Origin of the sequence: uncultured Paracoccus sp. (genome assembly GCF_947496875.1) — a bacterium.
Lineage (GTDB): Bacteria > Pseudomonadota > Alphaproteobacteria > Rhodobacterales > Rhodobacteraceae > Paracoccus.
In genome coordinates, this window is the sequence record NZ_CANMEH010000015.1 from 1 (window position 1) to 55,975 (window position 55,975).

General features: G+C 66.5%; 48 protein-coding genes and 1 tRNA gene. 23 read left to right on the top strand and 26 right to left on the bottom strand.

The window, feature by feature from the left end; translation table 11 throughout:
- Positions 1-399: 399 nt before the first annotated feature.
- The 4 genes from Q0938_RS14760 to Q0938_RS14775 all read left to right on the top strand — a co-directional run bounded on the left by Q0938_RS14760 (position 400) and on the right by Q0938_RS14775 (position 5,976).
- The gene (locus tag Q0938_RS14760) at positions 400-1,692 is read left to right on the top strand and encodes a polysaccharide biosynthesis/export family protein (protein WP_299363826.1); all 1,293 of its coding nucleotides are present in this window, start codon (positions 400-402) and stop codon (positions 1,690-1,692) included.
- Positions 1,692-3,290: an O-antigen translocase gene (locus Q0938_RS14765; protein WP_299363828.1), complete on the top strand. Its 1,599-nt coding sequence runs from the start codon at positions 1,692-1,694 to the stop codon at positions 3,288-3,290. Before Q0938_RS14760 ends, Q0938_RS14765 begins: the two co-directional genes overlap by 1 nt.
- Positions 3,291-3,434: 144 nt before the next feature.
- Positions 3,435-4,493 (top strand): glycosyltransferase, encoded by a 1,059-nt coding sequence (locus tag Q0938_RS14770; protein ID WP_299363830.1) that lies wholly within the window; start codon positions 3,435-3,437, stop codon positions 4,491-4,493.
- Between the two features lie 235 nt (positions 4,494-4,728).
- Complete coding sequence (locus tag Q0938_RS14775; RefSeq protein WP_299363832.1) at positions 4,729-5,976, top strand: glycosyltransferase; 1,248 nt, start codon at positions 4,729-4,731, stop codon at positions 5,974-5,976.
- Here Q0938_RS14775 and Q0938_RS14780 read toward each other — a convergent pair.
- Positions 5,961-7,049, bottom strand: coding sequence for a glycosyltransferase family 2 protein (locus Q0938_RS14780; RefSeq protein WP_366942762.1), 1,089 nt, complete (start codon positions 7,047-7,049; stop codon positions 5,961-5,963). The genes Q0938_RS14775 and Q0938_RS14780 overlap by 16 nt on opposite strands.
- The gene (locus Q0938_RS14785) at positions 6,967-7,704 is read right to left on the bottom strand and encodes a response regulator transcription factor (protein WP_299363837.1); all 738 of its coding nucleotides are present in this window, start codon (positions 7,702-7,704) and stop codon (positions 6,967-6,969) included. Before Q0938_RS14785 ends, Q0938_RS14780 begins: the two co-directional genes overlap by 83 nt.
- A gap of 787 nt (positions 7,705-8,491) precedes the next feature.
- On the opposite strand from Q0938_RS14785, the gene Q0938_RS14790 reads away from it, so the two are divergent.
- The gene (locus Q0938_RS14790) at positions 8,492-9,241 is read left to right on the top strand and encodes a sugar transferase (protein ID WP_299363839.1); all 750 of its coding nucleotides are present in this window, start codon (positions 8,492-8,494) and stop codon (positions 9,239-9,241) included.
- A gap of 139 nt (positions 9,242-9,380) precedes the next feature.
- On the opposite strand, the gene Q0938_RS14795 is transcribed toward Q0938_RS14790, so the two are convergent.
- From Q0938_RS14795 to Q0938_RS14815, 5 genes are all read right to left on the bottom strand, one after another.
- Positions 9,381-11,462 carry a DUF4082 domain-containing protein gene (locus Q0938_RS14795; RefSeq protein ID WP_299363841.1) on the bottom strand — a complete coding sequence of 694 codons (2,082 nt, stop codon included), beginning with the start codon at positions 11,460-11,462 and terminating at the stop codon, positions 9,381-9,383.
- Between the two features lie 126 nt (positions 11,463-11,588).
- On the bottom strand, positions 11,589-11,711 hold the full coding sequence (locus Q0938_RS14800; protein ID WP_299363843.1) for a hypothetical protein: 123 nt from the start codon (positions 11,709-11,711) through the stop codon (positions 11,589-11,591).
- A 1,359-nt stretch (positions 11,712-13,070) separates the two neighbouring features.
- Complete coding sequence (xrtE, locus tag Q0938_RS14805; RefSeq protein ID WP_299363846.1) at positions 13,071-14,708, bottom strand: exosortase E/protease, VPEID-CTERM system; 1,638 nt, start codon at positions 14,706-14,708, stop codon at positions 13,071-13,073.
- Between the two features lie 1,476 nt (positions 14,709-16,184).
- The gene (locus Q0938_RS14810) at positions 16,185-20,087 is read right to left on the bottom strand and encodes a N,N-dimethylformamidase beta subunit family domain-containing protein (protein WP_299363849.1); all 3,903 of its coding nucleotides are present in this window, start codon (positions 20,085-20,087) and stop codon (positions 16,185-16,187) included.
- A 646-nt stretch (positions 20,088-20,733) separates the two neighbouring features.
- A tRNA-Thr gene (locus Q0938_RS14815) sits at positions 20,734-20,809 on the bottom strand.
- Positions 20,810-20,950: 141 nt separating this feature from the next.
- On the opposite strand from Q0938_RS14815, the gene Q0938_RS14820 reads away from it, so the two are divergent.
- Positions 20,951-21,826 carry a hypothetical protein gene (locus Q0938_RS14820; protein WP_299363851.1) on the top strand — a complete coding sequence of 292 codons (876 nt, stop codon included), beginning with the start codon at positions 20,951-20,953 and terminating at the stop codon, positions 21,824-21,826.
- A 64-nt stretch (positions 21,827-21,890) separates the two neighbouring features.
- Here Q0938_RS14820 and Q0938_RS14825 read toward each other — a convergent pair whose 3' ends face one another.
- Positions 21,891-22,142, bottom strand: a complete 252-nt coding sequence (locus Q0938_RS14825) for a DUF2312 domain-containing protein (RefSeq protein ID WP_299363853.1) — start codon at positions 22,140-22,142, stop codon at positions 21,891-21,893.
- Positions 22,143-22,252: 110 nt separating this feature from the next.
- Here Q0938_RS14825 and Q0938_RS14830 point away from each other — a divergent pair, with 110 nt between their 5' ends.
- From Q0938_RS14830 to dtd, 4 genes are all read left to right on the top strand, one after another.
- Entirely contained in the window at positions 22,253-22,480 is a 228-nt protein-coding gene (locus Q0938_RS14830) for a hypothetical protein (protein ID WP_299363855.1), read from the top strand.
- Between the two features lie 196 nt (positions 22,481-22,676).
- Positions 22,677-23,108, top strand: a complete 432-nt coding sequence (locus tag Q0938_RS14835) for a YeeE/YedE family protein (RefSeq protein ID WP_366942763.1) — start codon at positions 22,677-22,679, stop codon at positions 23,106-23,108.
- Positions 23,105-23,512 (top strand): DUF6691 family protein, encoded by a 408-nt coding sequence (locus tag Q0938_RS14840; RefSeq protein ID WP_299363857.1) that lies wholly within the window; start codon positions 23,105-23,107, stop codon positions 23,510-23,512. Before Q0938_RS14835 ends, Q0938_RS14840 begins: the two co-directional genes overlap by 4 nt.
- Positions 23,509-23,961, top strand: a complete 453-nt coding sequence (dtd, locus tag Q0938_RS14845) for a D-aminoacyl-tRNA deacylase (RefSeq protein WP_299363858.1) — start codon at positions 23,509-23,511, stop codon at positions 23,959-23,961. The genes Q0938_RS14840 and dtd overlap by 4 nt, the downstream gene beginning before the upstream one ends.
- A gap of 42 nt (positions 23,962-24,003) precedes the next feature.
- Here the strand turns inward: dtd and Q0938_RS14850 are convergent, their stop codons facing one another.
- The 6 genes from Q0938_RS14850 to Q0938_RS14875 form a co-directional block, all read right to left on the bottom strand.
- Positions 24,004-24,882 carry a glycosyltransferase family 2 protein gene (locus Q0938_RS14850; protein WP_299363860.1) on the bottom strand — a complete coding sequence of 293 codons (879 nt, stop codon included), beginning with the start codon at positions 24,880-24,882 and terminating at the stop codon, positions 24,004-24,006.
- Between the two features lie 178 nt (positions 24,883-25,060).
- A complete protein-coding gene (locus tag Q0938_RS14855) occupies positions 25,061-25,792 on the bottom strand; it encodes an ABC transporter permease (RefSeq protein WP_299363862.1) in 732 nt (243 codons plus the stop codon).
- A complete protein-coding gene (locus Q0938_RS14860) occupies positions 25,789-26,724 on the bottom strand; it encodes an ABC transporter ATP-binding protein (RefSeq protein ID WP_299363864.1) in 936 nt (311 codons plus the stop codon). The genes Q0938_RS14855 and Q0938_RS14860 overlap by 4 nt, the downstream gene beginning before the upstream one ends.
- A complete protein-coding gene (locus Q0938_RS14865; RefSeq protein ID WP_299363866.1) occupies positions 26,721-27,857 on the bottom strand; it encodes an ABC transporter permease in 1,137 nt (378 codons plus the stop codon). The genes Q0938_RS14860 and Q0938_RS14865 overlap by 4 nt, the downstream gene beginning before the upstream one ends.
- A 6-nt stretch (positions 27,858-27,863) precedes the next feature.
- Positions 27,864-28,769, bottom strand: coding sequence for an ABC transporter substrate-binding protein (locus Q0938_RS14870; RefSeq protein WP_299363869.1), 906 nt, complete (start codon positions 28,767-28,769; stop codon positions 27,864-27,866).
- Between the two features lie 138 nt (positions 28,770-28,907).
- Positions 28,908-29,900 (bottom strand): DUF305 domain-containing protein, encoded by a 993-nt coding sequence (locus Q0938_RS14875; protein ID WP_299363872.1) that lies wholly within the window; start codon positions 29,898-29,900, stop codon positions 28,908-28,910.
- A gap of 648 nt (positions 29,901-30,548) precedes the next feature.
- On the opposite strand from Q0938_RS14875, the gene Q0938_RS14880 reads away from it, so the two are divergent.
- The 7 genes from Q0938_RS14880 to Q0938_RS14910 all read left to right on the top strand — a co-directional run bounded on the left by Q0938_RS14880 (position 30,549) and on the right by Q0938_RS14910 (position 37,615).
- A complete protein-coding gene (locus Q0938_RS14880; protein ID WP_299363916.1) occupies positions 30,549-31,787 on the top strand; it encodes a DEAD/DEAH box helicase in 1,239 nt (412 codons plus the stop codon).
- 352 nt (positions 31,788-32,139) lie between these two features.
- Complete coding sequence (locus tag Q0938_RS14885) at positions 32,140-33,297, top strand: D-alanyl-D-alanine carboxypeptidase family protein (protein WP_299363875.1); 1,158 nt, start codon at positions 32,140-32,142, stop codon at positions 33,295-33,297.
- An 11-nt stretch (positions 33,298-33,308) separates the two neighbouring features.
- Positions 33,309-33,944: a dTMP kinase gene (tmk, locus tag Q0938_RS14890; RefSeq protein ID WP_299363877.1), complete on the top strand. Its 636-nt coding sequence runs from the start codon at positions 33,309-33,311 to the stop codon at positions 33,942-33,944.
- Positions 33,941-35,035 carry a DNA polymerase III subunit delta' gene (locus Q0938_RS14895; RefSeq protein WP_299363879.1) on the top strand — a complete coding sequence of 365 codons (1,095 nt, stop codon included), beginning with the start codon at positions 33,941-33,943 and terminating at the stop codon, positions 35,033-35,035. The genes tmk and Q0938_RS14895 overlap by 4 nt, the downstream gene beginning before the upstream one ends.
- Positions 35,036-35,067: 32 nt before the next feature.
- On the top strand, positions 35,068-35,880 hold the full coding sequence (locus tag Q0938_RS14900) for a TatD family hydrolase (protein WP_299363881.1): 813 nt from the start codon (positions 35,068-35,070) through the stop codon (positions 35,878-35,880).
- A complete protein-coding gene (locus tag Q0938_RS14905) occupies positions 35,877-36,674 on the top strand; it encodes an MBL fold metallo-hydrolase (RefSeq protein ID WP_299363883.1) in 798 nt (265 codons plus the stop codon). The genes Q0938_RS14900 and Q0938_RS14905 overlap by 4 nt, the downstream gene beginning before the upstream one ends.
- Positions 36,675-36,676: 2 nt before the next feature.
- A complete protein-coding gene (locus tag Q0938_RS14910) occupies positions 36,677-37,615 on the top strand; it encodes an AEC family transporter (RefSeq protein WP_366942764.1) in 939 nt (312 codons plus the stop codon).
- Here Q0938_RS14910 and Q0938_RS14915 read toward each other — a convergent pair.
- The 10 genes from Q0938_RS14915 to Q0938_RS14960 form a co-directional block, all read right to left on the bottom strand.
- Positions 37,612-38,184, bottom strand: coding sequence for a hemerythrin domain-containing protein (locus tag Q0938_RS14915; protein ID WP_299363887.1), 573 nt, complete (start codon positions 38,182-38,184; stop codon positions 37,612-37,614). The two genes, Q0938_RS14910 and Q0938_RS14915, sit on opposite strands and share 4 nt — an antisense overlap.
- A complete protein-coding gene (locus Q0938_RS14920; protein WP_299363889.1) occupies positions 38,181-39,134 on the bottom strand; it encodes an ABC transporter permease in 954 nt (317 codons plus the stop codon). The genes Q0938_RS14915 and Q0938_RS14920 overlap by 4 nt, the downstream gene beginning before the upstream one ends.
- A 5-nt stretch (positions 39,135-39,139) precedes the next feature.
- Positions 39,140-40,468: an ABC transporter permease gene (locus tag Q0938_RS14925; protein ID WP_299363891.1), complete on the bottom strand. Its 1,329-nt coding sequence runs from the start codon at positions 40,466-40,468 to the stop codon at positions 39,140-39,142.
- Between the two features lie 57 nt (positions 40,469-40,525).
- Complete coding sequence (locus Q0938_RS14930; protein ID WP_299363893.1) at positions 40,526-41,623, bottom strand: ABC transporter substrate-binding protein; 1,098 nt, start codon at positions 41,621-41,623, stop codon at positions 40,526-40,528.
- A 100-nt stretch (positions 41,624-41,723) separates the two neighbouring features.
- Entirely contained in the window at positions 41,724-42,803 is a 1,080-nt protein-coding gene (locus Q0938_RS14935) for an ABC transporter substrate-binding protein (RefSeq protein ID WP_299363918.1), read from the bottom strand.
- 42 nt (positions 42,804-42,845) lie between these two features.
- Positions 42,846-43,949, bottom strand: coding sequence for an ABC transporter ATP-binding protein (locus Q0938_RS14940; protein WP_299363895.1), 1,104 nt, complete (start codon positions 43,947-43,949; stop codon positions 42,846-42,848).
- Between the two features lie 163 nt (positions 43,950-44,112).
- Entirely contained in the window at positions 44,113-45,627 is a 1,515-nt protein-coding gene (locus Q0938_RS14945; RefSeq protein WP_299363897.1) for a tripartite tricarboxylate transporter permease, read from the bottom strand.
- 1 nt (position 45,628) lies between these two features.
- A complete protein-coding gene (locus Q0938_RS14950) occupies positions 45,629-46,060 on the bottom strand; it encodes a tripartite tricarboxylate transporter TctB family protein (protein ID WP_299363899.1) in 432 nt (143 codons plus the stop codon).
- Positions 46,057-47,022: a tripartite tricarboxylate transporter substrate-binding protein gene (locus tag Q0938_RS14955; RefSeq protein WP_299363901.1), complete on the bottom strand. Its 966-nt coding sequence runs from the start codon at positions 47,020-47,022 to the stop codon at positions 46,057-46,059. The genes Q0938_RS14950 and Q0938_RS14955 overlap by 4 nt, the downstream gene beginning before the upstream one ends.
- A 33-nt stretch (positions 47,023-47,055) precedes the next feature.
- Positions 47,056-47,739 (bottom strand): GntR family transcriptional regulator, encoded by a 684-nt coding sequence (locus Q0938_RS14960; protein WP_299363903.1) that lies wholly within the window; start codon positions 47,737-47,739, stop codon positions 47,056-47,058.
- Positions 47,740-47,808: 69 nt separating this feature from the next.
- On the opposite strand from Q0938_RS14960, the gene Q0938_RS14965 reads away from it, so the two are divergent.
- From Q0938_RS14965 to corA, 6 genes are all read left to right on the top strand, one after another.
- Positions 47,809-48,759, top strand: a complete 951-nt coding sequence (locus Q0938_RS14965) for a hydroxymethylglutaryl-CoA lyase (protein WP_299363904.1) — start codon at positions 47,809-47,811, stop codon at positions 48,757-48,759.
- Complete coding sequence (locus Q0938_RS14970; protein ID WP_299363905.1) at positions 48,752-49,954, top strand: CoA transferase; 1,203 nt, start codon at positions 48,752-48,754, stop codon at positions 49,952-49,954. The genes Q0938_RS14965 and Q0938_RS14970 overlap by 8 nt, the downstream gene beginning before the upstream one ends.
- Before the next feature lie 461 nt (positions 49,955-50,415).
- On the top strand, positions 50,416-51,285 hold the full coding sequence (locus tag Q0938_RS14975) for a hypothetical protein (RefSeq protein ID WP_299363907.1): 870 nt from the start codon (positions 50,416-50,418) through the stop codon (positions 51,283-51,285).
- A complete protein-coding gene (locus tag Q0938_RS14980) occupies positions 51,224-52,465 on the top strand; it encodes a DUF5801 repeats-in-toxin domain-containing protein (protein WP_299363920.1) in 1,242 nt (413 codons plus the stop codon). Before Q0938_RS14975 ends, Q0938_RS14980 begins: the two co-directional genes overlap by 62 nt.
- A gap of 115 nt (positions 52,466-52,580) precedes the next feature.
- On the top strand, positions 52,581-53,066 hold the full coding sequence (locus tag Q0938_RS14985) for an HlyD family efflux transporter periplasmic adaptor subunit (RefSeq protein WP_299363922.1): 486 nt from the start codon (positions 52,581-52,583) through the stop codon (positions 53,064-53,066).
- 443 nt (positions 53,067-53,509) lie between these two features.
- Positions 53,510-54,478: a magnesium/cobalt transporter CorA gene (corA, locus tag Q0938_RS14990; protein WP_299363909.1), complete on the top strand. Its 969-nt coding sequence runs from the start codon at positions 53,510-53,512 to the stop codon at positions 54,476-54,478.
- Positions 54,479-54,516: 38 nt separating this feature from the next.
- On the opposite strand, the gene rsgA is transcribed toward corA, so the two are convergent.
- Entirely contained in the window at positions 54,517-55,449 is a 933-nt protein-coding gene (gene rsgA, locus Q0938_RS14995; RefSeq protein WP_299363911.1) for a ribosome small subunit-dependent GTPase A, read from the bottom strand.
- A gap of 400 nt (positions 55,450-55,849) precedes the next feature.
- On the bottom strand, positions 55,850-55,975 hold a 126-nt coding region (locus tag Q0938_RS19450), incomplete at its 5' end, for a hypothetical protein (RefSeq protein ID WP_366942765.1).

Below are 55,975 nucleotides of genomic sequence, written 5' to 3' on the forward strand. Positions count from 1 at the left end.
CACAATGTCCACTATCAATGGTGGACACTATCCCGCACTCTCACACCGCGGCAGAGCGGTTAGACCGGACGGTTACGCTTCTCCGACGTCAGCCTTCGAATGATTCTTTCGATCTTCAAGAACCGCTTCGAGCGGAAGCGCCTCTGCATTCGAAGAAAGGTGTCGCTCCGCTTGACCAAGGTAGTTCTCTCCGGCAGCGGTGTGGTGCGGGACCTTGACCTTCTAAGGTTACACCACGCCGCTCGCGGGTTGATAGGCCTTTGGAACGTGGACAGAGACTGCGGCTTTTCCTGACGTCACGCTTCGCTACGCTCTGCTACGGTAACACATGTACGCTTTAATGCCTTCAAGTCATACGGAGCGGCATCGCGAACGTCGGCCATTATTGGATGTGCCCTCATGACGAACATGCGTCGCCACGGTCGCAGGATCTGGGTAGCGCGAGGGCGGCATCTCGCGACCGTCCTTGCCTTTACCGTTTTGGCGGCCACACAACTCGTCGCGTCCGAGATCCCCCTCGTACCCCACGCCCGGATCTCCATCACCGCGGCCCAGTGGGTGGAGGCCGAGGGAGCCTTTCGACACTGGCCGGAACTCGAAGGGGACTTCACCATCGGCGCTGACGGAACCATCCGCCTTCCGATGGTCGGAGCCGTTACCGCGGCCGGGCAGACGGCTCCGGAAGTCGCGGCGGAGATTGCGACGAGCTTCGCGCGAAAGGTCGGCCTCAATGCGGCGCCCGATGTCGTGGTGACGGTTGCCGAGTATCCGCCGATCTTCCTCGTCGGTGACGTCACGTCGCCCGGTCAGTACGCCTTCACACCGGGGCTGACGGTTCTCAAAGCTCTGGCACTCGGCGGGGGGACGTATCGTCCCGGCAACCGGGCGATCCAAGACCAGGTCGCGCTCGTTGGTGAACAGGAGGACCTTTCGACCAGAATCCTGCGTGCAGAGGCCCGCATCGCGCGCCTTGCGGCGGAGCAGCGGGGGGCGGAGTCGATCGTTTTCCCGCCGGTGCTGTCCAGTACCGACGCCGGCCCGCTTGCCCACGAAATCATCGCCGCAGAGACGGTCCTGTTCGAGGCTCGCGCGAACGGCATTCGGCGCCAGCGCGCCGCGCTCGACGAACTGACGCAGCTTCTCGGTGTCGAGATCGACGTTCTCGTCGAAAAGGCCGCGATGGTGGACGCCGCGATCGCCAGTGCCGACGAGGAGCTGCAGGGCGTCCGCCGGTTCGAAGGTCTGCCGGCCCAAGGCCTAGAAGCCAGCCTCTCGAACCTCCGCGCGCAGCGGCTCGACCAGACTACCGCCATCACGCGCGCCCGCCAGGGCCTCGCTGCGACGGAGCGAGACCACATAGCGCTCGATGAGGAACGTCAGGCAACAGTTACCGCCGAGCTGCAGGATGCGCGGGCGGACCTCGATCGGCTCCGCATTCTCCTGGACGTCTCGCAGCGCAAGCTCCTCCTCACACAGTCCGAATTTGGGGCCGGCGATATGGGCGAACTGCAATTCTCGATCATCCGCATCGGAGGCCCGGAGGAGACGATCTCGGCCAGCGAGGCGACCTCCCTACTCCCCGGCGACACCCTCAAGGTGGAGACGCCGGGCTCGACCCAGTTGTCACGCCGCGAGCCAGATCTCGCGGCCGAGCGACCAACGCAACTCTCGACACTCGCAGAATCCGACTGATGGCCGATGCATCGGTTGCCGACATGCGGCGCGGCTCGGGCCACCTCGCCGAACTGCCTCCGAACGCGGTAAGCGACGACATGGGGGTCCGACATTCGGACGAGAGCTATCGGGAGATCGTTCGCTCGAGCGCGGTTGTCGCCGGCGCCTCGATCGTGACGATTGCCGCCGGCATGGTCCGGGTGAAGGCGTTCGCGCTGCTCCTCGGCCCGGCAGGTGTCGGCGTGTTCGGGATATACTCGGCGTTCATCGACGTTGCCGCCAGCGCGTGCGGGCTAGGTATCGCCTCCAGCGGCGTGCGGCAGATCGCGGACGCCGATGGAGCCGGCGACCTGCGGCGGGTCGCGCGGACCGCTTCCTTGGTGCGGCGCCTGTCGCTCGCGCTCGGCATCCTTGCCGTCGTCGGCTTCATTATCGGTGCCGGTCCGTTAGCGCGCTTCTCTTTCGGCGATGCCGCGCAAGAGAGTGCCGTCGCGCTTCTCGGCGTCGCCGTGTTGTTCCGCATCCTGGGTGCGGGCGAGGGTAGTCTTCTTCAGGGACAGCGGCAGATCGGAGCGTTGGCCAAGGCAACCATCGCGGCGGCCCTGGTCGGGACGGTCGCGAGCATTGCGCTGGTCCTCACACTTGGCATTCGCGGCGTCGTCCCGGCCCTCCTGGTAATCGCGGCGGCTGGCGCGGGTGCGAACTTCGCCTACAGCCGCAAGCTTACCCCGCACTTGCGATCATCTGTCGCCATGGGCGCGCGCGGCGACGTTGTCGACCTCGTCACGCTCGGGTTCGCTTTCATGGTGAGCGGCATCTTGGCGCTCGGCGCCGCCTACCTCGTGCGCATCATCGTCCTGCGCCATGGCGGCATCGAAGCAGCGGGACTGTACCAGGCGGCATGGACGCTTGGCGGTCTCTATGTCGGGATCCTTCTTCAGGCAATGGGAACGGATTTTTATCCCCGGCTCACAGCAATCCACCGCGACGGAGCGGCGGCGTCGGCGCTCATCAATGAGCAGATGCGAATCAGCATGCTTCTCGGTGGACCGGGTATCGCGGCCACGATCACCTTTGCGCCGCTCGCCATGACCCTCTTCTACTCGTCCGAGTTCGTGGCGGCCGCAGAGGCGCTGCGCTGGATCTGCGCCGGCATGGCGATGCGAATCGTGTCGTGGCCGATGGGCTTCATCCTCCTCGCGCGCGGGATGAGGCGGACTTTCATGCTGGTCGACGTGGTGGCTTTTTCCGTTCAGGTTGCGCTTGCTCAGCTGCTCGTGCCGATGATTGGCTTGGTCGGCGCGGGGATGGCCTTCTTCGGCATGTACCTGGTCCACGCGCCATTCGTCTACGCCATTGCCCGGCGCGCCTGCGGGGTCACGCTCTCGGTTTTGAACCTCATCTTGGCGGGCGGATATCTCGTGATTGTGCTCGTCCTTCTCCTTGCGTTCACCTGGCTCCACCCTCTCGTGGCAATGGCGATGGGATCCGTGGCTGCGGCCGTGAGCGGAGTTCTTGCCACACGGGATCTCCTGCGGCTGTTTCCCTCCGCGGCGCGGTGGCCGGCCCGCCTCCGCTCGAGGGCCCGGCTCCGTCGCGTCAGGCGGATGGACTGATGCTGCGGGGGATTCACCGGACAGACTCTTCGGGAACGATCCCCTACCGTTCCGTGCAAACATCATCCGAAACCGTGAGGTCTCGGTAGGGGAATAGATGATCCAGACACATACTTCTGTCCGCAGACGCTTTAAGACGTGCCGGTGGAAGAGGTCGGCATGAGTCGCGCGGCCGGAGACGACAGAACGGCCCACATCTCCGCCGACGGGGTAATCTTCGGGGGCGCTCCTCGTGAACTCGATCCCCTGCCCGCGCCGCTCACCCCGGCGGTGAGCGCCGAGCCCAACGGGATCGATGAGTCGCCCCACGTCGCGGTCAGCGTGGTCATTCCGCACCTAAACGAGCCAGCTCGTCTCGAGCGCTGCCTCCGCTCCCTCGACCGGCAACGGAAAGGGCACGTGGCGTTCGAGGTCATCGTGGTCGACAACGGCTCACGCGAGTCCGTTGCTGAGATCTGCCACGCGTTCTCCGGAGTCAGCCTTGTCGTCGAGCCAGTTCCCGGTCCCGGACCCGCGCGCAACCGCGGTGCGGCACTGGCGAGAGGCGAGATCATCGCGTTTATCGATGCAGATTGCGTCGCGCACCCAGGCTGGACCGAAGCGATCGAGGAGGCATTCAGAAAGCCTGGGGTGGACATCATTGGCGGCGACATCCGCATTCTGCCTCGTTCGGCGCAGCGAACCGCACTTGAAGCTTACGAGGGGCTCTACAGCTATCGTGCCAAGCTCTTCGTCGAGCGGCACGGATATGCTGCGACGGGCAACATGGCTATGAGAGCGGACGTCTTTCGCCGCGTCGGCCCTTTCCCGGGGCTCGGCACCCACGAGGACGTCGTGTGGGGCCGCAGGGCGCGTGCGCTCGGCTGCACCATCGCCTTCAAGCCCACCGTCATCGTTCTGACCGACGCCTGCGACTCATTCGACGCGCTCGCAAAGCGCCTCGACCGGCTCGTGGTGCACAGCCGTAGAGACAGCCCGCAACGAGGACAGCTCTTTTGGCTCCTGAGGACGGGTCTTGTCGTCGCCTCGCCGCTCTTCGAAATCCCCCGAGTCCTGACAAGCGATCGGCTAAGTGGCGCAAGGGAACGCCTGGCGGTATCTGCCCTGCTTGTGCGCTCGCGGTTGCACCGGGCGAAGCGGATGGTCTCGGTATGGCATAACGGGAGCGGCGCGGAACTTATTGCGAACTGGAACCGTGACTAAGGTGTGGTCCTCCCAATTCCCCGTGTCCGAGGCCCAACTCTGCTGCCTGCGGGGCGCGCCATTCAGCAATCCCGCTTTCTCACCTGCTTGGTAGGGCAGTATGACTTTCCGCGAAGTGCGAACTGGTCCCGAGACAACCGAAAATCAGAGCGTGCCTTGCACGCTGGAGGAAGAGGCAGCGGCGGCTGCTCTGAATGCCCGGCGGGGAGGGTCAGTCGGCCCGCAAGACGGTAGGATGCGGGTACTCGTCATGCCGCACGATCTTGCTATCGGCGGAAGCCAGATCAACGCCATCGACCTTGCCGCGGGCGTGGCCAAAGCCGGCCACGAGGTCGTGGTCTTCGGTGTGCGAGGGCCGCTCGTGGACATAATCCACGAGCGCGGACTGGAATTCGTCGATGCCCACAGCCTCAGCTGGAGGCCCGCGCCAACGCGGATCGCGCAGCTCGTCGCCCTTGCGCGTCGCCGCAGGATCGACGTTATTCACACCTATGAATGGTCGACCTGCCTCGACGCCTACTTCGGGCCGCACCTTTGCCTGGGTGTGCCGCTGCTCTGCACCGTCCTCAGCATGAGCGCGACTCCTATGGTGCCGCCGAGCGTGCCGCTGGTCATGGGCACCAAAGATCTCGGGACGGAGGCGCGGCGTCTCCAGAAGGAGAGAGTTTGGGTACTCGAACCCCCTATCGACACCGAGCGGGACAACCCTGCAATGGAGGGGTCGCCTTTCCGGCGTGATCTAGGGATAGCGGAGGACGAGTTTCTGATCGTGACTGTCTCGCGGCTGTCGTTGGATATCAAAATCGATGCGCTGGTGCGCGCGGTAGACGCTATGGAAGAGCTTGCGAGCGACATTCCTATTCGTCTCGCTATCGTTGGCGGCGGGCAGGCGTCGGATGCGCTGAGAGCGAGGGCCGAAGCACTCAACCGGCGCGTTGGCCGCGATGTGATCGTGTTCGCCGGGCCTTGGCTCGATCCCCGCACGGCTTACGCAGCGGCCGATCTCGTGCTGGGCATGGGCAGCTCGGCGCTGCGCGCGCTCGCGATCGGGCGGCCACTCATCGTTCAGGGATTGAACGCTTTTTCAGTTGTCTTTGGACCAGACACCCTTCCAGTATTCCTCCGCCAAGGGTTTTTCGGTGAGGGTGAGTGCGAACCTGGCGCCGGCCGCCTAGCCCGCCAGATCGCCGAACTCTACCGTGCGCCCGCCCGACGGGAGGCGCTCGGAGCGTACGGTCGGTCCGTAGTGACGGAGCGCTTTAGCTTGGCTCGTGGTATCGACTTGACGCTGCAGATGTATCGGGATGTGTTACGCACGCCGCCCCGCCGCAACCTCATCGACGCGTTCCGAGGAGGCTGGAGGGCGCTGAAGCTCGAGGTGGAGAACCACGACCCGCGGCAGAAACGCCGGCTAGCGGCATTCGAGCACGGGCTACTGGATGCGGCGAGATCGGAGTCTTGGCCTCCTCAGGCGCTCCGGTGACCGAACGGTCGGTTGCGCGCCCGCCGCAGTGGCCCTGCCACCCGCCGAAGAACGGCACGGGCCACCCCGAGCGCCACCTCCGGATCGGCGCGCAACGCCCTAAGAATCGCACGATTGGCCAAGCGTGGCTTTCCGCTCTCTGCGAGTTGCCGGCCGACCTCGAGCCAGAGCGCGGAGCGCTGACGCGGGTAGAAGCTTAGGAGCTGTTCGTTCGCCTTGAGGATTCGCAGGACCCCGAGCGTCTCTCTCCTGCGGCTTCGCGAGATGCTGTCGTCTGAGACGAACCCCAGCAGCACGGGCTCGCGGTCCTCGACGATTTTTGTGCGTTGCGCGAGGCGTATGGCGAACTCCCAGTCCTCGTTCGCGCGCGCTCTCCTGTCGAAATACGGTCCATCGCCGAGCGCTTCGCGTCGGAACAGGCTACACTGAACGCTGATCCGGTTCTCCCGCAGGAGGTGCCCGACTTGATCCTCCTCAAGACATAGTGGCGTTTCAGCGGCGGGGGCGAGGCAGACGAGCCCCTCACCGTAGACGAAACGCTCGTTCCGCCCGACGAGAATCTTTGGGCCAGTGATGGCCCCGACCTCGCCTGGCAGGCTATCGAGTCGCTCCACCTGCCTCGCGAGCTTGCCGGGGAGCCAGAGGTCGTCGCTGTCCTGAAAAGCTACAAAGGCGCCCCGGGCCAGAGCGATCCCCGTGTTCCGGGCTGCCGCGGCGCCCTCGTTCAATAACCTGCGGACGTAGCGGACTCGCCCGTCATCTTGCTCGGAGACGACAGCTTGGACGTTCTCGGTCGATCCGTCGTCGACGACGATCAACTCGAGATCTGTGAAGCTTTGGCCGAGTACGCTCGCCATGGCGTCTCCGAGCGTGCGCGTCCGATTGTAGGTGGGAAGGATAACTGATACTCGCGGGTGCAACTCGGCACCATCCTTCCTACTGCTCGCGCTTTGCGCCGCTCTTTGGGTTGTCGCTGCTTGTACCTTAGCTCTACCCGTGCGCGTCGCTCTCGTCGTCGAACCAGCCGCTTGCCACGGCGTAGCGCACGATGCTTGCCCGCGAGGCGAGATCAAGCTTCTGGCAGCCGCGCGCCTTGTAGGTCTCGATCGACTTGGGGCTAACGCCGAGTTCCCGCGCGATCTCCTTGATGCTGTGGCCGAAGGCGACGAGCCTCAACGTGTGAATTTCTCGCTCGCTCAGGCGGTCGACCACCCCCGAGAGTGCCGCCTCCAACGTCTCGGGTCGTCTCGTCTGCTTGCAGAGAGCACGGCCGAGGATGGCAGGATCCACGTACATGCCGCCCGTCCGCGCCGCATAAAGCGCGTGGAAGATAGCCTGGGTGTCCGAGTTCTTCAGGACAAAGCCGCTCACGTCGAGCCGCATTGCTCGATGCAGATAGGCGCAGTCCGAGTGCGAGGTGAAAATTAGGACCTTAAGGCCGGACCGGATCGCCTGAAACGTTTCGATAGAACTTAGCAGGTTTCCGTCGGCGAAGTCGATTTCGGAGAGGACGATGTCGGGTCGCTCGCTCTGGATCACGCGGGACGCTTGCGCAATCGAAGACGCCACACCGCAGATGTGGAAATCGAACTCGTGCCGCAGGGCTTCGGTCAGGCCGCGGACAACGATTGGCTGCCTATCCATGATGAGCAGCCGAGTAGGCCGCGAAACGTCCTGGAGGTCCGCTCCAACGTCGTATCGTCTGATGTCCTTGGCAGCAACGTTCATCAGATTCCTTCCGCATCTGCGCCATGCGATAAGGCGCACCAACCTCCCGCGAGGTGCCAGTACTTTCAGCCTCGTCGCACCGCTACACCACTCCGCTGCGCTGACACTTGGCCCGGCAAGCCCGCCCGCGGACCGGCGTGTCGGAGAAGTCCGCGCGATCGGCCAACATTGCTGCGACGGAGATCGCGCCTCGCACCTATCCGACAATCAGCGGCTCCCGCCGCCCCCGCGGGGGCCGCCCGCTGTGACACCTCTCGACTGGGTGAATTCTACGTTCATCTACCTCGGGCTGGGAAGCAACTTGGGCAAAGGGTGAACCTCGGTCGTCCAAAAGGTTGTTAATCCCTGTCATCCGCCACTCTCGGCAGCAGCGCACCGCTGGATGTGCCCGTCTCGTAGGGTGCATGATCTTCGTTGCGATCAGCTCGGGCGCCGCCAGTTGCAAGGCGTGCTCATGCCGAATGTTCGGACGAGGGCGCCCGGACCTGCGCTCGCCTCGCAACGCGATATGGGCGCCGCCGTCCAGTCGGCTTCCCGGAAGACTGCCAAGGCCGCGCTGGAGGCGCTTAGGGGCTGCTACCCCCCCCCATTTTGGTAGCGGACTAACCGAATGATCACCTCTCCTCGCCGAGTACACGAGGCATAATTCTCCATGTCGAGCCGCGGCAACCGGGTGCAAAGCATCCTTGCCCTGGCGCTCTTGGGGATCGTTGAGGGGCCCTCGAGCAGGGTGCGTTCGATATCTGCCTCGCAAACCGCGCGGGGGTTTTTCCGGAGTGGGTCGAACATGGACTTTGCTGGACACCAAAGCTTACTTGGATCGCATCGTGCGGCCGAGCGAATTTCCCCGGATCATGAATTTGTGCAGGGCTTCGATGTCGTCGCCCCGCGCGGACGGACGAATGATGCATTCACCCAAACCGAAACGCGAGGCAAGAATCCCTACCTTGACAGCCGGACGAAACGATTTCTTGATCTGACCGTTGCAGCCATAGCGCTGGCAGTGCTATTCCCACTTATGCTCTCGATCGCGAGTGCGGTGCTTGTCACGAGCAGAGGCCCGGCTTTGTTTCTACAGGAGCGGGGGGGACGCGGCCAACGGCCGTTCCGCATTATGAAGTTCCGTTCGATGTACGTTCAACCAGCGGAATCTTCGATCGTTCAAGCGACCCCCGGCGATCCCCGAGCCACCCCGCTCGGGCGCTTCCTGCGGAGCACCAGTGTGGACGAGATTCCTCAGCTATTCAATGTATTCAAGGGGGAAATGTCGATCGTGGGTCCGCGGCCCCATGCGATCGTGCACGATGAACTTTTCGCAACGCGGATCGACGCTTACTGTAATCGCTTCGTCTGCAAGCCGGGGATCACCGGCCTGGCTCAGGTGCGCGGCTACCGCGGCGCGACGACGACCCAAGACTTGATTGCGCAGCGCGTAGCATTGGACCTTCAGTATATCGAAACGGCGTCGCTGCGCCTTGATCTGCTCATCATATTACGGACCACTTGGACCGTGCTGACCTGTCGCAATGCCCACTGAAACCTGCATCCGCAGGTGAACGAGGGCCAGGCTGGATGATGGTGGGAGCCAAAGCTCCGATTGGCGGCGGCTCGACAGGCCAGAGAGCCGCCGCCGAAGTTGAACGGCCCGCCTAGGCTGCGGGCCCACTCCGTTGGGGTCAGAGAATGAAGTCGCTCGCGGCATAGTCGCTGGCCGTCACCGCTCCGTCGTCAATCCAGATCTGGATTTCTGCCGGTGCGTCGCCGTCGGTATTTCCATGGACCAGTGTTCGACCGTCGACATCGATCAGCCAGAGCCCGCCCTTGTCGCTGCTGCCAAATGTGAACGCCTGGTTGCCTCTCATGGCGTGGTCAGCATCAAGTTTCGCGACGTTGATGATGTCTCCACCGTCCACGCCGGCACCCTCGAACGCGATCGCACCGTCACCGGCGCGGATTTCGTCGGGCGACTCCCAGCTCGATTCGCGGATGGCGCGAAACACGAAATCATCGTTCCCCAAGCCACCGATCAATATGTCACGGCCTCGCTGTCCTTGCAGCAGATCATCGCCATCGTGACCCCGAAGCACATCGTCTCCGCTGTTACCTATGATGGTGTCATCGCCTTTCCTGCCAAAGATCACGTCATCGCTTGTTGTGCCGCGCAGCCAGTTGTCCGCGTCTGTCCCTTCCAAAGTGGGGGCCGGCAGCGGCATCGAGGGTTCGGTCGGTGAAATGCTCTCGTTCGCAGCGTCATTCGTGAAGACGACGTCGACCCAGTAGTTGCTCGCCTGGTAGGTCTGGGTGGGGAACGAGCCGGCCCCGCCGTATTTGTAGACGCCGGACTCATGCGGCGCCGAGAGAGCGCCGGCATCGACCGACTGCGTGAAGAAATCAGTCGTGACCGCGTACCTGCCTTGCGGCGAGTGGTAGGACGCGATGTAGACCTCGCCTGCGCTGACAGCGACAGGCTTGTCAAAGGCCACTTCCCGCCAACCCGCACCGGAACCGCCGCTGAAACTCTTCGTTGCCAGGAGCTGACCTTCTTCGGTCCAAAGTGAAACCGGGTGCGAACCGTTGCTTTCGGCAGTCTCATAGAACTGGATCGCCGCAATCGCGCCATCGGCGTTGGCTCGAAACTTCATGCCGAGTTCGACAGAACCGGTGTCGCTGTCCACTTCCGCGGGGGGAGCTGCATCGTCGTTCCAGAAGCCTGCTCCGGTCTCAGGTTCCGGCTCGGGTTCAGGCTCAGGTTCCGGCTCGGGTTCAGGTTCCGGCTCGGGCTGGGGCTCAGGCTCGGGTCCGGGTTCAGGCTCGGGTCCGGACCCCACTGGCTCGAACGCTGCGCCGAGCGAAGTCGAGGCCGCGGCCAGTCCAGTCACACCTTCGACGGTGATCGTGTTGCCGTTGAACGCCAGGCGCAGGCTGCCGTCGACCAGACTGGCGCTGACGTCACTCGCGAGCAGAGAGTCGAACGCCGAGAAGTCAATGTAGTCGACTCCAGTCCGGAAGTTATGAAAGACGTCGCTGCCGGCCGAAGCTTCGAACACGTCGATATTGGAGCCGCCTGCCAGGGCGTCGTTGCCGCTGGTGCCGCGCACAGTCGTGATCACGTCCGTGGCACCGTCGTAGAACTTCACGAAGTCGTACTGCGACGTAGCATCCTGCAAAGGCGGACCGCCACCCCAGTTGGGGTTGCCGGTCCAGGCGTTCATCATGATGTAGCCTGTCTCGGCGCTGTCAGCCTCCGAGTACTGGAAGACCTGCACGATCTCGCCATCTACAGTGAAGGACAGTACCCCGGGCTCCCACAGGAATCCGTAGCGGTGGAAGTCGAGGGTCGGATTGAACGGCAGGTCGACGGGCCGATCATCATTGGCGGGGTGGACGACGAAGTGGACGCGACCAGAATCCGGGGAGTCTATCCAGCTCTCGTTAGTCAGGAACTCGACGTCCCACTCAAGTGGACCGTAGCCTTCCTGGATCCAAAAGAACGAATTCACGACACCGGGGGTCGGCGACACCTTCATGCTCGTTTCATAGTAGCCGTAGCCATAGCCGCCGACTGTTTGGATCTCCGATCCGCGCAACTCGTTCGCGGCGACTGTCAGCGAGAGCTCACCATCGCTTACGTCAGTGAGGTTTGGGTCCAGCCAGTTGCCACCAGTGCCGGTCCACGGTCCGGCCAAGCGCCAGACTCCGTCGGACGATTGCCTGTTGACGTATGGTCCGTCGAAGTCTTCGAAGATCAACGGCTCCATAAAATACTCCCAGTGTTTGGCACATAGTTGGCAGTCATCTTTCAGCACTCCTTCTCTCGCCACTCGTGGTCGAGCATGGCTCTTGCCCCACGCGATAAACGTGTTTTGGCCTAGCCGCCGAGTTTCTCATCGAAGCCCGCGCAACTCGCCGCGTTCGATGCTGGTTAAGATGTCGGCGCGACGCTCGACATCACGCTCGACCTGCTTGACATAGCTTCGCTTGGTTCCGCGCAAGCTCAGGCGCCGCACGCCGACTCCTCGGCGCTGCGCCCGGCGCGCAACATCGCGGAGATCTGTTCTCTAAAATCCAAAAGGTCCGAAATCCCGTTTTTCGAGGCGAAAACTGCTATTCATAGCGGGTCCGAGGCAGCTGCTCCTGTCTCCTTAGCTTCAGCTTCTACCCGATCGCGTGGTTAGTGCTGCGGAAACGGCGACGTCGCGCTGTCGCTGGCACTTCAACGGATCGACACGCGATAGCTGGCCGAAGTCCCTGTCTCTCGTCACTGATGTGAAGCGCACTTTGAATGGCATTGATGAACAGTCGGTTAAGAGGAGAATTGCACGACTAGAAACCGCTGCATCTTACGTAACGCCCGGTGCCCCTCCTTCTTTGGCGACCAGCTCGTGGTTGAGTTCCAGGTGCCATAGTCGAGTGCGCTTGCGAGGGCGAGCCTTGGAGGCAAGGTCTCAATGAAGCCGGGCACTTTCTTGCCTTTCGGTGCGAAAGTCCGCTTATCAAAACAGCGAGACTCGCGGGAACATGCGTAGCGGCCACATGGGACGGCGGATTGTGCTCGGCGGTACCATGGCTTCGGAGGTCGAGCCAGCCGGTGTGTCGCGGTGCGTGTGGTGGGCCCGCTTGTCGTTACCGATCACCTCAGAGCCTCTGCGCGGCTCTACCGCCATGCGGAGGCCTGCACTGCGGACCTTCAGGTGTGAGAGGCCCAGTGTCACGTAATTGTTATTCACTAAAAGTGTTGCTGCTGTGCTTTCGGGAGCAGCAAGGCCGAGTAACAGGGCGACGGCGAGCCGGGCCGCTGGTCCAGCCCCTAGGTTCTTTTTCAAAGCAGGGCTCGCTGCGGATGTCGGATATCGACTGATCCGACATTCTGGATTGCGTGCCTTCTGCCGATAGGCGCGACAAGGCCGAATCTACCCGAAAGGCCTTGAACAGCCTCAGCCTGTGCATGAAACGCCGCACTGAGCCTGCAGGCTTATTTGCCGGCGACCGAAAAGCCCGCGGCCTCCTGGGCGAGCGCCGCGCTACGCCACAGAGCACTCCGGCCCTGCCGCGATAGAACGTGCCGAGCTTTGTGCCTGCCGGACCGATTGCTCGGTATGCGGCGACAAGGGGATAGTTCCCATTCCGCGTGTAAGGTCTGATGACAACTCTACATAGAAGGGGAAACCGCGGTCATCCACAGTATCCCATACAGCTATTTGGGAGGGGGGCGCGAAATGCTGCCTGAGCCTGATCCTCGGACCTGCGCCACCTCTAACTCATACGTCGAAGCTTTGTTTCATTTCCTCCTCGCCTTGAAGAACGAGTTCTGCGGAAGACGGCAAAGTCGCTGAGCGAGACAATCGTTTGATTCGGACCCGCCAGGCTCAGATCAGCCCCCATTTGCCAGTCACCGCGGCCGCCCCGAATACCACCAGGTTTGCGGCCGCATGCGCCCAGACCGCATCTGCGAGCCTTCCGCGGCGCAGGTAGATCGCGGCAAAGACAAGTCCGCTGACAAAGGCCGCAACGCCACTATCGTGCAGGAAGGCAAAGGCCGTCGCCGACACGAGCGCGGCGCATGCGCGTCCGGCCGAACCGGAAGGCTTCAACAGGTGCCCGAGCAGGTAGCCACGGAAGGCCGCTTCTTCGATCAGCGGGACCAGCAGGACGGTCCCGATCAAGCGCAGCACGACCCAGATCGCAGCCGCTGCCAGCCCCAGCCCGGCGAATGGCGGGTCCGGAGCGTCGATCCCCGCAGCGACGGCAGCAGCTATCCACACGAAGCCTACGGCGACACCAACCACCGGGGGCAACAGGTCGGTGCGCCAGTCGAGCGCCGACCAGACGGAATGGAAAAGCGCCAGTCCCACGAACATGGCCGGAACGCGAAGTGGATAGGCGGTTTCCGGTTGCACGAAAAAGGTAGACGCAAAGAGCCCCGAGAGCAGCAACACCACCAGCGGCATCAGCATGGCGGTGACTAGATCGTTTCGGAAGGTAGTAGAGGGCACAGGCGGCGCAAGCCCGGCACTGGCCGCCTGGCTGCGCCACAGCACCGGCGTCAGATAGGTCGCGCCGATCATTCCGAGGCTCAGCAACGTGAACAGCAGCCAACCCGCGTAGCTGTGGAAGGCGTTCACCGCAAGGTCAGGTGATATCCTCGCGCCGATCCAGATCAGGAGCGCGATCCGCAGCACGTTCAAGGCGAAGCTGGCCAGGAGACCGACGGGCAGTAGGATCAGCGCAAGCGGCAGGCGCAGGCGCCGTTGCTCTAGCGCGATGAACCCGACCATCACCAGCGTAATGAGCGCGAAACCCTGCAGACCCGAGCAGGGCGCGCCAACGTGCACGAGGAACCCTTCGAAGCCGATCACAAGACCGCCGGGATCGGAAAAAAGTTCGCCAGGGAAGAATGCGAGGGCACGCACCACGAGGGCGAACGTTGCGGCTGTCAGCGGCGGCCAGCCCCAGGCGCCGTTGAGCAGCTGGGTCAGCTCCGGCGAGAGGAGGGCGATCCCGATGGCGAGCCACAGCCAGGGACCGCCTCGGCGCAGCACCGAGAGCCAGCAGCCGAGTGGGGCAGTGCCAATCAACGCGGCAGTGACCGAGATGCCGGCGCCCGCGGCCAAGGCGAGGGCGAGCGGCGTCAGGCTGGTCGTCAGATCGCGCCACAGTACTGGCAGCAGCATAAGGGCGAGCCCGACGAGCATCGCGCCGAGCGTCGCGACATGCGACATCCGGCTGGCGCGCGCCCTGCCTCTGGCGATATAGCCGAACAGGTGTGGCCTGGCGGCTATCAACAGACCAAACAGCAGCGCCAGGCTAAGCAGGCGGCTAAAGCCCTCACGCACAGCGAAGCAGGCTTGGGGCTGCGTGAAGCCAGCACATTCGATATCGATCAGGAACTGATAGCAGAATGCAACGACCAGCAACTCTCCGAGCAACACCGCCCCGAATACGACGAGCCTGCGCCAGCCAATCGCCAGAAAGGAAAGCTCTCCTACGGGCACGCTACGCGGCATCTTCGCGGTGACGCCGCCTGGAGCTATCAGCCTCCGGGAGCTGACGCTGTGGGTCACTCGTGAACGCTACGTCGCCGCCACTCCCAGAGCAGGAGCCCCACGATGATGACGATCATCAGAACGGAGGCGCCGGCAAACAGGTCGATCTCAGGAACACCGCGCGGCGGAGGGCCGACGGCATGGGCCGGAGGACCAACGGCATGGGGCGGAGGACCGACACCGGATGAGCGCCCTTGCGCAAAGGCCGGGAGGCCGGCGAACAGAGCGATGAGCTGAAACACGAGCCGAAGCATCGAACGAACTATCTCCTCTTCCTGAAGAGAATTGGTTGCACGACGGAGTAACATTGCACTCAGCTTAGACCGGGCCCGGCCTCCCGTAAAATGACTAATACGACAGGTGCCGTGGCGCCGCAGTGGCGTGGAGGACGAGGCCAGGCGCGCGGTGCAGTATGCGCTCACGGACCTCGCCGCCTGGTTCGCGCTGATGCAAAAACAGGGTGTTGAAGCCCGCTGCCTATGCCGTGATCCGGACTCGTGCTAGTGAGACTCAAAGGCAGTCACGAAGAAGTTCAGGATGTCAATCCTATCCCGTACCCGCGCCGCGTTTGCCTAGTCTATGGCAGCAGCCCGACGCGGCGGCAGATCGGGTGCTCATGCCGGGGCCGAGCGGCTGCTCCCCAGAATACCCTCGCGCGGCGAATTCTGTAACGTAATGCTCTGACACCCTTGCCGTCATCCAAGGTGTACCTGACCGAAGCGTTAGTTATCCAGCGGATGAGCATCCTTCTTTCGCGCCTTGAGCCCCGCCACGCGGCTGATCCGGGGCGGGCTGCGCGTTGCACCCGCCCCCGAAGCACAGATTGCCCTACCGGTCCGCCCGGTGGCACCATGCCGCGGCCGTGGTTTCCCGAGAGCGGCTCGATTTCCCTGCGACCCTATCCGTTGGACAAGACGGTCGTTGCGGCCCTGCATTACGGTTCACAACCGCGATGTGGCCCGCCAGAGCTGCGCCGAGCAAGCCAGCACGGCACTCCACGAAGGCGTCCAGCATGTCGAAGGCTGACGGCGGGGAGGCGCGTCTGCAAACCCCCGGCCTTCCCCATCCTTGGCCGTTGCTACGCGCACGATATATAGGCCACAACCCCGTCGTTGAATTGTAAAAGCACGACGAGCTCGCGCCGTCAACTGCACGTGCTAGTCGAGACATGGGTCGAGGAAGATGAAAACGCGTTTGCGCCGGTCGTTGGCAAGGGATCAGAAATCGGCGTCAACGCTACGCCGCAGCCCGGCATATGGCTCCGACTGACCGAACTGAAGCCAGTAGTTTAGGAGGCGATCTGCGAGGACATTCACGCTGCCGCTCTGCGACTTTGATGGAGTAGAAAGCTCGATCGCGCCGCTGAATCGGTTTGGATCGACCAAGCTTAATGTCAGGAAAATCGTCTTGGCGATTCGGGTAACCGCTAGCGTTCGATTAAGTCCATAGAAAGGAATCAGTCTCCGCGATATATGCGACAGACGGCACCTCTACAAAATCGGGAAGGCCGCGGTCGTGATCCTCGATCCAACCTGGTGGACCGTGCTGCGGGCCGCCGCCAACTCGAATCGTAAGGTTCTGCTCAAACGGCGAGTCTTCGCCATCGTAGGCCTGAACCACGACCTGAAAGACCTTCTCCGGCACGACTTCGCTCGGCGGCACCTCGCCGGGGCGTGTTTTTAAGCGGAGCACGCCACTTTCGGGGTCGAGCGTCAGTTTGCTTTGATCCCTGCCGCCCGCAATCTCGAACCGCAGCATGTCGCCGTCGGGGTCGATCGCCGCAACTCGGCCTACCGTCGTTTGGTCGGGCGCGATAACGAAGACGTCCGAGGAAACGAAGGTGCCCGTCGCCAGCCCTGTGGGGCTCGGTTCGCTCGCGGATGTATCAGGGCGGAAGGAGACGTCGACCCAGTAGTTGCTTGCCTCGTAGCTTTGCGTCGGAAATACCACCGATGTATTGTATGCGTAGACACCGTTCTGGCCAGTCGGAGCTGCAAGCTTGCCGAAAGGCTCGGTGTAGTCAGTAGTGAAATAACCGCTAGCCGCCAAATAATTGTCGTTGGTTCGATACGAGACCACGTATTCAGCATTTGCGGCAATCTGCACCGGCGTATTCAGGGTTGCGACCTGCCAGCCGGTATTGCCGGGAGCGGACGTGAACGTGACACTCGCAAGCAGATTACCGCTCTGGTCCCAAAGCCGTCCGGCGCGCGTGTCAGTATCACCAGCGTCTCCAGCCGCGCGCCAATATTTCAACTCCGTGATCTGCCCAGTCTCGGCCGCCCGGAACCGGACACCAAGCTCCACCGCAGCTGAATCATTGTACGGCAGGCCGGTAACGGTTTCGTGGGGATCAAAAAGGCTGAGCGTGGAAGGTACAGGTGGCGCGGTCACTACGACAGTGTCCCGGGACAGACCGCTTGGGACAGGCAGGTTCAGGCTGTCGTCGATGGCGCGAGCCACGATCTCGTAGGTACCCTCGGTTCGTGGCATCCAACTGTAGCTCCAGTTTGCCTTCCCGTCGGCGACGTTCCAGGTTGCGCCGCCATCGACTGATACTTCGACCACTCCCACCACACCGTCAGTTGTCGAGGCGTTCCCGTCGTTGTCGGTCGCTGTACCGCTGATCGTGACAGGCGTGAATGCGGCGATACTTTCCGGCAAGTCGGTGAGACTGGTCCTGGCAGCAACGCCATCGGCGGATGCGCTTGCCCGTGCAAGCCCGCGGCTCGCTAGGATCGCGTCAGTTACAGCGGGCTGAATGCCCATGTCGGCGAAGACGTTGACAGATAGCTGCTGTATGTTGGTGTCTGCAATATTTCCACCGTAGGGGGAGCTATCGTGTTGGTTGCTTAGCCCCCAGCTCCAGAAGACGGTTCCCGCCCCAAAGACCAGCGCCCCGCTGGGGTCTCGGTAAAGGGTCAGGTTGTGGGTGGCTGTGCCAGGCTCGGTTCGGTTGCCCTCGTCGATGAGGATGCGGGGCCATTCGAGCGTTGTCTCCGAAAGCTTTATCAGACCCGGTGGGCGATTAGCGTCTTCGGGGGAGGTATTCCACTCGTAACCCAATATTCCGGTGGCGATGTAGTTGACCCCGCGATCAGCGACGTTGGTTCCCCGCCAGAACCGCAGGGTGGAGTATGTCGCCGGCACGTCGAGCCCGCCGCCGAAGTTGTTGCCGTCGGGGCCGAACAACTGTCCCGTCAATGAGTTTTCCGGGCGCGCGCCAACGGCGATCAGGTTACCAGAGGCGTCGCGGGACTCCACAAACCGCAGGTCACGCCAGGTGCCCGTCCACTCGTCCGACGGGTCGATATTGGCGTAATCCTCAGGCTGTGCATCGCGGGAGAAGTTCGCCCAAGTTTCCTTGTAGCTGACGAGGGTGCGGTACGGGGTGTTCGATCCGTCGATGCTGTGCTCGTAGCGCGTTTTCCAGTAGACTTCGTTGCCGCTCCAGAAGAGCAGGTTCACGCCCGCATCTCGGGCCGCTTCCACGTTCGCGCGCTGCCCACCGGACCAGTACTCGTCGTGGCCGACCGACAGGTAGGCCTTGTTTCCGAGCAACCCGTTCACCCCTAGCCGATCGGTATCGACGCCCGCGACGTAGGACACGTCATAGCCCTGCTGTTCAAGCCAGTAGATTGCGGCGTACTCTGCGCCGAACAGGTAGTCCTGCGCGCCCGCCGCAGCTCCCCCGCCGTCTCGGGTGATGATTGGTCGGTTATAGGAAACCGCGAACGCCCGGTCCGGGTTCGGACCTGGGTCCGGCGTCAAGTCATCGGGCTGACTGAACCCTCCGTAAAAATTTCCTCCGACCTGCCCGTCGCGCCCAGCCCAGCCGTTATAGGCATGCCACGTCGTGTCTGCCGTCTGGAATACGACATCGCTCCTCGTACCGTTCGGGCGAAGATCGTCTTCGCGCAGAATGAATGGGATCTGATTGGTCGCACCGTTGTCGTCACGTACGAGCTTCGCGAGGTAGACCCCCGATACGGCAGTTTCTGGAGTTTGCCAGCTCGCGGACAAGCTCCAGTTGCCCGCGTCGACAAGCCCGCGCGCGTCGCGGACCGGGTCGGGTTGCCGACTGCCTGTCAGGTTATCGAGAGTCGTGACCAGTGTCGCGCCGCTGCCGCCGTAGTAGCCGAGGCGGTAGATTTCAATGTGATAAGGTGCAGTATGCGTGGCGTTGACGTTTACCTTGAAAGTGACGACCTCGCCAGTGTCGACGCTGATGTCGGTAGCAAACCCCTCGATCTGGTTAGTGGCGTCAGCATCCCAGATGCTTTTGGCAACGCCGGGCTTCTGGTTCTCTTGTAGGATCGACAGCGTGGTGCCGGCCGTGACCGAGACCATGACTGCAGCGGTCGCGCTGCCGCCGTTCCCGTCGGAGACTTGGTAGTTGAACGATGCCTGCCCGGCGAAGCCTGGCGTCGGCGTAAACAAGATCTCGTCGTTCGCCGCGTCGCTGTCGTCCTTGGTGTCGAGAACCACCGTTCCATTGACGGGATTCGAGACACCCGTGACTCGCAGGATGTCGCCGTCAACGTCAGTATCGCCGGCGAGCAGCGTTGCCACGGGGAGCGTCAGAACGCTGCCGGTGGCCACAGTCGCCGTTTCAGAATCGGCGACGGGCGGGTCGTTGACCGGGGTTATCGTGACACTGACAGTAGCCGGCGCAGACCGCAGGCCGCCGCTGTCGGCAATCGTGTAGCTGATCGGTGAGACAGGCCCGGTGTAGTTCGCTGCAGGGATGAAGGTGATCGCACCGCTGGTGCCGTCGACGCTCCACAATCCCTCGCCGGCAACTGTCTTCAACCGGCCGTCCGGTCCGTCTGCGCCGACGATCAAGACCGTGCTTGCGACCGGCAGTCCGTCCTCGGCGTCGGTGTCGCCGGCGACCACGTCGATAACGACCGAGCCATCCTCAAGAACCGTCGCGTTCTCCGAATCCGCGACTGGCGCAGTGTTGGTGCCTTGCACGACCGAGAAGTTCACGTCGTAGGTTCCCAGCAGGGTCCCCTTGCCCGAGGGCTTAGAGTAGACCTGCACTTGGAAGAGGTAGCTGCCGGGTGCCAGCGTCACGCCGCCCAGCAAATCGTCTCCGCGATCGCCAAAGAGCGTGTAGGGAGAGGACTGGTCGGTGGTGGTGTAGGTCTGGCCGCCTCCGGTCAGGGTGAGGCGCATGCTGCGCGCCGTTCCGGCGAGCGCCCCCGTCGGGTCGACCTGCACCAGCAAGGTTGTGCGGTCTGTCAGGCTACCCGCTGTTATGACCGAACCATCTTGAAGCGAGTTGAGCAACCGATCGGACGTTGTGTCATAGAGGCCGTAAGACAGGTCAGCCATTGCACCAGGTTCCCTAAGATTAGCGGCTTGGAGACACGAAACAGGAAACTAGTTTCTCACCATGTACGCAGCGTCACGGCGGGCCGCGCTGTGCGACGAATGATGTTAACTCCGGCGCTGGATGCGAGTGGGTGCGACTTTAGGTTGGCGACGCTAATCTATTTGGTCACCCTGCCAACGCGCGAATTGGCGGCCAGCTTTCAAACTCGAAAGGGGGGAGAATGTGATCCTTAACGTGCGTCCGCGCGGCGCGCGGCGCGCTAGTCGCTTACCTCATGGTGGCAAAATGATAAGCGTGGCCCGCCGTGAGCCGAGGCGGCCCTGATCCGCGTTGAGGGCACATGCGCCGCGCTGCGGTACACGAGCCAAGCTTGTCAGAGCGTCGGTGGACATGTGGCACTGTATCGATCCAGGACTGACAAGAAGCTGCCTCGAGGTCGAGCCGCTCGCTGCGCGCCTCTCCGCACCACAGGCTGTTTTCCGTAACCCGCTCTGCCGGATGAATGCGATCGTTACAACCCTGCCGCATCGCAAGTACCGGCGTGCGCGCGAAGCCGCACCGGAAAACAGTGTCTGCAATAAAGCCGCACGAGCGCCGCGGTGTTGGACCCTGCCACGTGCCGACTTTGATTTTGCCATGGATTCGTGGTGCCGGTTGCAGGAATCGAACCCGCGACCTTCTGATTACAAATCAGCTGCTCTACCAACTGAGCTAAACCGGCATCGGCGGATGCGTAGCGGGCACGGGGCCTCCGCGCAAGGGTCTGTCGGTGGCAAAGCCCTGCCGTTTGACTGCCGCGCCGGCGCCGCTACTCTGCGGCCCGGCCGGGCCGGGCCGGTGAGGCCGGTCACAGGGACGGATGATGAAGGCAGCTTTCTATCTGGGGGTTCACGGAACCGAACCCGAACGCATGATCCGGGCCCTGATGGAAAATCGCGGCTGGATGCTGCCGAACGGGATCGAGCCGGTGCCGCCGTCGCGGCATCGCGGGTTGTTCGAAGAGGCGCTGGCGGCACTGTCGGGCGGTCCCGCCACTCCAGAGATGGAGGGAGTGATGCTCGACTCCATCCTCGACAGCGATCACCCGCAGCGGATCATCATCTCGCAGCCCGGCCTGATCGGCATACCGGCGCGCTGTCTCGCCGAACCGGGATTCTTTTCGGCCGCGGGGCCCAAGATGGTGGCGGCCGCCAATCTCTTTCCCAGCGCCGAGGCCGAGTTCTTCCTGGCTTTGCGCAATCCCGCGACGCTGATCCCGTTCCTGCTGGGCAAGATCGACCCGAGCCGGGCCGACCAGCTGATCAGCGGCCGCAACCCCGAAGAGATGCGCTGGGCGCCTGCTGTGCGCCAGATCCTTCAGTCGATCGGTCGGCGGCGCCTGGTGCTCTGGTGTCACGAGGATACCCCGCTGATCTGGCCCGAGGTGCTGCGCCGGGTGGGGACCATCCCGCCCGACGTGCCGCTGCGGGCCGGATTGTCGGCCCTCGCCGACGTTCTGACCCCGGAGGGGATGACCGAGTTGCGCGCCTCGCTGGCGGCGGCGCCACGGCTGACGATCGAGACCCGGCGCGACATCTTCGTGCGGGTCCTGGGCCAGCATGCGCGGCCGGATGCGGTCGAGACCACCATTGCGCTGTCCGGCTGGACCCAAGAGCGCGTGGACCGGATGACCGCGACCTATGATCGCGACATCGCCGAGATCGCGGCGCTTCCGGGGGTGGAGTTCATCGCGCCCTGAGGACGGGTCCGCGTCGGGCCGGTGTCTTGCATGCAGCGCGTCCGGTGGCCCGGTCCGCCGCGCGTCAGGTCATGCCGAGCGCGGCCTTGTACATTTCCAGCAGCGCCTCTTCCTCGGCGATGTCGTCCTTGTCGCGCTTGCGCAGCGCGATCACCTTGCGCATCACCTTGGTGTCATAGCCGCGGGCCTTGGCCTCGGCCAGCAGCTCCTTCTGGCGTTCGGCGACGTCGGCCTTTTCCGCGTCAAGCTGTTCATATTGCTCGATGAATTGCCGCAGCTCTCCGGCTGCGACACCATAGCTGCTGTCGTCCTGCATGGATGTCCCTCTGTCCCGTGGCGCGATCTGCCAGGGCCGGAGCCATAGGGCGTCTTGCCGGGTCGTGCAATCGCCGCTAGGCCGGGGGCGACCGTGCGGGGGACCAGCCGATGACCGTCTTCGACATGCTGATCTGGGGTGGAATCATCCTGACCAGCGCCGGTCTGGCGGGCATATTGTGGTGCATCGTCAGCGTCTTGCGCGCCCGCCGCGCGGGGCTGGACGACGCGGCGATGCGGGCCCGGATGCGGGTGGTGGTGGCGGTCAACATGGCGGCGCTGGCGGCCTCGCTGCTGGGGCTGATGACGGTCGTGCTGGGCGTGATGCTGGGTCCCTGAGCGGTCCCGAAGCGATCACCGGACCCGCCGATCAAAACCGCAAGAAAGTGGCGACGTTCACGCATGCTTCATGCAGTTTTCATGATCCGTTCCGCCACTTATCAAACCCCCGGCGTGCCCGGCGCAGGAACCACCCGGCGATCGCATTGAATCATTCGGGCCGCTGAATATATCACCGCGGCACAACGACAGGTGGATGAACATGCCGACGGAATGGTTGCTGGGGCTGATGGGCGGGCTGATGATCGGGGGGGCCGCGGCGGTGTTCCTGCTGGGGCTGGGCAAGGTGATGGGTGCCAGCGGCATCATTGCCGGGCTGATGAACACCGACGATTCCGTCTATGCCTGGCTCGACCGCGCCATGTTCGTGGGCGGGCTGGTGCTGGTCCCGGCGGTGTTCGTCCATCTGGGCCCGGGCCAGTCCCATGACGCGGTCGTCAGCTGGCCGCTACTGGCGCTGGCCGGCCTGCTAGTCGGGTTCGGGTCGCGGCTGGGGAACGGCTGCACCTCGGGGCACGGGGTCTGCGGAATCTCGCGGCTGGCGCCGCGCGGCATCGTCGCGACCGGCGTCTATCTGAGCTTCGGCGTGATCGCCGTGGCGGCAACACGGGGGCTTGGCTGGTCATGATGCGCATCGTGCTTTCGGCGCTGTCGGGTGGGCTGTTCGGGGTCGGACTGCTGGTGTCCGGGATGACCGATCCGGCCCGGGTGCGGGGGTTCCTGGACCTGTTCGGCGCCTGGGACCCGACGCTGGCCTTTGTGATGGGCGGGGCGGTGGCGGCGATGGCGGTCGCCTGGGCGGTCGCCGGCCGCTACGAGCGGGCCGCAACCGGGGACAAGCTGCCGGGCAAGCCGTCATCCCGGCTGGACGGGCGGCTGATCCTGGGGGCGGCGATCTTTGGCACCGGCTGGGGGCTGGCGGGATACTGCCCCGGCCCGGCAGCGGCGTCGACGCTGATCGCCGGGGGCGCGATCCTGGTGTTCCTGCCCGCCATGCTGATCGGCATGCAGGCCGCGCGTCTGGTGAAGTGAGGGCGCTAGTCCAGCGCGTGACCCGGGCCGAGGTGACGGTCGCGGGGCGCCCCGTCGGCCAGATCGGCCCCGGGCTGCTGATCCTGGTCTGCGCGATGCAGGGCGACGACGGCGCGGTGGCCGACAGGCTGGCCGGGCGCGTCGCCCGGCTGCGGATCTTTCGCGACGACGCGGACAAGATGAACCGGTCGCTGCTGGACACGGGTGGCGCGGCGCTGGTGGTCAGCCAGTTCACCCTGGCCGCCGACACGCGCAGCGGCAACCGGCCCGGGTTTTCCGCCGCCGCGCCCCCGGACGAGGGACGCCGGCTGTACGAGCGGTTTGCGGCGGCGCTGGCGGGCCTGGGGGTGCCGGTCGCGACCGGCGAGTTCGGCGCGATGATGCAGGTCGGGCTGGTCAATGACGGGCCGGTGACGATCTGGATGGACACCGACACGGCGGCGGGCTGACCGCCGCACCGGGTTGCCGAGCCTGCGCGGCGGCGGACCCGGTCAGGGATCGAAGCGCGCCACCCGGTCCTGCGGATCGAGCCGCGCCGCCCCGTCCGGTCCCAGCCACTGGTCGACCCCGCGTTCGGCCCGGATCAGCCCCTCGGCGCGGGTCCGCCGCTTGATCGCACTGCTATTGGCCCGCATCTCGGGCGTGGCGTAGCTGCGGCCGTGATGCAGGTGCAGCGCGACCGTGGAGAACCGGATGCGGCGGCCCCGCAGGCCGCTGTGGGTCAGCCGCGCCCCGAATTCCGCGTCCTCCCCGCCATAGCCCATTGCCTCGTTGAAGCCGTTCACCGCCAGGGCGTCGCGGCGCAGGCACGAGGCGGAATGGCCGTTCCAGGTCGGCCTGGCGGTGACCACGCGGTCGAGCAACCGGCCCAACAGCGGAGACGCTGCCGTCTTTGCGTAGAGCCGCGGGCCGGGGCGCATGCCGTGCGCGACGAGCCAGCGTGGGGAAAACACCTGCTGGGTTTCGACCCCGGCGCGGCTGATCGCCCGCGAGACATGCGGCGGCAGCTTGAAGTAGCTGCCGGACAGATACTGCCCCGGCCGGGCCTGCCGGATGTGGCAGTCGACGAAGTCGCGGCGGACGACGCAGTCGCCGTCGGTGACGATGATCCGTTCCCCGCGCGCCAGCGCCAGCGCCTTGTTGAGGATGCGGCATTTCGCAAAGCCCAGGTCGGGCTGCCAGACATGCACCACCGGCACCGGCATTGCGGGCGCCATCCGGGCGATCAGCGCCGCGGTGTCGGGGCCCGATCCATCGTCGGCCAGGATGATCTCGAAGTCTTGCCGGGACTGGACCGACAGGGCCCAGAGCACCTTTTCCAGTGCCTGCGGCCAGTTGTAGGTCGAGATCAGCAGGGAGGCGGTCGTCAAGATCGGGTCACGCGGCGCTGGATCGGCTTGCCCTCCAGTTAGCCGTGCCGGATCGATCCGGGCAAGGGTGAACCGGCATGTGGTCCCGGTCCGCGCGTCGCCATGCGCCCAGCGAGGTCCGCTGCGAGGCGATGCGATGCCATCAGCACGCCCGGCGGCGCGTCCGGTCGCGGGGCGGTCAGCGCGGGCGGCGGCGAATGGCGGCCACGACCAGCCCCAGCCCGTCATAGACCAGCACCGCCAGCCCCGCCGTCAGCAGCCCGCCCTGCACCACGAAGGACAGGTTGTTCGCGTTCAGCCCGGCGATGATCACCTCGCCCAGGCTGCGCGCCGCGACGGTCGATCCGATCGCCGCGGTCGAGATGGCGATGACGGCGGAGATCCGGATCCCCTCGACCACCAGCGGCAGCGCCAGCGGCAGTTCCACCTGCCACAGCTTTTGCCGCGGGGTCATGCCCATGCCGTCGGCGGCCAGCGCCACCGATGCCGGCACGCCGACCAGCCCGGCCAGCGCGTTCTCGAAGATCGGCAGCAGCCCGTAGAGGAACAGCGCGATCAGCGTGGGCCAGGCGCCGAAGCCCACCACCGGCACCGCGAGCGCCAGCACCGCCACCGGGGGGAAGGTCTGCCCGAACCCGACCAGCGCCCGCGACAGCGGCAGGAATTCGGCGCCGCGCGGGCGGGTCACCAGCACCGCCAGCAGGATGGCCAGCAGCGCCGAGGGAACGATGGCCGCGACGACCAGCCCCAGATGCCACAGCGTCAGGTTCCCGAAGCCGGCCCGATCATAGATGACCGGCATCCCGTCGGGCGCGAAGGGGCGCAGCAGCGGCACGAAGCTGTCGGGCGCCAGGATGAAGCCCAGCACCCCGGCGAGCAGCACCAGCCGGCCGATCAGCGCGCCGGTCATCCGGGCCGACCCGCCCGGATCAGGTCGTCGCGGGTGCAGACGCCGGCGGGGTGGCCGTCCGGGCCGGCGACGGGCAGGCGGTCGCGGCCGGACCAGATCATCTCGGCCAGGGCGTCGGCCATCGTCGCGTCGGCGGGCAGCACCGGGCCGTCGGCCGCGCCGGGCCGGGCCAGCCGCGCGGCGGGCTGCAACGACAGGTAGCGGAAGGCGCGGTCCCCCTCGCCCAGCAGGTCGGCGACGAAGCCGGTGGCCGGGGCGGCGATGATCTCGGCCGGGGGGGCGAACTGGTCAATGCGGCCGGCGCGCATCACCGCGATCCGGTCGCCCAGGCGGATCGCCTCGGCCATGTCGTGGGTGACCAGCATCACCGTGGTGCCCAGCTGCTGCTGCAGCTTGCGCAGGTCGGTCTGGGCCTGCTGGCGGATCACCGGGTCCAGGGCGCCGAAGGGTTCGTCCATCAGCAGCACCTCGGGCCGGGCCGCCAGCGCCCGGGCGACGCCGACCCGCTGCGCCTGCCCGCCCGACAGTTCGTGCGGAAAGCGCGGGCCGATCACGTCCGGGTCGAGCTGCAGCATCAGCATCAGCTCGCGCACCCGGGCGTCGATGGCGGCGCGCGGCCAGCCCAGCAGGCCGGGCACGGTGGCGATGTTGCGGGCGGCGGTCCAGTGCGGGAACAGCCCGTGGTCCTGGATCACGTAGCCGATGCGCCGCCGCAGGTCGGCGGCGGGCACCGAGGCGGTGTCGGTCCCGTCCAGCAGCACCCGGCCGGCGGTCGGCTCGACCAGGCGGTTGACCATGCGCAGCAGCGTGGACTTGCCCGAGCCCGAGGTGCCGACCACGGCGGTGATGGTGCCACGCTCCAGCGTCAGGGACACGTCGTCCACCACGGCGATGCCGTCATAGACCTTGGACACGGACTCGAAGCGGATCATCGCGCGGCCCCGGGCAGCATGGCGATCAGGGCGTCCATGACCGCCGAGGTGAGGAAGGCCAGCGCCACGGTCGGCAGCGCGCCCAGCAGGATCAGGTCGGTGGCGGTCTGGCCGACGCCCTGGAAGACGAAGGTGCCGAACCCCCCTGCCCCGATCAGCGCGCCCACGGTCGCCATGCCGATGTTCTGGACCAGCACGATGCGCGCCGCGGTCAGGATCACCGGCAGGGCCAGCGGGATGTCGACCCGCAGCATCCGCTGCCGCGCGGTCAGGCCCATGCCGTCGGCGGCCTCGGTGACGCTGCGCGGCACGCCGGTCAGCCCGGCCACGGTGTTGGCGACGATCGGCAGCAGCGAATAGAGGAACAGCGCCACGAAGGCCGGCGCCATGCCGATCCCGCGGATGCCCAGGGCGGCGGCGCCGGGCAGATTCGCGGCCACCCAGCCCAGCGGCACGATCAGCATCCCGAAGAGCGCGATCGAGGGGATGGTCTGCACCATCGTCAGCAGGTTCAGCACCGCGGGGCGGATCCGCGGCAGCCGGGTCAGCAGGATCCCCGCCGGCACGCCCGCCAGCATCGCCACCCCGAACGAGCCGAAGGCCAGCCACAGATGCTTGGCCCCCTCGCGCCAGAACGCGCCGCTGCGGTTCTGGTATTCCTGCAGGACCGACAGCTGCGCCAGCGCACCGGAGCCGAGGATCAGCCACCCCGCGCCCACCGCCAGCGCCACCAGTGCCAGCCGCAGGGCCGGGCCGGGCCGCAGCCGGGTCATCCCGTCGATCACCAGCAGCCCGGCGCAGGCCAGGGCGATCCAGAACCCGGTGCCCGGCCCGACCCGCGCCTGCGGCGGCGCGTCGGCCGCCAGCCGCGCCGCGCCCCAGCCCATCAGCAGGATCAGCCCGACCAGCAGCCCCGCCGCGACCGCGACCCGCAGCACCGGGCGGTGCAGCGCCAGCAGCGCGCCGATCACCAGCGCCAGAGCGCCGAGCGCCAGCCCGGCGGCGCCCGGACCCAGCGTGTCGACCAGCCCGTGCGGCTGTCCGGCGGCGATCCGGTTAGCGCGGAACACCGCCAGCGGCAGCACCGCCGACGCCGCCAGCGGCAGCAGCAGGATCGCCATGCGGTCCCGCATGCGGGATCAGTTCAGCAGATCGTTGGCGGTCAGGAACTCCTGGGCGACATCGGCGGCGGGAATCCCCTCGACCTGCACCTTGCCGTTCAGGTCCTGCAGCGTCTCGAGCGTCAGTTTCTCGAAGACCGGCTGCAGCAGGCCCTCGATCTCGGGATGCTCGGCCAGGACCTCGGCGCGGACGACCGGCGCCGGCTGGTAGACCGGCTGCACCTGCTTGTCGTCCTCGAGCACGGTCAGGTCGGAAAACGCGATCTGGCCGTCGGTGCCATAGACCATGGCGGCATTCGCCCCGCTGGTGCCGTTCGCGGCCGCCTGGATGGTCGCGGCGGTATCGCCGCCGGACAGGACGATCAGCTGATCGGCGCCCAGGGTGAAACCGTAGGCCGCCTGGAAGGACGGCAGCGCCGGGGCGGAGTTCACGAATTCGGACGAGGCCGCCAGCTTGACCTCGCCCCCGTCGCTGACCCATTTGCCGAAGTCGGACAAGGTCCTGACGCCGGCCGGTTCGGCCACGTCGGTGCGCAGCGCGATGCCCCAGGTATTGTTGGCCGGCGCCGGGGTCAGCCAGACCACGTCGTTTTCCTCCTGGTCGAGCTTTTTCGCCTCGGCATAGGCGGCCCCGGCATCCTTCCACAGCGGATCCTCGGCCCGGTTGAAGAAGAAGGCCGCGTTGCCGGTGTACTCGGGATAGATGTCGATCTCGCCCGCCAGCAGCGCCTGACGGACGACCGGCGTGCCGCCCAGCTGCAGGCGGTTCTCGGTCTCGATGCCCGCATTCTCCAGCACCGCGCGGATCATCTCGCCCAGGACGCCTCCTTCGGTGTCGATCTTGGACGAGACGACAACCTGCGCGTGGGCTGAGGTGGCGAGGGCGGCCGCGGTGACGGCCGACAGAAGGACAGAACGGATCATGGTTTTTCCTTTGCACCGAGGGGGTCACGCGCCGTCCGGTTGCACGGCCGGTTACCGGAACAGACCACAGACATTCAGGGACGAACAGAAAAAAGCGGCCCCGGCGCGTTGCCGGGGCCGCCTGCGGATCTGACGGACTCAGTTGCCTGTGCCCGTGTTTGCGCCGCTGGTTGCGCCGCCTGCACCGGAACTGGCGTCGCCGGCCGCCCCGCTTGAGGCGGCATCGCCGGCGCCGCTGCCCGATGCACTGTCCGCAGAGGTGCCGTCAGCCGGCATGCTGCCCGACGCGGCGCCCGCGGGTGACGCATCCGCGCCCCCGGCCGCTGGCATCGAGGATCCGGCGTCCGTCGATCCGGTCGCGTCCATACCGGACGCCGCTGCCGACCCGCCCATGCTGCCGCCGCCGGACATGGCGCCATCCGACCCCATCTGCATCATCTGCTGCATGTCGCTCACGCCGGCATCCGGCGCGTTGGTTTCCAGCCAGTCACCCAGGCGCTTGACCTCGCTTTCATGCGACGGGGCCATCTGTTCGGCCATCGACTTGACCTCGGCGTTCTCGACCGACCCGGACGCCTCCTTGGCCAGCTGCGCCGCCGCCAGATGCAGCGCCATCATGTTGCGCACGAAATCCACGTCGGACTTGCCGGTCGAGGGCATCGACAGCATCGCGTTCAGATGCGCGGTGACGCCGCGGTCCGCCGCCATGTCGCCGCCAGCCATCTTGGCGGTCGTGCCTTCTGAGGTGCCGGCGGCAGCCGCCGCATCGCCGCTGACCGCCTCGCCGCCGCTGGCGGTGCCGGCTGCGCCCTCGGTCGTTGTCCCGGTCCCGGTGTCGGCAAGGGCGTGGGAGTCGGCCGGGCTATCCGCCGCATCCGATCCGGCGCCGGCGGTTGCGTCGGCGCTGCCGGACGCCGCGGCGCCGGTCGTGGCGCTGTCGGTCGCCATGCTCCCGCTGGCCGCCGCGCCGGCGTCGCCGGACGTGGCCGAGCCGCTGCTGCCGGCCATGCCGGAGGTCGCAGCGTCCGGGGTGCTGGCCCCGGGTGCCCCGGCGGCGCTTTGCGCCATGACGGCGGCGGGCGCGGTGGCCAGCATCAGCGACGTGAACAGAACGGTGTACTTCCTGGTCATCATTTCCTCCTCTGTCATGCGGCAGGAACCGCGACCGGTCGGGCGCCAGCCCTGCGCATGAACTCCTGGTGAATCACGACGTGATCCGGACCGTGCCTCCTCGCAGGTCCGATGCGGGACAACGCGTCACCTCCGGGCCCGGATCGGTTAACTTTTGCTGTCCGCACGCCCGGCGCGAGTCGCCTGCTGTCCACGACACCGTTGTGAAAACGGCGTCGCGCTGTTGACACCGGGGCTGGGGCACGCCATCTGTCCCCCTGTCGACGCCCGCTGCCGCGTGAGCAGCTGCAGGTTTCCTGCCAAGGCTCGACATCAGACCAGGTTCCCATGTCACGCAAGGGTTGCCGGCGGGTGTCGTATCTGACCCGCGACCTTTGCCTTCCGCGGCCGATCGGGCCGCGGCTTCTGCACGGCCCGATACGGGGGCCGGCTACAGGACCTGAGATGACCGACACGACCAATACCGGTGCCCGCACCGCCAATCGCCGCCGCCCTGCCCCGCACCCGACCGACGCCGACAGCCGCGGCAAGCCGCGCTCGGCCGGGTTCCAGGCCCGTCGCGGCCCGGGCCGCGCCAAGAAGGACCGGTTCGAGGCCGAGCCCTTCATCCGGCGCGCCATTCCGGACATGGACACCCCGTTCACCCGCATGGGCATCGACCCGCGCGTGGCGATCAACCTGCCCGAGCTGGGCATGACCGAACCGACGCCGATCCAGGCGCAGGCGATCCCCGCGATCATCGAGGGGCGCGACCTGCTGGGCATGGCCCAGACCGGCACCGGCAAGACCGCGGCCTTCGGGCTGCCGATGCTGACCCGGCTGCTCGTCGCGGGCAAGCGCCCCGACCCGATGACCTGCCGTGCACTGATCCTGGCCCCGACGCGCGAGCTGGCGACCCAGATCGCCGCCAATGTCGAGGCCTATGCCCACGGGACCGGCGTCCGCGCCTTCCGCGTTGTCGGTGGCGCCTCGATCGGCGTGCAGATCGACCGGCTGTCGCGTGGCGTCGACGTGCTGATCGCCACCCCGGGCCGGCTGATCGACCTGATCGAGCGCAAGGCGATCCGGTTCGACCAGACCCGCTATCTGGTGCTGGACGAGGCCGACCAGATGCTGGACATCGGCTTCATCCACGCGCTGCGCCGTATCGCCAAGCTGCTGCCGGCCGACCGCCAGACGCTGCTGTTCTCGGCGACCATGCCCAAGCTGATGGAAGAGCTGGCGGCCAGCTACCTGACCGATCCCGTGCGGGTCCAGGCGAACCCGCCCGGCCGTGCCGCGGAAAAGATCACCCAGGGCGTGCATTTCGTGAACCAGGGCGACAAGGCGTCGTTGCTGGCCGAGTATCTGCGCAAGCATCCGGGCGAGCTGGCGATCGTGTTCGGTCGCACCAAGCACGGCTCGGAAAAGCTGCGCAAGCTGCTGGCCGACTGGGGGTTCAAGGTCGACGCGATCCACGGCAACAAGAGCCAGGGACAGCGTGAGCGCGCCTTGGCCGGGTTCCGCGCCGAACAGACCCAGGTGCTGGTCGCGACCGACGTCGCGGCCCGCGGCCTGGACATCCCGCAGGTCGCGCATGTCTACAATTTCGACCTGCCGAACGTGCCGGAAAACTATGTCCACCGGATCGGTCGCACCGCGCGCGCCGGCCGCGACGGTCGGGCGGTGGCGTTCTGCGCGCCGGCCGAGGTCGGCGAACTGCGCGCCATGGAAAAGGCCATGAAGGCCTCGATCCCGGTGATCGGGGGCGAGGTGCCGACGGGTCCCGTACCCGGCCCGGCTGGCCGCCGCCAGGGCGGACGCCCCGGATCGGCCGGCCCCGCCGCCGGCAAGCGCCCCGCGCGCCGTCCCTCGCGCGCGCCGAAATCGGGCAGCCGGCAAGGCTGACCTACCAGGAGGGGGGGGCGGTTCGCCGCCCCCGGCCTGCTTCTGCCCGGGCACCGATCGCGTGCCGGGGAGAACCTGTGCTGGCCGCGCAGCGTCTTGCCAGCCCCTGCGGGGGCGGTAACCTGCATGGGGCCAAGCTGTACCCCCATTATTCGACCACGAACGCCGGCATGAGCACGGTTTTGCTGCAGGCGTCTTATGATCCGCTGTGCCGCCGCCACTGGCGCCAGGAGATGGGCTGAAACACGGCCGTTCAGGAAATCTTTACCCCGCCTACGACAGGCTGCAGGCCGATTGCGGGGCTGTGGCTGCTGCGCTAACCCTGTCTGCAGACTGGCAAAGGACCTGTTTCATGCGCGCGATCCTGTCCCGCATCGTTTTCGCCGTGGTGATCGCGGCGGTCTGGACGCCTGCGGCCCGTGCCTTCGACACGAATGCGCGCGAGGCGTGGGTGTTCGACGTGCCGACCGGCACGGTGCTGATGGACAAGAACGCCGACACCCCGCAGCCGCCGGCCTCGATGTCCAAGCTGATGACGCTGTACATGCTGTTCGAGGCGGTGCGCGAAGGCAGGGTGGCGATGGATACCCGGTTCCCGGTCTCGACCAAGGCCCGGCAGATGCAGGGCTCGACGATGTTCCTGAACGAACGCGACCGCCCGACGGTGGAGGAGCTGATCAAGGGGATCATCGTCCTGTCCGGCAATGATGCCTGCGTGGTGGTCGCCGAGGGCCTGGCCGGAACCGAGGAGGAATTCGCCCGGCAGATGAACGAACGCGCCACGACGCTGGGGTTGACGCAGTCCCATTTCGTGAACGCCTCGGGCTGGCCGGCGCCCGGGCATGTGATGTCGGCGCGCGACCTGGGGATGCTGGCGCTGTACCTGATCCGCGATTATCCGGAGCTGTACCGCAACTTTGCGCTGACAGAGTTCCCGTTCGACAACCGCGCCCCGGCAAACCGGTTCAACCGGAACCCGCTGCTGGCACTGGGGATCGGCGCCGACGGGCTGAAGACCGGGCACACCAGCGAAGCCGGTCACGGTCTGGTCGGGTCCGCCGTGCAGGACGGCCGCCGCATCGTTTTCGTGATCACCGGGCTCGAGACTGCCGAGGCGCGCGCAGAGGAAGCCGAGCGGATCGTGAACTGGGCGTTCCGGCAGTTCACCATGCGCACCCTGGTTCCCAAGGGCGAGATCGTGGCACAGGCACCGGTCTGGCTGGGCACGGCGTCACGGGTCGGGCTGACCACCGCGGAAGGCGTCAACGTGCTGATCCCCGCGGGCGCGGCGGGCCATGTCAAGGCCGAGGCGGTGTTCGATGGCCCGGTGGAGGCACCTATAGATTCGGGGCAGAAGCTGGGTGACCTGGTCGTGACGATCCCCGGCACCGCGGGCGCCACGCTGCCGCTGCTGGCGGTATCGGACGTGCCGCGGGCCGGCGTGGTCGGCCGCCTGCAAGGCGCCGCGATGCGGCTGGGCCGCCGGGCGATCGACGCGGTCGGGGGCTGAAGAGCCTCGGCATGTTCATCAGCCTGGAAGGCATCGACGGGTCCGGCAAGTCGACCCAGGCCCGCCTGCTGGCGCAGCATCTGCGCGGGGCGGGGCACGACGTGGTACTGACCCGCGAACCGGGCGGCGCGCCCGGGGCCGAAGAGATCCGGCGCCTGCTGGTCGAGGGCGCCGGCGACCGCTGGTCGCCGGAGACCGAGATCCTGCTGTTCACCGCCGCCCGCCGCGATCATCTGGAGCGCACCATCGAGCCGGCGCTGGCCCGCGGCGCGGTGGTCATCAGCGACCGCTTTGCCGATTCCACCCGGGTCTATCAGGGCGCCGCGCGGGCCGACCTGCGGACCACGGTCGATCGCCTGCACGCGCTGATGATCGGGCTGGAGCCCGACCTGACGCTGGTCATCGACGCCGATCCGGCGGGCGCGCTGGCCCGGGGCGCCGCACGGGGCGGTGCCGAGGACCGGTTCGAACGCATGGGCGTGCCCTTCCAGCAACGCCTGCGCGACGGCTTTCGCGCGCTGGTCGAGGAACTGCCCGACCGGGTGCGCCTGATCGACGGATCGGGCAGCCCGGAGGAAGTCGCCGGGCGGGTGCAGGCGGCCGTCGGCCAGCTGCTGCCGGCCGCGCCGCGCCCGCATCCCGCATGAGCGCCGAGGCGGCGCTGCCCGAGGCGGATCGCGTCCCCGGCTTTCCGCACCCCCGCGAGACCCGGCGGGTGGTGGGTCAGGATCATGCGGTGGCCGAGTTCGTCGACGCAGCCCGGTCACACCGGATGCACCACGCCTGGCTGCTGACGGGGCCGCGCGGCACCGGCAAGGCCACGCTCGCCTGGGCCATCGCCCGCTGGCTGCTGTCGGGTGCCGGCAGCGACGACCTGTCGGTCACCCCGGACGATCCGGTTGCACGTCGGGTGCTGGCCCTGTCCGAACCGCGCCTGCATCTGGTCCGCCGTGCGGTCGACGAAAAGACCGGCCGGATCCGCGCCGAGATCACGGTCGACGATATCCGCCGGCTGCTGTCCTTTTTCCACATGAGCGCGGCCGAGGGCGGCCACCGCGTGGCCATCATCGACGCCGCAGACGAGATGAACGTCTCGGCCGCGAACGCGCTGCTGAAGATATTGGAGGAGCCGCCGCGCGACGCGCTGCTGCTGCTGGTCGCGCACCAGCCGGACCGCCTGCTGCCGACGATCCGGTCGCGCTGCCGCACCCTGCGCCTGTCCGAACTGGCGCCCGAGGACATGGCCGCGGCGATGGCGCCGCTGGCGGTGCAGGGCGATCCGACACGGCTGGCGGCGCTGGCCCACGGCTCGGTGGGCGAGGCGCTGCGGCTGGCCGGACAGGACGGGCTTTCGGTCTATCAGGCGATCGTCGACCTGTTCGCCACCCTGCCCCGGCTGGACCGCCGGCAGGCCGCCGCGCTGGCCGACGCGGCCGCGGCGCGGCCGGGGGCGGACGGCGATCCGTTCGACCTGGTGGTGACCCTGCTCGACCGGTTCCTGGCGCGCGCCGCGCGGGCCGGGCTGATGGGCGCCCCGCTGCCCGAGGCCGCCCGGGCCGAGGCCGAGGTCTTGACCCGCATGTCGCCCGACGAGCGCAGCGCCCGGGGCTGGGCAACGGCGCAGGCCGAACTGTCCGCCCGGGCGCGCCGCGGCCGGGCCGTCAATCTTGACCCGGCGGCGCTGGTGATGGATATGCTCGTCACGCTCGCGCAGCAGCCTGGCGTGCCCGAGGCCTGACGCCCGTACCGTCCCTTGTCCGAAGGCTCGCCATGACCGATCCGCTCACCGCCCCGCCGGCGCTGGTCGACAGCCACTGTCATCTGGATTTTCCCGATTTCGACGGCGAACAGGCGGCGCTGGTCGCGCGAGCCCGCGCGGCGGGCGTGACCCGGATGGTGACGATCTGCACGCGGCTGCGGCTGGAACCGCAGGTCCGCGCCATTGCCGAGGCGCATGAGGGCGTCTTCTACGCTGCCGGCACCCACCCGATGCAGGCCGCGGAGGAGCCGATGGCGACGGTCGACCAGCTGGTGGCGCTGGCCCGGCATCCGAAGCTGGTCGGGATCGGGGAAACCGGGCTCGACTATCACTACACGGCCGACAGCGCCGCCCGGCAGCAGGACAGCCTGCGCATCCATGTCGAGGCCGCGCGCCGGACCGGCCTGCCGCTGATCATCCACGCCCGCGATGCCGACGACGACATGGCCCGGATCCTGTCGGAGGAATACGCCGCCGGGGCCTTTTCCGGCATCATGCACTGCTATACCTCGGGTGCCGCGCTGGCGGAAACCGCGCTGGGGATCGGGTTCTACCTGTCGATGTCCGGCATCGCGGCGTTTCCCCGATCGACCGCCATCCGCGACATCTTTGCCGCTGCTCCGCGCGACCGCATCCTGGTCGAGACCGACGCGCCCTTCCTCGCCCCGCCGCCGCATCGCGGCAAGCGCAACGAGCCGGCGCATGTCGTGCATACCGCCCGCGTGGGCGCCGAGCTGCTGGGCCTGACCGATGCCGAGTTCGCGGCCCTGACCAGCGCCAATTTCGACCGGCTGTTTTCCAAAGCGGCTGCGGAACGGGCATGATCCGCGCCACCATCCTGGGCTGCGGGTCATCCGGCGGCGTGCCGCGGCTCGGCGGTCACTGGGGCGCCTGCGATCCCTCGAACCCGCGCAACCGGCGCCGGCGCTGTTCGCTGCTGGTCGAGCGCGACGGCCCGCAGGGCACCACCCGCATGCTGGTCGATACCGGGCCCGATCTGGTGCCGCAACTGACCGACGCCGGGGTGGGCGTGCTGGACGCGGTCGTCTGGACCCACCCCCATGCCGACCACATCCACGGCATCGACGATCTGCGCCAGATCGTCCACAACACCGGCCGCGTCCTGCCGGGTTGGGCCGACACGCCGACCTCGCGGGCGCTGCGCAGCCGCTTCGGCTACATTTTCCAGACGCCGGCGGGATCGCCCTATCCGCCGGTCGTGGCGCTGAACCTGATCGATGGCGCGTTCCGGCTGGGCGGGCGCGGGGGGCCGCTGGATGTCATCCCGTTCCGGGTCGAGCACGGCAGCATCACCGCGCTGGGGCTGCGGATCTCGGGCGACGGGCCGGCGCTGGTCTATCTGCCCGACGTGAAATCCATCCCCGACGCCGCCTGGCCCGCGATCATGGGGGCCGAGCTGTTCATCTGCGACGCGCTGCGCTGGACGCCGCACCCGTCCCACGCACATCTGGACCAGGCGCTGCAATGGATCGAACGGTCCGGCGCCCCGCGCGCTGTGATCACCAACATGCACCTGGACATGAATTACGACGACGTCCAGGCCGCGACCCCCGACCATGTCGTTCCCGCACATGACGGTCTGGTGCTGCAGCTGTGACCATGCTGTTCACCGTCGTCCTGCCGGTCTTCCTGGTCCTGGGCTACGGGTATCTGGTCGCCTGGCTGGGATGGATGTCGACGCAGGCGATCGACGGCCTGATGCGGTTCGCCCAGAACTTCGCGGTGCCGGTGCTGCTGTTCCAGTCCATCGCGACGATGGATCTGGGGGCGCATTTCGATCCGGTCCTGCTGTCCTCCTTCTATGTCGGGGCATTCGCGTCCTACGCGGCGGGCTGGGCAGGGGCGCGGTTCCTGTTCGGCCGTTCGCCCGAGGATGCGGTGGCGATCGGCTTCGTCTGCCTGTTCTCGAACACCCTGCTGCTGGGCGTGCCGATCACCCAGCGCGCCTATGGCGACGCGGCGCTGGCCGGCAATTTCGCCATCGTGGCCATCCATTCGCCCCTGGTCTACACCTTCGGCATCACCGCGATGGAATTCACCCGGGCGCGTGGCACCGGACTTGCGGTCTCACGGGTCGCCTGGCGCGCGCTGATCGGGGTGTTCCGCACCCCGATGGTCCTTGGGATCCTCTGCGGCGTTGCCATGAACCTTGCCGGCATGGGCGGGCTGGTCATGCCGGAGGGGTTCTGGGCCGCCATTGCCATGGTCAAGGGCGCAGCGCTGCCGACGGCACTCTTCGCCCTGGGCGGCGTGATCTGGCGTTATCGGCCGCGCGGGGATGCGGGGGTGATCGCGATGTGCTGCGCCGTCAGCCTGCTTCTGCATCCGACCCTGACGATGGCCATCGGCAGTCTGGGCGGGCTGGACACGGCGTCGATCAGGTCGGCGGTCGTGACGGCGGCCATGCCCCCGGGGGTCAATGCGTTCCTGTTCGCGTCGATGTACCAGTCGGCGCAGCGCGTCGCCGCGTCCACGGTGCTGATCTCGACGCTGCTGTCGGTCCTCAGCAGCGCCATGTGGCTGGACCTGCTGCCCTAGACCCGCATGTCATAGAACCCGAGCGCCGGGGCGAGTTCCGTTTCCTCATAGCGGAAATGCGACCGGACCGCCTGGTCCAGCGCCACGAAGGCGGTGGCGCAGGCGTGGAAGTCGTCCCGGTCGACGCCTTCGGACAGCGCCGCTGCCGCGTCCCACAGATCGATGATCAGGTCGTGGATCACGGCATGTTCCGCGCGCAGGCGGGTCAGCACCGCGTTCAGCGGGTCGTTGCCGTGGCGTTCAAGCTGCGGGTAGAGGTACCCGTCCTCGATCTGGTGATGCGAGGTGAGCGCGCGGCACTGTTCGCCGCAGGCGGTTCCGAACTGACGGAAGTTCTGCGCCATCTGCATGTCCCGCACCCGCGGTGCAAGCGACGCCGGATCGGCCATCCCGTCGCGGATCTCGGCCATCAGCCGACCGACCGCCGACAGGTCGCGCAGGTACCAGCGATGGATGGCGGCCAGGCCGCGGCCGTTCAGTTCCTGCAACGGGTTCAGGTTCTCGAACGCCGGGGCCTTCGGTCGGGCGGCATCGTCCATCAGATCCCGGGGCGTCAGGTCCGCTGTCATCGTGGCGTGACCCCGCGCAGGCGTTCGCCGCGGCGCCGCAGCAATTCGACCGTCGTCAGCAGCGTGATCGAGAAGATGACGAGCAGGGTCGCCACGGCAAGGATGGCGGGGCTGATCTGTTCGCGGATGCCGTTCCACATCTGCCGAGGGATGGTCTGCTGATCCGGCCCGGCGATGAACAGCACCGCCACGACCTCGTCGAAACTGGTGACGAAGGCGAAGAGTGCCCCCGAGATGATCCCGGGCAGGATAAGCGGCATGATGATGCGGAAGAACGTGGTGCGCGGATTGGCCCCCAGCGAGGCGGCAGCGCGTGACAGCGACTGGTCGAACCCGACCAGCGTCGCGGTGACGGTGATGATGACGAACGGAATGCCCAGCGTCGCATGGGCCAGGATCACGCCCAGATAGGTGCCGGCCAGCCGCCCGCATTGCGGCGACAGGCCGATCCATGTCAGTGCCTCGCACGGGTTCGAATAGAAGAAGAACATGCCTGTCGCGGTGATGATGATGGGCACGATCATGGGCGAGATCAGGACGGCCATGATGGCGCGGCGGAACGGCATTTCCGGGCGCGCCAGTCCCAGCGCCGCCAGGGTGCCCAGCACCGTCGCAAGGATGGTCGAGAACAGGCCGATGATGAGCGAGTTCTTGGCCGCGTTGACCCATTTCGCGTTCGCCCAGACATCGGCCCACCACGCCGCGTCGCGCGGCGCGTCGGGGCGGGTCATGCCGAAGGTCAGCAGGCTGTCGTACCAGCGCATCGAATAGCCGTCGGGATCCAGCGCGAGCATCCGGTCGGTGAAGGTGAAATAGGGCTCGGCGTTGAAGGACAGCGGGATGATGACGAGGATCGGCGCGATGAGAAACACGAAGATCGCCGTGCAGATCGCCAGATAGGCCCAGTGCCAGGCGCGCTCCAGCGGGGTCGCATAGGTCGGAAGTGCCATGATCCCTATCCCAGCTTAAGATTGTCGATGCCGACCAGCCGGTCATAAAGCCAGTAGAGGATCAGCACCCCGGCCAGCAGCAGCGCGGCCAGCGCCGCGGCCATCGACCAGTTCAGCGTTTCGGTCATGTGCATCGCGATCATGTTGGAGATCAGCTGCCCCGACGATCCGCCCACCAGCGCCGGGGTGATGTAGTACCCGACCGCCAGGATGAAGACCAGCAGCGCCCCTGCCCCCAGCCCCGGCAGCGTCTGCGGGAAATAGATGCGGCGGAACGCGGTCCAACTGGTTGCGCCCAGCGAACGAGCGGCGCGGACATAGCTGGGATTGATGGTCCGCATTACCGAGTACAGCGGCAGGATCATGAAGGGCAGCAGGATATGGGTCATCGCGATGATCGTGCCGGTCTGGTTGTAGATCATCTGCAGGCGACCCTGTTCGCCGATCAGCCCCAGCCAGACCAGCGCGTCGTTGACGACGCCCTGCTGCTGCAGCAGCACGATCCAGGCGGTCGTGCGCACCAGAAGCGAGGTCCAGAACGGCAGCAGGACAAGGATCATCAGCAGGTTCGATCTCCGCATCGGCAGCGTCGCCAGCAGATGCGCGACCGGAAAGCCCAGCACGAAGGTCAGGCCGGTGATCAGCAGCGACAGCCACAACGTCCGCTGGAACAGCATGACGTAGACCTGCCGGTTCTCGGGAACACGGGCCACGTCGCCGGCGCTGTCACGGGTCCGGTCCAGCGCCGCGAGATAAAAGCTGGAGGTGTAGGGCGTGGACGCATTCCGCATCGCGGTCCACAGCTCCTCGTCGGCCCACCGCGGATCCATCTCCAGCAGCGCCTCGCGATGGGGCGGCTCGATCCCGCGCGCCACCTTCCGGCCGGTTGAGGTGAACAGCGACCGCGTGCCGGGAAGCTCGTAGTTGATCCGGGTGCCGACGATGCCGACGGTCCTTGCCTCGGCCGCGGCCGCCATGTCGGCGGCCAGCGCTGCAAACGCGGCCTCGTCCGGCACCGCGCCACGGGGGTTTTCGTCGAACCACGCGCTGACCTGCGGCATGTTGTCGGAAAAGCCCGGGTTCTTTGCCGACCGCTGCAGCATCTGGCCGATCGGCACCACGAAGGTGATCAGCACGAAGGCCAGCAGCGGCAGGACCAGCAGAAATGCCTGCCGGCGCGCACGGCGCCGCGACCGGGTCAGCGCGCGCGCCAGCGGCTGTCCATCGGCGGTGGTCAGCAGCACCCCTTGCGCGTTTGGCCGCGCCTCGGCCGCGGCACCCTGCCCCGCGGCATGGGTGACGATGGCGGCATGCGGATCGAGAGGGGTAGCCATGATCGTCCTTTGTGGCGGTCGGGGCCGCGTGGTCGGCTCGTGGAAAGGCTGGCGGGGTCAGTCCCCGGCAAGCCAGGTCGTGAACCGTTCGGTAAGCTCTGCGTCGTGATCCGTCCAGAACCCCGCGTCCACGGCCAGTGCGCTGCGCAGGTTTTCCGGGGCGGTCGGCAGATGCGGGGCCAATTCGGTGACCCCGTCCTTGTACCGGCCGACCAGCGCCTGAGCCGAGACCCGCGGGGGACCGTAGCTCAGCTGTTCGGCGGCCCGGGCCAGCGGCCTCGGTGCTGTCGAAAACGCCACAAACTCCAGCGCGGCGCTGACGTCGGGTGCGCCCCTGGGGATCATCCAGCCCTCGATCTCATAGACCTGGCCGTCCCACAGGATGGCGAAGGGTCGCCCCTCATCGAACCGCGCGGCGAACAGCCGACCGTTATAGGCCATGGTCATCGCAACCTCGCCATCGGCGAGCAGCTGCACGGGCTGCGCCCCTGCCTCCCACCAGACGATCTGGTCGCGGATGCTGTCCAGTCGCGCAAAGGCACGGTCCAGCCCCTGTGGCGTGGACAGTTCCGCATAGACCCGGTCAGGCGGCACCCCGTCGCCCATCAGCGCCATCTCGAGCGTGAAGCGCGGCTCCTTCAGCACCCCGCGACGGCCAGGGAAGGCGTCAAGGTCGAAGAAGTCGGCCAGTTTGTCCGGCCGGTGCGCGCCCACCCGGGTGGCGTCATAGCCGATCACCGTGGAGTAGACGTCGGTCGCCACGAAGCAGTCGTCAAGACCGCCGGGCAGGAAATCCTGCGCGGCCGGGGTTCCGTCGGCTCCCGGGGCCAGGATGGCCGGGTCGATCGGCTCGGCCAGCCCTTCGGCGCACAACCGATCGGCATCCGCCTGACCGACGCTGGCCAGATCGGCGGTCACGTTCCCGGACGCCACCTGCGCCTTGATCAGCGCGGTCGGGCTGTCGACATCGACGAGCCGCACCGGATACCCGGTCGCTTCGGTGAAGGGTGTGGCATAGGCGACCTGCTGGGCCCGCGTGAAGTCGCCGCCCCAGGTCAGGACGGTAAGCGGCCGCTCGTCTGCCGCCGCCCAGCCCGGAACGGACAGCACCAGCGCAGCCGACAGCGCGAACAGGCAGCGACGTGGCAGGTTCATGCGATTTCCGTCCCTGCTGCCGAACGCATGACGCGACGGCAGCGGCAAGGCCGCGCGGAGCCGGTCAGCCCGGGTTCCGCGCGGCGCCGGTCCATTGCCGTCAGCCGGCCAGCCAGGCGTTGAACCGCTCGCTCAGCTCGCCATCGTGGTCGACCCAGAAATCGAGATCCGAGCCGAGGCCCAGGTCCAGGTTCTCGGGCGAGGTCGGCAGATGCGGGCCCATCGGCTGGTCCTTGCCGGCGATGTTGCCGACCAGCGCGGAGGCCGACGTGCGGGGCGGCCCATAGCTGATCTGCTCGGCCGCCTTGGCAAGCTGCGGCGCCTCGGTGGTGAACGCGATATACTGCATCGCATTGTCCTTGTTCGGCGCGCCCTTCGGCACCACCCAGCCTTCCATCTCGTAGATCTGGCCGTCCCAGATGATCTCGAACGGCTTGCCCTCTTCCATGGCGGCATTGAAGATCCGGCCGTTGAACGCAAAGGCCATGGTGACCTCGCCGTCGGCCAGCAGCTGCGGCGGCTGGGCGCCTGCCTCCCACCAGATCACGTCGTTCTTGATGGTGTCCAGCTTGGCAAAGGCCTGGTCCACGCCCTCAGGGGTCGACAGCACCTCGTAGACCTGGTCGGGCGCCACGCCGTCGGCCATCAGCGCCAGTTCCAGGTTGAACTTGGCCCCTTTGCGCAGCGTGCGCTTGCCCGGGAACTTGGCCGTGTCGAAGAAATCCGCCGCAGCCGCAGGCTTGGCGTCGGGGAACTTGCTGTCATCGTAGGCGAGCACCATCGAGTAGACGTCGGTGGCGACAAAGCAGTCGGTTACCGCGCCCTCGATGAAGTCCTCCTCGGCCGCGGCGCCGTCGGGCGCAGGGGTCAGGATCGCGGGATCGATCTCCTCCAGCATGCCCTCGTCGCACAGCCGCACCGCATCGGCATATTCGACCGAGGCCACGTCCGCCGTCACGTTGCCGGCCTGGACCATCGCCTTGATCGGGGTCGCGGGATTGTCCGCATCGCTGACCACGACGCGGATCCCAGTCTTTTCCTCGAACGGCTTGTTGTAGGCGACCTGGTGCGACTGACCATAGGCACCGCCCCAGTCGAGGACATTCAGCACCTGATCCTGCGCCAGCGCGGGGCCGGCCAGGCCGGCGATCGCCGTGGTCACGATCAATGTCTGTTTCAGCTTCATCTCTCACCTCCCAAGGAAAACGGTTCTTTCAGGACATCATACCGGGTCCAGGGCCCGTGCGTCCTGCGGGTGCCAGCCGACCCGGATTTTCTGGCCTGGGGACAGGCGAACCTGACCCAGCGTATTGCGATACTTCATCACGAAGTCATTCGTGCCCGCGACCCGCATCCGGGCACGAAAGATGTCGCCCATGTAGATCACCTCGGCCACCTCGGCCTCGACCGTGTGCGCGCCGCTGGGCATCAGTTCGGGCTTGAACTCGACCCGTTCCGGGCGGATCGACACCAGCGTCGACTGACCGACGTCGCGGATGTTCACGGCGGTGGCATCGATCAGCTCGCCATTGCCCAGGCGGACCAGCGCGGCCACCCCGTCCAGCCGCTCGATGGTGCCATGCAGGGCGTTGTTCTCGCCGATGAAGCCGGCGACAAAGCTGTTTTCGGGGGCCTCGTACAGTTCGGACGGGGTGGCCAGCTGCTGGATGCGACCGTCGTTGAAGACGGCGATCCGGTCGGACATCGTCAGCGCCTCGCCCTGATCGTGGGTCACGTAGACGACGGTGATGCCCAGCCGTTCGTGCAGCGCCTTGATCTCGAACTGCATGTGCTCGCGCAGCTGCTTGTCCAGGGCGCCCAGCGGCTCGTCCATCAGGACCAGCTTGGGATCGAACACCAGCGCCCGCGCCAGCGCGATGCGCTGCTGCTGGCCGCCCGACAGCTGCGCGGGACGGCGGGTCTTGAACGCGCCCATCTGCACCATGTCCAGCGCCCGCACGACCCGGGCCTCGCGCTCGGCCCGCCCCATGCCGCGCACCTCCAGCGGAAAGGACAGGTTCTCGCCCACCGTCATGTGCGGGAACAGGGCATAGTTCTGGAACACCATGCCAATCCCGCGGCGGTGCGGAGGCACCTGGTTGATCGGCTGGCCGTCCAGCCGGATCTCTCCGTGGGTTGCCGTCTCGAATCCGGCCAGCATCATCAGGCAGGTCGTCTTGCCGGACCCCGACGGACCAAGCATGGTCAGGAATTCGCCCTTGCCGATGGACAGGTTCAGGTCTTTGACGACCAGAGTCTGGCCGTCATAGCTTTTCTGCACGTGATCGAAGACGACAAAGCCATTGGTGCCGGCTGTGGCTGTCAACGCGGTCTCCCTGTCGGTCGTTTCCTGGTCGCGGCTGCGCGCGGCCAGACTATGCAGCCGCCCCGATGCTTTGCAACGCATAATCCCGGCGGTCGGGGTCGGGTTACAGGTGCGGGCGCTTCGGTCAGCGGCAAGCCAGGCCAACGCACGGCGGCGCTTTCGCTCAGTCCTCCGACACGTCACTGTCCGCCAGCAGCGCAGGCGTCCGCCGCGACAACCACAGCGACAGCGACAGGAAGGCCAGCGTGACCCCATAGATCACCAGCGCGATCCGGCTTTCGAACAGGACCATGAAATCGCCGCCCGAGATCGACAGGGCCCGGCGCAGGTTGTTTTCCATGTCCATGCCGAGCAGCAGCCCCAGCACCACGGGGATCAGCGAGAAGTCCAGCTTGCGCAGGACATAGCCGAGGATCCCGAAGCCCACCATGATCAGCAGGTCGAAGACCGCATGGGTGATCGCGTAGACGCCCAGAAAGCTGATCACCACGACCAGCGGCATCAGCGCCCAGACCGGCATCGCGAGCATCCGCGTGAACAGCCCGATCAGCGGCAGGTTCAGCACCAGCAGCACCAGATTGGCCAGATACAGCGACGCGACCAGTCCCCAGACCAGATCGGGGTTCCGCTCGAACAGCAGCGGGCCGGGCTGCACGTTGAGGGAGATCAGCATCGCCAACATCACCGCCGTGGTACCCGACCCGGGCACGCCCAGCGTCAGCATCGGGATCAGCGCCCCGCCGCTGGCGGCATTGTTGCCGGCCTCGGGCGCCGCGACGCCGCGCGGATCGCCCTTGCCGAACGTGCCTTTCTTGTCGCTGAGGCGCTTTTCCAGCCCATAGGACAGGACAGCGCCCAGCGATGCGCCGGCGCCGGGCAGGATGCCCGCGACGAAGCCTACCACCGATCCGCGCAGCGACGCCCCCATGCCGATCGTCAGGCTGCGCCAGCGCGGCAGCAGGTTGCCCTTGGGCACCTTGGGTCCACCGGTCAGCTTTTCCTCGAGGAAAAACAGGATCTCGGAAATCGCGAACAGACCAACCAGCGCGACGATCGGGTCGAAGCCGTCATACAGGTTGAACGAGCCGAAGGTATAGCGCGCCACCCCCGTCGCAGGATCGAGGCCGACAGTCGCCAGCATCAGGCCCAGCAGGGCGGCGAGCAGCGTCTTGCGGGGATCCGCCCCGGCGATGCCGCCGATCGTGGCAAAGGCCATCACATAGAGCGCGAAATAATCTGCCGGGCCGAAATGGATCGCGGCCTTGGCCAGCATCGGCGCGAACAGCGTCAGGCCGATGGTGGCGAGTGTCGCGCCGACGAAGGACGCCATTCCCGAGATCGCCAGCGCATCGGCCGCCTGCCCCTTCACGGCCATCGGGTAACCATCGAGCGTGGTCATCAGCGCAGGCTCGTCGCCCGGGATGTTCATGAGGATGGCGGTGATCCGGCCTCCATACATGCAGCCGTAGTAGATCGCCGACAGCAGGATCATCGCCGAGGTCGGGTTGAGCCCAAGCGCAAAGGTCAGCGGGATCAGGATCGCCACGCCGTTGACCGGCCCGATCCCCGGAAGCGCGCCGATCAGCGTGCCGAGGAAACAGCCGCCAAAGATCAGCGCCAGATTCAGCGGCAGGATCGCGACCGAGAACCCGGCCATCAGAGAGGAAAGCGTGTCCATGTCAGCCGAACGCCGTCCCCAGCAGCGGCAGCGGCAGCCCCATCACCCTGTCGAACAGCAGGTAGAGCGCGGGGGCCGCGACGGCTGCGGTCAGAACCGCCGGGACGGGCGGGGCCTGCATCAGCAGCGACAGGCCAAGCAGGACGGCAAAGCTGGTCGGGACGAAGCCCAGAGGCTCCAGCAGCAGGGCATAGCCGATCAGGATCGCCACCGCGGCGGCCTGCCGGATCATCCCGTCACGCCCCGCCCATCGCGCATTGTGTCCCGGCCAGATGACCAGGGCGAGCCCCAGCACGACGGCCGGGATGCCCACCACCCGGGGAAAGATGGCGGGCCCGAGCGGGTCGCCGAAACTTGCCGTGTATCCCGCCGACAGCCATACATAACCGGCTGCCAACAGGACAAAGGCCAGGCCGGCCACCCGGTCTGTCACTGAATGACCCCGATCTGACGCGAGATCTCGGCCATCTGCTGTTCCTGCTCGGCGACATAGGCGGCGAACTCCTCGCCTCCGCGCCAGATCGGTTCGAGCCCACTAGATTTGGCGACCTCCTGCCAGCCCTCGCTTTCATAGAGTTTCTGCAGCTTCTCGACCCAGGCCGCGTAATCCTCGTCGCTGACCTCGCCGCCCGTGTAGAAGCCGCGCCAGTTGTACCCGGTCACGTCATACCCCAGCGACTTGGCCGTCGGGATGTCGGGAAACGCCGACACCGGTTCGTCCGACATGACCGCAAGAATGCGGATGTCGCCCGACTCGACGAAGCCCTTGATTTCCCCCAGATCGGTCGCGACCAGACCAACCTGGCCGCCCATCATCTGCGTGACCGCAGGGCTGCCGCCGTCGAACTGGACCCAGCGGATCTTGTCGAGCCCCTCGACTCCGGCGGCCTGTGCGAGCAGTAGCAGACGGATATGGTCCCACCCGCCTGCCCCGGACGACCCCGAGGTGACGACCGAGGTCGGATCCTCCTTCAGCGCGTTCAGCAGATCGTCGAGCGTCTGGTACTCGCTGTCCTTGGCGACCGCGATCACGCCCACGTCGGCCCCCAGCATGGCCAGCCAGCGCATCTGGTCGATGCCGCCGGGATACTTGCCCTGGGCGATCTGGGTGATCCCCACGGTCGAGGTGGCGACAAGCAGATCGCCGTCGTCCGCCCGCTTGCCCGCGACGTTGGCAAAGGCCACGGCGCCGACCCCGCCGGGCATGTTCGTCACCTGCACGTTGCCGTCGACCAGCCCTTCGGCAGTCAGCAGGCGCCCGACCTCGCGGCAGGTGAAGTCCCATCCGCCGCCCGGATCGGCCGGTGCGATGCATTCGGCGGCCATTGCCGGCAGCGCCAGAAACAGCCCGGCCGCCAGCCCGGCAGCGCGCAGGACGTTCGTCTTGGTGATCATGCTTTCTCCTCCCTGGAATGTTGCATGTTGTCGTTATCCGTTGATCACGCCGCGCCGACCGATGAAGCGGCGGGCGGTTTCGATCGCGTCCAGAACTTCTTGCCGCACCGCGGCCGAATGCGCCAGCGCCGCCTGTGCCGCGCCCTCGCCGTCGCCCGCGCAGATCAGGTCCAGGATCTCGCCGTGTTCGCGGTGCGTCGTGTTGCGGCCCTCTTCGGATGCAAAGGACAGCCAGCGCGCGCGCAGCGTCCGCATGGTCATGTCCTGCATGGCCGCCACGATGCAGCGATTGCGGGTCAGGGCCGCACAGCGCACGTGGAAATCGAGGCCCATGTTCAGCCAGCGTTCAGGCGTGAACTCGGCATGACTGGTGTCGATGCTGTGCCGGATCGCGGCGGTTTCCGCCGGCGTCGCGAATTCGGCAGCCAGCCGCATCGCCTGCGGCTCGACAATGTCGCGAAAGGCGAAGAGTTCGACGATTGCCGCCAGATCGAACGGTGCAACGGCGTGACTGCGCCCCTCGCGCACCACCAGTCCGTCGCGCTGCAGATGGAACAGCGCCTCGCGGATCGGCGTGCGCGAGACCTCGAACTGGCTTTCCAGCGCGCGCTCGCTGATCGGCTCGCCCGGCACCAACTCCAGCGACAGGATCGCAAAGCGCAGTTCGGACAGCAGGTCCCGATCCTTCGCGTGGTGCGTTGCTGCTGCTGCGATCATTGACGCCTCCCTCGTCGGTGGTATACCGATCCGGCATCCACATGCAAAGCCGTTTTCCGAGGAGATGACATGGCCAGCGTACCGGGCTTTCCCGATCAGGCGACCATCACCGAAGTTGGCCCCCGCGACGGGCTGCAGTCCGAGCCGGTATTCGTCCCGACCGAGAGCAAGATCGCGCTGATCCAGGCGCTGCTGGACGCCGGTCTGCGGCGGTTCGAGATCACCTCGTTCGTGTCGCCCCGCGCGGTGCCGCAGATGCGCGACGCCGCCGAGGTGATGGCCGCCTTTCGCGATCGCTCGGATGCGCATCTGACCGCGCTGGTGCCGAATGCGCGCGGGGCCGGCGCGGCGATCGAGGCCGGGGTGGACGCGATGGTGCTGTTCGCCTCGGCGTCCGAAAGCCACAACCTGAAGAACGTGAACCGCTCGCGCGCGCAGTCGCTGGAGGGGTTTGCCGAAATCGCGAAACTGGCCCAGGGCACCGGCGTCGCCCTGCAGGGTGCCATCGCCACGGCCTTCGGCTGCCCCTTCGAGGGCGAGGTGCCGGTCGCCGCGGTGGTGGACATGGCCCGCGCCTATCGCGATCTGGGCATGCGCCATGTGACACTGGGCGACACCACCGGCATGGCAACGCCGGCGCTGGTCATCGAACGGGTCGACGCGCTGCGCGCGGCCGTGCCCGAGGTCGAGCTCGCCCTGCACTTCCACAACACGCGGGGCGTCGGGCTGGCCTGCGCCTATGCCGGGCTGTCGCTGGGGATCACCCATTACGAATCCAGCATCGGGGGACTGGGTGGCTGCCCCTTCGTGCCCCGTGCGACCGGGAACGTCGCGACCGAGGACCTGGTCTATCTGCTGCACGAATCCGGCGTCGCCACGGGCACCGATCTGGACGGGCTGATCGCCGCGGCCGAGTTGGCCGAACGGTTCGTCGGGCACGAATTGTCGGGACAGGTGATGAAGGCCGGGCCGCGGCTGAAGACGGCACCCATGGACAGCGTGAGGACCGCCAATGGCTGAGCCCGCGAAAGGTCCCCTGGACGGGTTGCGCGTCATCGACCTGACCCGCGTTCTGTCCGGCCCGTTCTGCACGATGATCCTGGGAGATCTGGGCGCCGATATCGTCAAGATTGAACCGCCCAAGGGTGATCCGGTGCGCGCGCAAGGCACCATGACCGAGGGGCATTCAGGCTATTTCGCAGGCTTCAACCGCAACAAGCGGTCGGTCGTGCTGGACCTCTACAGCGATCGGGGCCGCGAGGTGCTGCGCCGGTTGCTGTCCGACGCCGATGTGCTGGTCGAGAACTTCCGCCCCGGCACCCTGGACAGGATGGGGCTGGACCAGGCCGCGCTGAAGGCGCTGAACCCGCGCCTGATCGTGGCCAGCATCAACGGTTATGGCAGCACCGGGCCCTATGTGGATCGCCCCGCCTTCGACTTCATCGCCCAGGCGATGAGCGGGTTCATGAGCGTCAACGGCGAGCGCGACGGCCCGCCCATGCGCGCGGCCCCCCCGGTCAGCGATCTGGCCGCCGGGATCTATGCTGCCGTGGGCGTGCTGGCCGCGGTGATCGGGCGCGAGCGGACCGGCGGGGGCCAGACGGTCGAGGTCGCGATGGTGAACGGTCTGCTCAGCATCATGGCCTATATCGCGTCGGAGTATTTCGCGACCAACAAGGTGCCCGAACGCACCGGGAACGATCATCCGCTGGTCTATCCCTATGGGCTGTTCCAATGCTCGGACGGGCAGATCGCCGTGGCGAACTCGCACGACCAGATCCTGCAGCGGTTCCTGGAAACACTGGATCTGGGCTGGGTCATGTCGGACCCGCGCTATGACACCAACCCCAAGCGGATGGCCCGACGGGAGGAACTGCGCGACCTGATCGACGGTCGGATGGCAGGGAACAGCCGCGACCACTGGCTGGGTGTTCTGAATGCAGCCGGCGTCCCATGCGGGCTGGTGCAGGATCTGGCGCAGGTCTTTGCCGATCCGCAGATCAAGGCTCAGGAGATGGTGATCGAGGCCCCGGTGCAGGATGGCCCGGCGCTGCGGGTCCTGGGTTTCCCGGTCAAGCTGGGCACGACGCCCTGCGCCGTCCGCCGGCCCGTGCCGCGCCTCGGCGGGGGAACGGCCGAGGTCCTGGCCGAGGCGGGATACGATGCCGAGGAGATCGCCGATCTGGCCAGGGCCAGCGCGATCGGACTGGGGTAACCCGGATCAGCCAGATCAGCCTGCGCGGAGGCCCCGGCTCGCGCAGCCAGGCTGGACGGGCGCTGGGCGACCGCCCGGACCTGTGAGGCGGATGACATGCTCCATCAAGAATCCTGACACCCCCGCTGCGTGACGTAGTGCAGAGGTCGGATCACTAATTCAATCGACATCGAAGCCCGACAACGCCGGTCTCCGATAGCAACGTCCAGTGCCTTTTGACAAGCGCCCCGATGGTGATCGGGTCCGACTCGCTGATGTGGGTCGGCGACGATCTTTGCCGCACGCACGACGCTGGATGCTCCACAGAGAAGACGCCTTCACCTCGGACCAGAGGAGGAAACAGTCATGTCCGAGTTACTACTTATCGAAGTAACCGAACGCTCGTCACCCATGACGAGACGGCCGGGTGGCAGAACAGCGTTGCAACGCAGGCCCCGGTCAGGGACGCGGATGACGACGATGTGCTTTATTCATCGATCCCGTCCGCCTTTGCTACGCGGCTGAGGGCGCTGAGTGCGCTGGCGACGGCGATCGGGGCGGCCGAAAGTTCCGGAAACGTCGTCACCTTCACCCCGACCGGGGAACTGGGCAACGTGGCGCTGACCGATGCCAACGGCGACCTGCTCGACGGCACCGACAGCGGGCTGGTGACGACGGCGGGCGAAGCCATGCTGCTCTACACCTACACGACCAACGACAACGACCCGATCAACGACAACATCGTTCTCGGCCGCGCGGGCGGACCCACGGGCGACATCGTGTTCGCCATCTGTCTCGAAGAGACGGGCGGAACGCCGCCCGAGAGCGCTAAGCTCTGGACCGTCCAGTACGAGGCGATCGACCACGGCGACGACGGCAACGACCATGACAGCGCGGTCGACCTGCTGAACAAGATCTACGTCACGGCATCCGAGTCGTTCGTGTTCCCGTTGGACACGCTGGCCTCGGGGCAGAACGCCTGGAGCGTCTTCGGGACAGATGCGAGCCAGATCATCGTCATTCCCGACCAGGCGGGCCAGACCGTCAATACCAGTCAAGGCGGTGGCTCGACGACGATAGCCAACTCCAACCAGCTGATGGACGGCGTCGGGTCGTCCGAAGACGCCGACGGCAACGCCCTGGTCTTCACGTTCGTGTCGAACTCGCCGGGCCTCTTCGCGCTCGACAAGAAGGTGACCAGCGACATCACCTATGACTCGCTGCTGCCGTCAACGGGGGCCGAGTGGTCGATCTCGCAGACGCAGGGCGGCTCGGACTACGCCGTTGTCGATGGAGGCACTCTCGACGGCGAAGGAGACCGGCACGAGCTTCGTATCGGGCCTGGAGAATGACACCACCGTTGCGATCAACACGGTCACGATCACGGACGGCAATGGCACCCTTTGGCTGGAGGCGAAAGACAGTGATCTCGACACCACCACGCCCGAGACCGACTACGTGTTGCGGACGGTCGGCAAGGGCGGCAACCAGAAGTCATTCGATCTGGAAGTCACCTTCCACGGCGACGGCACCGTGACGGTCAGCGGCCTCCAAGCCAAGGACACGATCACCTACACGACCGTGGGGCAGCACAACCGGGTCGAGCTCTGGAACAGCGGCGACGACGCCACCACGCTCGACTGGGACATCGGCGGGTTCCGGCTGACGGAGGTCGCCGCCGACACGGACGAGATCGGATCGAAGATCTTCTTCGAGGACGACGGGCCCTCGATCGCCGCCGGCACCGACCCGAACGCGCTGACGGTGGACGAGACGACGCTGGGCACCGACGATTCAGGCAGCTTCGCCGGGCTCTTCAGCGTATCCTACGGCGCCGACGGGCAGGCGGCCACGGGGCCGCTGACCTATGCCCTGGGCATCGGGGTCGCGGACGCCAACAGCGGTCTGGTCGATACCGCCACGGGCAATTCGGTATTCCTGTTCCTGTCGGCGGACGGCACGACGATCACCGGCAAGGAGGGAACGAGCCTCGCCGATGCCGGGACCGGGACCGGGACCGGGACCGGCGACACCGTGTTCGTCATCGGCGTCAACGCCAGCACCGGCGTGGGGTCGCTCGACCAGCAGCGGGCCGTGATGCACTCGGCGAATACCGGCCCGGACGAGGCCGTGACGCTGGCCGACGGGGTCATCACCCTGAGCGCCACCGCGAAGGACGGCGATCTCGACACCGCCAGCCGCACCGAGAACGTGGGCGACCGCTTCACCTTCAAGGACGATGCGCCGACCGCGGGAGCGAATACGGCGGTGCAACTCGATGACGAAACGGCACAAACCACGCGGGCAGCCCCGAATGTCGGCGGAACTGGCGATGCAAGCGGTACAGCTGCGACTGCCACCGGCACGTTGACCCACAACTTCGGGGCCGATGGAGCCGGAACGGTTCTTCTGACCGGTGCCACGCTGCCGGCCGTCGGGGGCTTCAGCCAGATTCTGAGCGCTGACGGGACAACGCTGACGATCAGCCAGACCCAGAATGGCGTTTCGGTCGATGTGATTAGCATTAGGTGACGAACACCGCGACGGGCGCCTACACGATCACGCATCTGGCGCAGGTGTTTCACCCGAGGCGATCACGACGGAACTGGCCGACATCCGTCGGGTTCTTGCCGAGCTCAGGGGTCAGCTGCCCTCGCGCGAGGACATCCTTCAGCGCACGGTCGTGCGTTCGCCGATCAGCGGCACCGTCATGAACCTGCGGGCCACGACCGAGGGCGGGGTGATCGGTCCCGGCGACCCGTTGCTGGAGATCGTCCCGGACGCTGCGAAGTTGATCATCAATGCCCGCGTCCAGCCGAACGACATCGAGCGCGTCACGCCGGGCATGCAGGCGCGCGTGGTCCTGACCGCCTACAAGCAGCGCGGTCGGCCGCTGATCCACGGAACGCTGCAATCGATTTCGGCCGATGCATTGACCGACGAGCGAAGCGGGCTGAGCTATTTCTTGGCCAGGGTCGAGGTGGCGCCCGAGGACCTCGAGACACTTGCCCGCATCCAACTCGTTCCCGGGATGCCGGCGGAAGTGATGCTGCTCGATGGCGAGCAAAGCCTGGCCCGGTATCTTCTTGCCCCGTTGCTGGAAAGCCGGCGCCGGAGTTTGGTAGAGCGATAAGGGCAATGGTTGAGGTAAGCGTGACAAGGTCATGCGGGAGATCAAGCGCCCGGTCTTTTCCCTGCTCGATCGCGGCCCACTTTACGGGAGCTGCACGCTGCCGTCCTAGGAACGCGGTGGAAAGGCTGGCGGCCAAACCGCATAGGTTGCACATGAGCGACACGATCATCGAGGAATACGAGGAATACGCGGCCGAGACGTGAGAGCAATCGTGGCTGTCTTTGGCCTAGACAGCATCATCGCATTGCGCCTTTCAGGACATTCCACCCGGTGCAAAGGGGTAATGCCCCGGTGGAGACTGCTTCTGCCCGTCCGGCGCTGTTCTCCAAACTCCAGACCGGCTATTCACCACCGGCAGCAACAAGGATGATCGTGCTCTTGCGGGGCGCAAGGAAAGCTACGGCCCGCCACCTTCCTGTCCTGCCCCTCGTCAAGGAACATCCATGGTCCAGACCTACAGCATCGCCCAAGGCCGCCTGCATGCCGACGACATTGCCGCTGGCCCGGACCTGAGCGCCACCTGGATCGACCTGCTGAACCCGACACCGGATGAGGCGAAAACCCTAGGCGATCATCTCGGCATCAGCATTCCGGACCGCGCCGACATGGAGGAGATCGAGCTGTCCTCGCGGCTCTTCTGGGAAAACGGCGCCGCCTTCATGACGGCCATCCTGCCGGCAGGGACGGATGGAGACGACCCGGAGATGGCCCCGGTGTCGTTCATTCTGAGCGGCAAGCAACTGATCACCGTCCGCTATCACGACCCCCGCGCCTTCGCGACCTTCCCGACCCAGGCGCAGAGGATGGCGATGGAGCTGCCGGATGCGGACACCATTCTGATGGCGCTGTTCGAGGCGATCATCGACAGGCTCGCCGACGTGCTGGAGAGGGCAGGCCACGACATCGATGCGGTCTCGGCCACGATCTTCCGCAAGGCTGACACAACGGCAGCGCCTCGAGATTTCAGGGGCGTGCTCGAGAAGATCGGTCGCAAGGGGGACCTGAACTCCAACATCCGGGACAGCCTGGTGACGATGGAGCGACTGGTGAGCTTTCTTGGCCATGTCGCGTCCGAACGCGCGTGGGGCCCGGACCTGCGCGAGCGCGTCAAGACACTGTCGGAGGATGCCCGCTCGCTCACCGACCATTCCGGGTTCCTGTCGCAGAAGATCACCTTCATGCTCGATGCCAGCCTCGGCATGATCAACATCGAGCAGAACGCGACCATCAAGATCTTCTCGGTCGTCGCCGTCATCTTCCTGCCGCCGACGCTGATCGCCTCCATCTACGGCATGAACTTCACCTACATGCCCGAACTGTCGTGGCTGTTCGGCTATCCCTTCGCCATCGGGCTGATGATCGCCGCGGCGATCCTGCCCTATCTCTACTTCAAGTACCGTCGCTGGCTTTGATGCCGCGGCGCGCATCTGGTCCGCAACTGGCCGGGCGCTCAGCGCCCCTTGCCGCGGAAATTCAAGGTCCTGTTGCCGCGGGGCCCGGACGCGACGGGCGTGTTGGACCGGTTTTCCGCCTGCAGCTTGCGCCAGCGTTCGAGGCGCGCCGGATCGATCCTTCCGCCTGACACGGCTGCCTGGACCGCACAGCCGGGCTCGTGCGCATGGGTGCAGTCGCGGAAGCGACACGCGGGCGCAAGCTCCGACACCTCCGCAAACAGCAGGTCCAGTCCATCCGACATGTCGCTGACCTGCAGCGCCCGGATTCCCGGCGTGTCGATCACCCAGCCGCCGCCGGCAATGGCATGGAGCGAGCGGGACGTGGTGGTATGACGCCCCTTGGCGTCAGCCTCACGGACGCTGCCGGTCGGCTGTGCGTCTTCCGGCGCTTTGGCTGACAGCACGTTCAGCAGAGAGGACTTCCCTACCCCGGAGGATCCGACCAGGGCGACCGTCTGACCGGGGGCACACCATGGAGCGAGTACCAGTGCGGCGTCCGGCGATTTCGCATTCACCGTGACGACGGCAAGGTCGCGCTGCAGGGCAGCCGCCCTCTCCCGATAGGGGCTGGCATCGGCGACCTGGTCAGCCTTGGTCAGAACGATCACCGGCGTCGTCCCGGCCTCGTTCGCCAAGGCCAGGTACCGCTCGAGCCGCGCGGGGTTCAGGTCGTCATTGCAGGAGGAAACGATGAAGAGGGTGTCGATGTTCGCAGCGATCAGTTGCGGCCCTCGCCCGCCCTCCGTGCGCCGTTGCAGCAAGGTCTTGCGATCGAGCCGACGGACAAGCATCCGGGTGTCAGGCTCCACCAGAACCCAATCCCCCACGGCAAGGTCCGCGGTACTGGCCTTGCCTGGAAGCTTCAGCCTGACTGAACCGGCTGGGGACTCAGCGGTCGCTCTGGCCCGATGGACGGTCGCGATCCGCATCGAGGTCAGAGCGGCCTCGGCGGGTTGCAGCTGGTCGCCGAAAAACCTCGACCATCCGAGGGCCGATAGCGAGAGCGGCTGCTGATCTGACGAACGGGTCACAGCCCTGTTTGGGCGCTACAGCGCACTGACGCAAGGTTCGAACCGCGGACTTCCCGCATTTGACAGTCCGGCTGTTCCCGGAGGTGTCAGGGCTGCTAGATGCCCGCAACTCGCCCCATCTGCCTCCTCCACACCCTAAATCCAACTGGCTCATAGGTGGACGCGAAAGGCCCGCCAGCAGGCCGAGCGCGCCGTGGAGCAAGGCGCGGACCACGTCGGTTGGGTGAGACAGAGGGTGAGCGCGAGCGGCCTGCTGCTGAGGTGCGGGACGGTCGGCGGGGGCTAGGTCGGCGGCCGCTCAGATATGCAGCGCGTGGCCCAGAGCGCGCAGGCAGGCCTCGTGCAGCGCTTCGCCGCGGGTCGGATGGGCGTGGATCGTGCCGGCGATGTCCTCGAGCCGGGCGCCCATTTCCAGCGCCAGGGC

Excerpts from the sequence above, each read along its gene's own strand:
- Q0938_RS14865 (WP_299363866.1), bottom strand. The coding sequence starts at position 27,857 with ATGCGGGACCGCATGGCGATCCTGCTGCTGCCGCTGGCGGCGTCGGCG.
- Q0938_RS14965 (WP_299363904.1), top strand. The coding sequence starts at position 47,809 with ATGGCCAGCGTACCGGGCTTTCCCGATCAGGCGACCATCACCGAAGTT.
- Q0938_RS14820 (WP_299363851.1), top strand. The coding sequence starts at position 20,951 with ATGAAGGCAGCTTTCTATCTGGGGGTTCACGGAACCGAACCCGAACGC.
- Q0938_RS14980 (WP_299363920.1), top strand. The coding sequence starts at position 51,224 with ATGGAGGCACTCTCGACGGCGAAGGAGACCGGCACGAGCTTCGTATCG.
- Q0938_RS14835 (WP_366942763.1), top strand. The coding sequence starts at position 22,677 with ATGAACATGCCGACGGAATGGTTGCTGGGGCTGATGGGCGGGCTGATG.
- Q0938_RS14875 (WP_299363872.1), bottom strand. The coding sequence starts at position 29,900 with ATGACCAGGAAGTACACCGTTCTGTTCACGTCGCTGATGCTGGCCACC.
- Q0938_RS14930 (WP_299363893.1), bottom strand. The coding sequence starts at position 41,623 with ATGAACCTGCCACGTCGCTGCCTGTTCGCGCTGTCGGCTGCGCTGGTG.
- Q0938_RS14900 (WP_299363881.1), top strand. The coding sequence starts at position 35,068 with ATGACCGATCCGCTCACCGCCCCGCCGGCGCTGGTCGACAGCCACTGT.
- Q0938_RS14825 (WP_299363853.1), bottom strand. The coding sequence starts at position 22,142 with ATGCAGGACGACAGCAGCTATGGTGTCGCAGCCGGAGAGCTGCGGCAA.
- rsgA (WP_299363911.1), bottom strand. The coding sequence starts at position 55,449 with ATGCGGATCGCGACCGTCCATCGGGCCAGAGCGACCGCTGAGTCCCCA.
- Q0938_RS14925 (WP_299363891.1), bottom strand. The coding sequence starts at position 40,468 with ATGGCTACCCCTCTCGATCCGCATGCCGCCATCGTCACCCATGCCGCG.
- Q0938_RS14905 (WP_299363883.1), top strand. The coding sequence starts at position 35,877 with ATGATCCGCGCCACCATCCTGGGCTGCGGGTCATCCGGCGGCGTGCCG.
- corA (WP_299363909.1), top strand. The coding sequence starts at position 53,510 with ATGGTCCAGACCTACAGCATCGCCCAAGGCCGCCTGCATGCCGACGAC.
- Q0938_RS14870 (WP_299363869.1), bottom strand. The coding sequence starts at position 28,769 with ATGATCCGTTCTGTCCTTCTGTCGGCCGTCACCGCGGCCGCCCTCGCC.
- Q0938_RS14860 (WP_299363864.1), bottom strand. The coding sequence starts at position 26,724 with ATGATCCGCTTCGAGTCCGTGTCCAAGGTCTATGACGGCATCGCCGTG.
- Q0938_RS14790 (WP_299363839.1), top strand. The coding sequence starts at position 8,492 with ATGGACTTTGCTGGACACCAAAGCTTACTTGGATCGCATCGTGCGGCC.
- Q0938_RS14915 (WP_299363887.1), bottom strand. The coding sequence starts at position 38,184 with ATGACAGCGGACCTGACGCCCCGGGATCTGATGGACGATGCCGCCCGA.
- Q0938_RS14830 (WP_299363855.1), top strand. The coding sequence starts at position 22,253 with ATGACCGTCTTCGACATGCTGATCTGGGGTGGAATCATCCTGACCAGC.
- Q0938_RS14920 (WP_299363889.1), bottom strand. The coding sequence starts at position 39,134 with ATGGCACTTCCGACCTATGCGACCCCGCTGGAGCGCGCCTGGCACTGG.
- Q0938_RS14970 (WP_299363905.1), top strand. The coding sequence starts at position 48,752 with ATGGCTGAGCCCGCGAAAGGTCCCCTGGACGGGTTGCGCGTCATCGAC.
- Q0938_RS14895 (WP_299363879.1), top strand. The coding sequence starts at position 33,941 with ATGAGCGCCGAGGCGGCGCTGCCCGAGGCGGATCGCGTCCCCGGCTTT.
- Q0938_RS14945 (WP_299363897.1), bottom strand. The coding sequence starts at position 45,627 with ATGGACACGCTTTCCTCTCTGATGGCCGGGTTCTCGGTCGCGATCCTG.
- Q0938_RS14880 (WP_299363916.1), top strand. The coding sequence starts at position 30,549 with ATGGGCATCGACCCGCGCGTGGCGATCAACCTGCCCGAGCTGGGCATG.
- Q0938_RS14785 (WP_299363837.1), bottom strand. The coding sequence starts at position 7,704 with ATGAACGTTGCTGCCAAGGACATCAGACGATACGACGTTGGAGCGGAC.
- Q0938_RS14765 (WP_299363828.1), top strand. The coding sequence starts at position 1,692 with ATGGCCGATGCATCGGTTGCCGACATGCGGCGCGGCTCGGGCCACCTC.
- Q0938_RS14960 (WP_299363903.1), bottom strand. The coding sequence starts at position 47,739 with ATGATCGCAGCAGCAGCAACGCACCACGCGAAGGATCGGGACCTGCTG.
- Q0938_RS14910 (WP_366942764.1), top strand. The coding sequence starts at position 36,677 with ATGCTGTTCACCGTCGTCCTGCCGGTCTTCCTGGTCCTGGGCTACGGG.
- xrtE (WP_299363846.1), bottom strand. The coding sequence starts at position 14,708 with ATGCCGCGTAGCGTGCCCGTAGGAGAGCTTTCCTTTCTGGCGATTGGC.
- Q0938_RS14795 (WP_299363841.1), bottom strand. The coding sequence starts at position 11,462 with ATGGAGCCGTTGATCTTCGAAGACTTCGACGGACCATACGTCAACAGG.
- Q0938_RS14840 (WP_299363857.1), top strand. The coding sequence starts at position 23,105 with ATGATGCGCATCGTGCTTTCGGCGCTGTCGGGTGGGCTGTTCGGGGTC.
- Q0938_RS14760 (WP_299363826.1), top strand. The coding sequence starts at position 400 with ATGACGAACATGCGTCGCCACGGTCGCAGGATCTGGGTAGCGCGAGGG.
- Q0938_RS14810 (WP_299363849.1), bottom strand. The coding sequence starts at position 20,087 with ATGGCTGACCTGTCTTACGGCCTCTATGACACAACGTCCGATCGGTTG.
- tmk (WP_299363877.1), top strand. The coding sequence starts at position 33,309 with ATGTTCATCAGCCTGGAAGGCATCGACGGGTCCGGCAAGTCGACCCAG.
- Q0938_RS14775 (WP_299363832.1), top strand. The coding sequence starts at position 4,729 with ATGCGGGTACTCGTCATGCCGCACGATCTTGCTATCGGCGGAAGCCAG.
- Q0938_RS14855 (WP_299363862.1), bottom strand. The coding sequence starts at position 25,792 with ATGACCGGCGCGCTGATCGGCCGGCTGGTGCTGCTCGCCGGGGTGCTG.
- Q0938_RS14885 (WP_299363875.1), top strand. The coding sequence starts at position 32,140 with ATGCGCGCGATCCTGTCCCGCATCGTTTTCGCCGTGGTGATCGCGGCG.
- Q0938_RS14955 (WP_299363901.1), bottom strand. The coding sequence starts at position 47,022 with ATGATCACCAAGACGAACGTCCTGCGCGCTGCCGGGCTGGCGGCCGGG.